54 protein-coding genes (1 of these 54 only partly in view) are annotated in these 56,904 nt (G+C 63.3%); 23 read left to right on the top strand and 31 right to left on the bottom strand.

Going from position 1 to position 56,904, the window contains the following annotated elements:
• Nucleotides 1–1,662 (top strand): exodeoxyribonuclease VII large subunit (gene xseA, locus FV227_RS06995; protein ID WP_348643781.1); only part of this gene is annotated, 1,662 nt, incomplete at its 5' end.
• A gap of 35 nt (nt 1,663–1,697) precedes the next feature.
• Here xseA and FV227_RS07000 read toward each other — a convergent pair.
• A complete protein-coding gene (locus FV227_RS07000) occupies nt 1,698–2,447 on the bottom strand; it encodes a GNAT family N-acetyltransferase (protein WP_147858631.1) in 750 nt (249 codons plus the stop codon).
• A 156-nt stretch (nt 2,448–2,603) separates the two neighbouring features.
• Between FV227_RS07000 and FV227_RS07005 the strand changes: the two genes are divergently transcribed.
• The 3 genes from FV227_RS07005 (at nt 2,604) to FV227_RS07015 (ending at nt 4,697) form a co-directional block, all read left to right on the top strand.
• The gene (locus tag FV227_RS07005) at nt 2,604–3,206 is read left to right on the top strand and encodes a PAS domain-containing protein (RefSeq protein WP_147728056.1); all 603 of its coding nucleotides are present in this window, start codon (nt 2,604–2,606) and stop codon (nt 3,204–3,206) included.
• 147 nt (nt 3,207–3,353) lie between these two features.
• Nucleotides 3,354–3,581 carry a DUF4170 domain-containing protein gene (locus tag FV227_RS07010; RefSeq protein WP_147728057.1) on the top strand — a complete coding sequence of 76 codons (228 nt, stop codon included), beginning with the start codon at nt 3,354–3,356 and terminating at the stop codon, nt 3,579–3,581.
• Nucleotides 3,582–3,752: 171 nt separating this feature from the next.
• Nucleotides 3,753–4,697, top strand: coding sequence for a ribose-phosphate pyrophosphokinase (locus FV227_RS07015; protein ID WP_147728058.1), 945 nt, complete (start codon nt 3,753–3,755; stop codon nt 4,695–4,697).
• 187 nt (nt 4,698–4,884) lie between these two features.
• On the opposite strand, the gene FV227_RS07025 is transcribed toward FV227_RS07015, so the two are convergent.
• Together FV227_RS07025 and FV227_RS07030 are read right to left on the bottom strand one after the other, a co-directional pair.
• On the bottom strand, nt 4,885–5,109 hold the full coding sequence (locus FV227_RS07025; RefSeq protein ID WP_147728059.1) for a hypothetical protein: 225 nt from the start codon (nt 5,107–5,109) through the stop codon (nt 4,885–4,887).
• A gap of 56 nt (nt 5,110–5,165) precedes the next feature.
• The gene (locus tag FV227_RS07030) at nt 5,166–6,056 is read right to left on the bottom strand and encodes a metal-dependent phosphohydrolase (RefSeq protein ID WP_147728060.1); all 891 of its coding nucleotides are present in this window, start codon (nt 6,054–6,056) and stop codon (nt 5,166–5,168) included.
• Nucleotides 6,057–6,723: 667 nt separating this feature from the next.
• Between FV227_RS07030 and FV227_RS07045 the strand changes: the two genes are divergently transcribed.
• A complete protein-coding gene (locus tag FV227_RS07045; RefSeq protein WP_147858633.1) occupies nt 6,724–7,731 on the top strand; it encodes a site-specific integrase in 1,008 nt (335 codons plus the stop codon).
• Between the two features lie 1,091 nt (nt 7,732–8,822).
• On the opposite strand, the gene FV227_RS07055 is transcribed toward FV227_RS07045, so the two are convergent.
• From FV227_RS07055 to FV227_RS07065, 3 genes are all read right to left on the bottom strand, one after another.
• On the bottom strand, nt 8,823–9,182 hold the full coding sequence (locus tag FV227_RS07055) for a hypothetical protein (RefSeq protein WP_147858635.1): 360 nt from the start codon (nt 9,180–9,182) through the stop codon (nt 8,823–8,825).
• 153 nt (nt 9,183–9,335) lie between these two features.
• Nucleotides 9,336–9,638, bottom strand: coding sequence for a hypothetical protein (locus tag FV227_RS07060; RefSeq protein ID WP_147858636.1), 303 nt, complete (start codon nt 9,636–9,638; stop codon nt 9,336–9,338).
• Nucleotides 9,639–10,188: 550 nt separating this feature from the next.
• The gene (locus FV227_RS07065) at nt 10,189–10,800 is read right to left on the bottom strand and encodes a plasmid pRiA4b ORF-3 family protein (protein ID WP_147858637.1); all 612 of its coding nucleotides are present in this window, start codon (nt 10,798–10,800) and stop codon (nt 10,189–10,191) included.
• A gap of 798 nt (nt 10,801–11,598) precedes the next feature.
• Here FV227_RS07065 and FV227_RS07075 point away from each other — a divergent pair.
• Complete coding sequence (locus FV227_RS07075) at nt 11,599–12,249, top strand: hypothetical protein (protein WP_147858639.1); 651 nt, start codon at nt 11,599–11,601, stop codon at nt 12,247–12,249.
• A 25-nt stretch (nt 12,250–12,274) separates the two neighbouring features.
• Here the strand turns inward: FV227_RS07075 and FV227_RS07080 are convergent, their stop codons facing one another.
• Entirely contained in the window at nt 12,275–13,165 is an 891-nt protein-coding gene (locus FV227_RS07080; RefSeq protein ID WP_147858640.1) for an ImmA/IrrE family metallo-endopeptidase, read from the bottom strand.
• Nucleotides 13,166–13,312: 147 nt separating this feature from the next.
• Between FV227_RS07080 and FV227_RS29735 the strand changes: the two genes are divergently transcribed.
• Nucleotides 13,313–13,654 (top strand): hypothetical protein, encoded by a 342-nt coding sequence (locus tag FV227_RS29735; protein ID WP_246686622.1) that lies wholly within the window; start codon nt 13,313–13,315, stop codon nt 13,652–13,654.
• A 24-nt stretch (nt 13,655–13,678) separates the two neighbouring features.
• On the opposite strand, the gene FV227_RS07090 is transcribed toward FV227_RS29735, so the two are convergent.
• Entirely contained in the window at nt 13,679–14,152 is a 474-nt protein-coding gene (locus FV227_RS07090) for an SRPBCC family protein (RefSeq protein ID WP_147858641.1), read from the bottom strand.
• A 139-nt stretch (nt 14,153–14,291) separates the two neighbouring features.
• The gene (locus FV227_RS07095; RefSeq protein ID WP_147858642.1) at nt 14,292–14,555 is read right to left on the bottom strand and encodes a hypothetical protein; all 264 of its coding nucleotides are present in this window, start codon (nt 14,553–14,555) and stop codon (nt 14,292–14,294) included.
• Here FV227_RS07095 and FV227_RS07100 point away from each other — a divergent pair.
• Nucleotides 14,539–15,156 (top strand): GNAT family N-acetyltransferase, encoded by a 618-nt coding sequence (locus tag FV227_RS07100; protein ID WP_147858643.1) that lies wholly within the window; start codon nt 14,539–14,541, stop codon nt 15,154–15,156. The two genes, FV227_RS07095 and FV227_RS07100, sit on opposite strands and share 17 nt — an antisense overlap.
• Before the next feature lie 9 nt (nt 15,157–15,165).
• Here the strand turns inward: FV227_RS07100 and FV227_RS07105 are convergent, their stop codons facing one another.
• On the bottom strand, nt 15,166–16,293 hold the full coding sequence (locus FV227_RS07105; protein WP_348642516.1) for a diguanylate cyclase: 1,128 nt from the start codon (nt 16,291–16,293) through the stop codon (nt 15,166–15,168).
• Between the two features lie 431 nt (nt 16,294–16,724).
• Entirely contained in the window at nt 16,725–17,075 is a 351-nt protein-coding gene (locus FV227_RS07110) for an MmcQ/YjbR family DNA-binding protein (RefSeq protein ID WP_147858645.1), read from the bottom strand.
• A 1,010-nt stretch (nt 17,076–18,085) separates the two neighbouring features.
• Here FV227_RS07110 and FV227_RS07120 point away from each other — a divergent pair.
• Nucleotides 18,086–18,373, top strand: coding sequence for a hypothetical protein (locus FV227_RS07120; RefSeq protein WP_147858647.1), 288 nt, complete (start codon nt 18,086–18,088; stop codon nt 18,371–18,373).
• 203 nt (nt 18,374–18,576) lie between these two features.
• Nucleotides 18,577–19,134: a chemotaxis protein CheB gene (locus tag FV227_RS07125; RefSeq protein WP_147858648.1), complete on the top strand. Its 558-nt coding sequence runs from the start codon at nt 18,577–18,579 to the stop codon at nt 19,132–19,134.
• Between the two features lie 569 nt (nt 19,135–19,703).
• On the opposite strand, the gene FV227_RS07130 is transcribed toward FV227_RS07125, so the two are convergent.
• The 3 genes from FV227_RS07130 to FV227_RS07140 all read right to left on the bottom strand — a co-directional run bounded on the left by FV227_RS07130 (nt 19,704) and on the right by FV227_RS07140 (nt 23,621).
• Complete coding sequence (locus tag FV227_RS07130; RefSeq protein WP_187274716.1) at nt 19,704–20,528, bottom strand: DUF4435 domain-containing protein; 825 nt, start codon at nt 20,526–20,528, stop codon at nt 19,704–19,706.
• Nucleotides 20,529–20,557: 29 nt separating this feature from the next.
• Entirely contained in the window at nt 20,558–21,964 is a 1,407-nt protein-coding gene (locus tag FV227_RS07135; protein ID WP_147858650.1) for an AAA family ATPase, read from the bottom strand.
• A gap of 787 nt (nt 21,965–22,751) precedes the next feature.
• The gene (locus FV227_RS07140; protein ID WP_246686398.1) at nt 22,752–23,621 is read right to left on the bottom strand and encodes a DUF4336 domain-containing protein; all 870 of its coding nucleotides are present in this window, start codon (nt 23,619–23,621) and stop codon (nt 22,752–22,754) included.
• Nucleotides 23,622–24,444: 823 nt separating this feature from the next.
• Between FV227_RS07140 and FV227_RS07145 the strand changes: the two genes are divergently transcribed.
• Complete coding sequence (locus FV227_RS07145) at nt 24,445–25,947, top strand: hypothetical protein (protein WP_147858652.1); 1,503 nt, start codon at nt 24,445–24,447, stop codon at nt 25,945–25,947.
• Between the two features lie 372 nt (nt 25,948–26,319).
• Here the strand turns inward: FV227_RS07145 and FV227_RS07150 are convergent, their stop codons facing one another.
• From FV227_RS07150 to FV227_RS07160, 3 genes are all read right to left on the bottom strand, one after another.
• Nucleotides 26,320–27,462: a phage tail tip lysozyme gene (locus FV227_RS07150; RefSeq protein ID WP_147858653.1), complete on the bottom strand. Its 1,143-nt coding sequence runs from the start codon at nt 27,460–27,462 to the stop codon at nt 26,320–26,322.
• A gap of 618 nt (nt 27,463–28,080) precedes the next feature.
• Nucleotides 28,081–29,343, bottom strand: coding sequence for an amidohydrolase/deacetylase family metallohydrolase (locus FV227_RS07155; RefSeq protein WP_147858654.1), 1,263 nt, complete (start codon nt 29,341–29,343; stop codon nt 28,081–28,083).
• Between the two features lie 410 nt (nt 29,344–29,753).
• Nucleotides 29,754–30,551, bottom strand: a complete 798-nt coding sequence (locus FV227_RS07160) for a hypothetical protein (protein ID WP_147858655.1) — start codon at nt 30,549–30,551, stop codon at nt 29,754–29,756.
• Between the two features lie 461 nt (nt 30,552–31,012).
• Here FV227_RS07160 and FV227_RS07165 point away from each other — a divergent pair, with 461 nt between their 5' ends.
• The 6 genes from FV227_RS07165 (at nt 31,013) to FV227_RS07190 (ending at nt 37,200) form a co-directional block, all read left to right on the top strand.
• On the top strand, nt 31,013–32,083 hold the full coding sequence (locus FV227_RS07165) for a hypothetical protein (RefSeq protein WP_147858656.1): 1,071 nt from the start codon (nt 31,013–31,015) through the stop codon (nt 32,081–32,083).
• A gap of 2 nt (nt 32,084–32,085) precedes the next feature.
• The gene (locus FV227_RS07170) at nt 32,086–32,598 is read left to right on the top strand and encodes a J domain-containing protein (RefSeq protein WP_147858657.1); all 513 of its coding nucleotides are present in this window, start codon (nt 32,086–32,088) and stop codon (nt 32,596–32,598) included.
• 386 nt (nt 32,599–32,984) lie between these two features.
• Entirely contained in the window at nt 32,985–33,308 is a 324-nt protein-coding gene (locus tag FV227_RS07175; RefSeq protein WP_147858658.1) for a hypothetical protein, read from the top strand.
• Nucleotides 33,309–33,420: 112 nt separating this feature from the next.
• Nucleotides 33,421–33,657, top strand: a complete 237-nt coding sequence (locus FV227_RS07180; RefSeq protein ID WP_147858659.1) for a DUF4113 domain-containing protein — start codon at nt 33,421–33,423, stop codon at nt 33,655–33,657.
• A 19-nt stretch (nt 33,658–33,676) separates the two neighbouring features.
• On the top strand, nt 33,677–35,980 hold the full coding sequence (locus tag FV227_RS07185; protein WP_147858660.1) for a restriction endonuclease: 2,304 nt from the start codon (nt 33,677–33,679) through the stop codon (nt 35,978–35,980).
• A gap of 107 nt (nt 35,981–36,087) precedes the next feature.
• The gene (locus FV227_RS07190) at nt 36,088–37,200 is read left to right on the top strand and encodes an abortive infection family protein (protein ID WP_210246703.1); all 1,113 of its coding nucleotides are present in this window, start codon (nt 36,088–36,090) and stop codon (nt 37,198–37,200) included.
• Nucleotides 37,201–37,885: 685 nt separating this feature from the next.
• Here FV227_RS07190 and lpdA read toward each other — a convergent pair.
• The 7 genes from lpdA to FV227_RS07230 form a co-directional block, all read right to left on the bottom strand.
• Nucleotides 37,886–39,325 carry a dihydrolipoyl dehydrogenase gene (lpdA, locus tag FV227_RS07200; protein WP_147726694.1) on the bottom strand — a complete coding sequence of 480 codons (1,440 nt, stop codon included), beginning with the start codon at nt 39,323–39,325 and terminating at the stop codon, nt 37,886–37,888.
• Nucleotides 39,326–39,549: 224 nt separating this feature from the next.
• Nucleotides 39,550–40,443 (bottom strand): phytoene/squalene synthase family protein, encoded by an 894-nt coding sequence (locus FV227_RS07205; protein ID WP_187274720.1) that lies wholly within the window; start codon nt 40,441–40,443, stop codon nt 39,550–39,552.
• On the bottom strand, nt 40,440–40,817 hold the full coding sequence (locus tag FV227_RS07210; RefSeq protein WP_147727774.1) for an MTH938/NDUFAF3 family protein: 378 nt from the start codon (nt 40,815–40,817) through the stop codon (nt 40,440–40,442). The genes FV227_RS07205 and FV227_RS07210 overlap by 4 nt, the downstream gene beginning before the upstream one ends.
• 27 nt (nt 40,818–40,844) lie before the next feature.
• Nucleotides 40,845–41,786 (bottom strand): protein translocase subunit SecF, encoded by a 942-nt coding sequence (gene secF, locus FV227_RS07215; RefSeq protein WP_147727775.1) that lies wholly within the window; start codon nt 41,784–41,786, stop codon nt 40,845–40,847.
• Between the two features lie 49 nt (nt 41,787–41,835).
• Nucleotides 41,836–43,443, bottom strand: a complete 1,608-nt coding sequence (secD, locus tag FV227_RS07220) for a protein translocase subunit SecD (RefSeq protein WP_147727776.1) — start codon at nt 43,441–43,443, stop codon at nt 41,836–41,838.
• A 164-nt stretch (nt 43,444–43,607) separates the two neighbouring features.
• Nucleotides 43,608–43,943 carry a preprotein translocase subunit YajC gene (gene yajC / locus FV227_RS07225; RefSeq protein ID WP_147727777.1) on the bottom strand — a complete coding sequence of 112 codons (336 nt, stop codon included), beginning with the start codon at nt 43,941–43,943 and terminating at the stop codon, nt 43,608–43,610.
• 123 nt (nt 43,944–44,066) lie between these two features.
• Nucleotides 44,067–44,465 carry an MAPEG family protein gene (locus tag FV227_RS07230; protein ID WP_147858662.1) on the bottom strand — a complete coding sequence of 133 codons (399 nt, stop codon included), beginning with the start codon at nt 44,463–44,465 and terminating at the stop codon, nt 44,067–44,069.
• Between the two features lie 142 nt (nt 44,466–44,607).
• Between FV227_RS07230 and FV227_RS07235 the strand changes: the two genes are divergently transcribed.
• The 3 genes from FV227_RS07235 to FV227_RS07245 all read left to right on the top strand — a co-directional run bounded on the left by FV227_RS07235 (nt 44,608) and on the right by FV227_RS07245 (nt 46,445).
• Nucleotides 44,608–45,483 (top strand): ATP-binding protein, encoded by an 876-nt coding sequence (locus FV227_RS07235; protein ID WP_147727779.1) that lies wholly within the window; start codon nt 44,608–44,610, stop codon nt 45,481–45,483.
• Between the two features lie 177 nt (nt 45,484–45,660).
• The gene (locus FV227_RS07240) at nt 45,661–46,041 is read left to right on the top strand and encodes a YidB family protein (protein WP_147727780.1); all 381 of its coding nucleotides are present in this window, start codon (nt 45,661–45,663) and stop codon (nt 46,039–46,041) included.
• Between the two features lie 50 nt (nt 46,042–46,091).
• Nucleotides 46,092–46,445: a YidB family protein gene (locus FV227_RS07245; RefSeq protein ID WP_147727781.1), complete on the top strand. Its 354-nt coding sequence runs from the start codon at nt 46,092–46,094 to the stop codon at nt 46,443–46,445.
• Nucleotides 46,446–46,512: 67 nt separating this feature from the next.
• Here the strand turns inward: FV227_RS07245 and FV227_RS07250 are convergent, their stop codons facing one another.
• The 7 genes from FV227_RS07250 to FV227_RS07280 form a co-directional block, all read right to left on the bottom strand.
• A complete protein-coding gene (locus tag FV227_RS07250; protein WP_243946657.1) occupies nt 46,513–47,937 on the bottom strand; it encodes a LysM peptidoglycan-binding domain-containing M23 family metallopeptidase in 1,425 nt (474 codons plus the stop codon).
• Nucleotides 47,938–48,128: 191 nt separating this feature from the next.
• Nucleotides 48,129–48,809 carry a protein-L-isoaspartate O-methyltransferase gene (locus FV227_RS07255; RefSeq protein ID WP_147728728.1) on the bottom strand — a complete coding sequence of 227 codons (681 nt, stop codon included), beginning with the start codon at nt 48,807–48,809 and terminating at the stop codon, nt 48,129–48,131.
• Nucleotides 48,806–49,498 (bottom strand): alpha/beta fold hydrolase, encoded by a 693-nt coding sequence (locus tag FV227_RS07260; protein ID WP_147728727.1) that lies wholly within the window; start codon nt 49,496–49,498, stop codon nt 48,806–48,808. The genes FV227_RS07255 and FV227_RS07260 overlap by 4 nt, the downstream gene beginning before the upstream one ends.
• 120 nt (nt 49,499–49,618) lie before the next feature.
• Nucleotides 49,619–50,383: a 5'/3'-nucleotidase SurE gene (surE, locus tag FV227_RS07265; RefSeq protein WP_147728726.1), complete on the bottom strand. Its 765-nt coding sequence runs from the start codon at nt 50,381–50,383 to the stop codon at nt 49,619–49,621.
• Nucleotides 50,383–51,780, bottom strand: a complete 1,398-nt coding sequence (serS, locus tag FV227_RS07270) for a serine--tRNA ligase (RefSeq protein WP_147728725.1) — start codon at nt 51,778–51,780, stop codon at nt 50,383–50,385. The genes surE and serS overlap by 1 nt, the downstream gene beginning before the upstream one ends.
• Nucleotides 51,781–52,078: 298 nt before the next feature.
• Nucleotides 52,079–53,578, bottom strand: a complete 1,500-nt coding sequence (locus FV227_RS07275) for a DUF2336 domain-containing protein (protein WP_147858664.1) — start codon at nt 53,576–53,578, stop codon at nt 52,079–52,081.
• Entirely contained in the window at nt 53,575–54,639 is a 1,065-nt protein-coding gene (locus tag FV227_RS07280) for a transglycosylase SLT domain-containing protein (protein ID WP_147858665.1), read from the bottom strand. The genes FV227_RS07275 and FV227_RS07280 overlap by 4 nt, the downstream gene beginning before the upstream one ends.
• 105 nt (nt 54,640–54,744) lie before the next feature.
• Between FV227_RS07280 and FV227_RS07285 the strand changes: the two genes are divergently transcribed.
• The 3 genes in view from FV227_RS07285 to FV227_RS07295 are tightly spaced (at most 28 nt apart) and all read left to right on the top strand, a layout consistent with a single transcriptional unit that may run on beyond the window.
• Entirely contained in the window at nt 54,745–55,452 is a 708-nt protein-coding gene (locus FV227_RS07285) for an aldolase/citrate lyase family protein (protein ID WP_147858666.1), read from the top strand.
• 28 nt (nt 55,453–55,480) lie between these two features.
• A complete protein-coding gene (locus FV227_RS07290; RefSeq protein WP_147858667.1) occupies nt 55,481–56,527 on the top strand; it encodes an iron ABC transporter substrate-binding protein in 1,047 nt (348 codons plus the stop codon).
• A gap of 14 nt (nt 56,528–56,541) precedes the next feature.
• Nucleotides 56,542–56,904 carry the start of an iron ABC transporter permease gene (locus tag FV227_RS07295; RefSeq protein WP_147726237.1) on the top strand. It continues 711 nt past the right edge of the window, so 363 of the gene's 1,074 nt are visible here — the first part of the coding sequence; it begins with the start codon at nt 56,542–56,544; its stop codon lies beyond the right edge, outside the window.

The raw sequence follows: 56,904 nt of genomic DNA on the forward strand, positions 1-56,904 counted from the left end.
GCCCCCCGCAGGTCGCCGCCGGCCGCGGACGTCCCGCCCGCGGCCGTGCTGGTCGCCAACCAGCCGGAATGGTCGGTGGGCGACCTCGCGTCGGCGCTCAAGCGTACCCTGGAGGACGCGTTCGGGCACGTGCGGCTGCGCGGCGAGATCTCGGGATTTCGCGGGCAGCACGGCTCGGGGCATGCCTACTTCTCGCTCAAGGACGGCAACGCCCGCATCGACGCGGTGGTGTGGAAGGGCACCTTCAATCGCCTGCGGCAGAAGCCGCAGGAGGGACTCGAGGTCGTCGCCACCGGCAAGATCACGACGTTTCCCGGCAAGTCCTCGTACCAGATCGTCATCGAGAGCCTCGAGCCGGCCGGCATCGGCGCCTGGATGGCGCTGCTGGAGGAGCGCAAGCGCGCGCTGGCGGCCGAGGGTCTGTTCGCGGCCGAGCACAAGCGGGCGATCCCGTTCCTGCCGCAGGTCGTCGGCGTGGTGACCTCGCCGACCGGCGCGGTGATCCGCGACATCCTGCACCGGCTGGAAGACCGGTTCCCGCGCCCCGTGCTGGTCTGGCCGGTGCGCGTGCAGGGCGACGGCGCGGCCGACGAGATCGCCGCCGCCATCCGCGGCTTCAACGCGCTGCCGGCCGGCGGCGCGATCCCGCGGCCGGACGTGCTGATCGTCGCCCGCGGCGGCGGCTCGATCGAGGACCTGTGGGCGTTCAACGAGGAGGCGGTGGTGCGCGCCGCCTTCGAGAGCCGGATCCCGCTGATCTCGGCGGTCGGGCACGAGACCGACACCACGCTGATCGACTTCGTCTCCGACCGGCGCGCGCCGACGCCGACCGGCGCCGCCGAGATGGCGGTGCCGGTGCGGGGCGATCTGCTGCTCACCCTCGACGACCTGACCCGCCGCCGCCGCGGCGCGGTGGAGCGCAAGCTCGACCGCCTCGGCGCGGATTTCCGCTCGGCGCTGCGGGCGATGCCCGGCGCCGACGCGTTCCTGGCGGGCAAGCGCCAGCGGCTCGACCTCGCCGAGGCCCGGCTCGCGCCGGCGCTCGCGGGCAACGCCCGCGCCTTCCGCGAGCGGTTCTCGCGCCTGCTCGACCGGCTCGTGCGGCATCCGCCGGAACTGGTTCTGGCCCGGGCGCGGGCGCGGCTCGCGGCGATCGACCATCGGCCGCGCCAGGCGCTCGCCAACCACGCGACCCGCAAGGGCGACGCGCTCGCCGCGCTGAGCCACCGGCTGGTCGTCGCGCGGACGACGACGCTGCGCCGGGCCGAGACCGAGACCGCCCGGTCGCGCGAGCGGCTGGCCGCGTCGCACGCGCGGATGGTGCAGGCCGGGGCCGGGTTGATCGAGCGCCGCAGCGCCCGGCTCGAACGGGCCGGCGGCCTCCTCGGCAGCCTCGGCTACCGCGCCGTGCTCGCCCGCGGCTACGTGCTGGTCCGCGACGGCGCGGGCGCGGCGCTGCGCTCCGGCCTCGGATTGCCGGCGGGCACGCCCGTGACGCTGCAGTTCGCCGACGGGCTCGTGGCGGCCAGGACCGAGGGGGAAGCGGCCGCACCCGCGCCGGAGGGCGCCCCGCCGGCGCGGAAGCGCGCCCCGCGCCGGGCCAAGGCCGCGCCGGCCGCACCCGCACCGACCGCCGCGCAGGGCTCGCTGTTCGAGGCGTAGATCCCGACGACAAAAGACCCGGCGATCGCGCGGGCTCAGCCCGGCCGGCGGTAGTGGTAGCGCAGCAGCTCGGTGCGAAATCCGAGACCGTCGTAGAGCGCCCGGGCGGCTTCGTTCACGGCCACCACCTGGAGGCAAGCGCCGGTCGCGCCGTTGGCGCGGGCCCAGCGCATCAGGGCGCCGACGGTGCGGCGGGCGTGGCCCTGCCCGCGCAGCCGCTCCGGCGTCGCGACGGACTCGATCACCGCGAGCGATCCGCAGATCACCGCGTAGCCCATCGAGGCGGTCTCGCCAGCTCGCTCCAGGGCGGCGAAGGCGCGGGGGCCGCGGATGCGGCCGGTCATCGCGGCGTAGATCGCGGCGGCCTCCGCGCCCGCGTCGGCAAGCCGGGCGCGGAGCGCGAGCCAGCCGGCGTCGGGCGCCGGCATCAGCCGCACGGCCGGATCGAGCCCGGCCGGCACCCCGTCGAGGGCGGCGAACAGGGTGAGCGCATGGCCTTCCGCGCCGTAGCCCCGGTCCGCGAGCGGTTGGTCGAGCTCCGGCGCGAGGCTGACCACCCGCACGATCGCCGGCTGGCCGAGCGCCGCGTATTCGCGCTCGCAGGCCGCGATCGCCGTGGCGGCGGGCCCGCGCGGCCCGCGGGTGGGATTGAGCGAGTTCGTCCGCCGGGTCGGCCCGCCCGAGGCGCGCAGCAGCCATCCGTCGAGGTGATCTTGACGGGCCGCGGGCCATGCGTCGCGGCAGGCCGCTTCCGCCGTCCAAGCGAGGTCGTCGTGCTGTGACATGCCTTGTCCGCGGGCTGCCCGGGGGGCGGTTCCTATCACGGACGGAGGCGGACCCGACCGCCCAGGGTCTTAACGTGTGGTTGTATCGACGAAGTCGAAACCGTATGTGAATTGTTGCTCGACGTTTCCGATCCTCATGACACCTTTGGCAGGCCGATGGAATTCGACGGCATCGACGAGAGAGGACATGCGGCGGAAGAGCTGCATGCCGCCCTCCAGGCGTCGGGCGTCGTCGGCACCTGGGACTGGAACCCGGTCACGCGTCGCGTGCGCTACGACCGGGGGGCCGCCGAGCTCCTGGCGGGCGACGCCGCTTTGGCCGGGAGCGAACTCGAGTTCGACGAGGCGGTCGCCGGCATCCACCCCGACGACCTGCCGTGGATGACGACCGAGGTGCAGCGCGCGATGCGCGTCGGCGGCCTCGTGCTGGCGGAGTACCGCGCCGGGATGCTCTCCGGGCAGCCGCGCTGGGTCCTGAGCCGCGGGCGGGTCTTCCACGATCCGCATGGCCGGCCCGTGCGCAGCACCGGCATCCTGATCGACATCACCGAAGGGCGGAAGGCCGAGGCCGGCTACGTGGTGGCCGCGCCGGATCCGGAGCAGGAGGCGCCGCTGCTGCGCGCCGCCGACCTCTGCATCGCGCTGCATGCCGCGGTCGCCGAGAGCGGGTCCGAGGCCCTGCGCGGCATGACCGACCGGCTGCTGTTCCAGATCGGCCGCGAGATCGCGCAGGCCGAGCGCGAGGCCTCGCGGCACTGACGGCGTCGGCCCGGCAGGTCTGCGCTTGGCGGGTCCGCGCCGGGCGGGCTTGACGGCGGCGATGGGGTTTGCGACGCGCCCGGCGATGCCGCGCCCTGCGGCACGCGTCCTGCCTGAGGGCGCGCGTGCCGCGACCAGGAGAGACCCGTGACCACGACGATCGCCAGCGACCAGCTGCTCCACCTCGTCTTCGGCGGCGAGCTCGAGGACATCGAGGGCATCCGGTTCAAGGACCTCGCCGGCCTCGACATCGTCGGCATCTTTCCCGACTACGCCTCGGCCAAGGCGGCGTGGCGCGCCAAGGCCCAGGCCACCGTCGACAGCGCGCAGACCCGGTACTTCGTCGTCCACCTCCACCGGCTGCTGGAGCCGTAGGGCGCCGGCTGTGCAGAGCGCGGGCCGGCGCGGCGCCGGCCATTGTGACGGTTCGACCGCGCTGATAAGAGCCCGATCGACGCGGATGCCGACGGGCCTGTCGATCGGCCGGTCGTTCCAGGTCTTCAGGACGTGTCTCGGCCCGAGACCCCAAATGTTGAGCCCGCAGGCATGAAGTCTTCGATCAAGATCATCGCCGGCAATGCCAGCCGGCCCTTGGCGGAGGCGATCGCCGGATACCTGGAACTGCCGCTCGCCAAGTGCATGGTCCGGCGCTTCGCCGACATGGAGATCTTCGTCGAGATCCAGGAGAACGTGCGCGGCGAGGACGTGTTCATCGTCCAGTCGACCTCCTACCCGGCCAACGACCACCTGATGGAGCTGCTGATCATGATCGACGCCGCGCGCCGGTCCTCGGCGCGGCGCATCACGGCGGTGATCCCGTATTTCGGCTACGCCCGGCAGGACCGGCGCACCTCCGGCCGCACCCCGATCTCGGCCAAGCTCGTCTGCAACCTGATCACCGAGGCCGGCGCCGACCGCGTGCTGACGCTCGACCTCCATGCCGGCCAGATCCAGGGTTTCTTCGACATCCCGACCGACAACCTGTTCGCCGCGCCGGTGATGGTGCGCGACATCAAGGAGCGGCTGACGAGCACCGACCGCATGGTGGTCTCGCCCGACGTCGGCGGCGTGGTCCGCGCCCGCGCGGTGGCCAAGCGCATCGACGCGTCGCTGGCCATCGTCGACAAGCGCCGCGAGCGCGCCGGCGAGTCCGAGGTGATGAACATCATCGGCGACGTCGAGGGCCGCTCCTGCATCCTCGTCGACGACATCGTCGATTCCGGCGGCACCCTCGTCAACGCGGCCGAAGCCCTGCTCAACGCCGGCGCCAAGGAGGTCTCGGCCTACATCACCCACGGGGTGCTCTCGGGCGGCGCGGTCTCGCGCATCGCCGCCTCCCGGATGAAGGAGCTGGTGATCACCGACTCGATCCAGCCGACGCAGGCCGTCAAGCTCGCCCGCAACATCCGCGTCGCGACGATCGCCCCGCTGCTCGGCGAAGCCATCGGCCGGACCGCGACCGAGGCCAGCGTGTCGAGCCTGTTCGACTAAGCCTTTGCCGGGCGGCCCGAAGAAGGACGCCCTCCCCCCATCCATCCCCCTCATCCTGAGGCGCCGCAGCGAAGCGGAGGCCTCGAAGGAGCCCTCCAGCCTTCGCCGCGGGTTCTGGAGGGCTCCTTCGAGGCCCGCTGACGCGGGCACCTCAGGATGAGGGAGATGGATGGGACGAATGCTCGTCTCAGCCGTCCCGTCCCCGCACGAAGCCCCGCGAGATCAGCCGGCTGCGCTCGCGCGCCCGGCGGTCGGCTTCGAGCAGGTCGGAGAGCGCGTCGGCGATGACGCAGCGCAGGGCGAGGTCGGCGTCGCCCGCGCTGGTGAGGAGGTAGGCGCGGGCGATGTCCTCGACCGGGCAGCGGCCGGGCGGCAGGTCGGCCCGGCGGGCGGGAGCGGAGGCGACGGGCATGGGGTGCGACTCGTTTGAGAACATAACGAGAACACACCAGATCGGTTAAGGTTCGGTCAAGGGGTCGCGGAAGGGGGCGGAGACGGGGCCGGCTCGCCCGAGCCGGGATGCGGCCCCATCCGCCGGCGGTCGTGCTCGATCGCGAAGACGTGGGCGTAGAGGTTGGCGACCCAGCGCCGGCCTTCCACGGTGAGGTCGAGGGCGCGGATCGCGTCGCCGATCACCGGCTCGACCTTGCCCCAGAAGAAGCTCGGGTAGCGCTCGGCCAGATCCGCCGGGTCGACGTAGCCGAGCGGCTCGCACAGGCCCGCCTCCTTCAGCTCGTGGAACAGCGCGTTGAGCTTGCGCGGGTAGAGCGGATCGCCGAGCTGGCCGATGAGGTCGGCCGCGCGCATCAGCCCGGCCTCCGTCGCGGTCTCGGCGTGGTCGCCGTCGTCGGGCACGGGGAAGCGCGTCAGCTCGATGGCGCGGGCCACCCGGCCGGCATCGACGAACTCGTGGTCGGAAAAGCGCTCCCACACCGCGATCTTCGAGCGCTCGACGTGGTGCGCCGTGAGCCCGGCATCGGACGCCCCGCGCGGCAGCCCGACGGTGGTGCCGGCGCGGTCGATCACGAACCGGGTGCGCGTGTCGCCGGCGCAGACGCCGCGGACGTAGCCGATGTCGTGGTAGAGCGCGGCCAGGATCGCGTGCAGCCAGTCGCGCGGCGACACCCCCTGCGCCACGAAGCGCCCGCGCAGGATGTCCTGGGCGACCAGCGTCACCAGGGTGGTGTGGTAGGCGTCGTGGTAGAGCGCGTCGCTCTGCACGATCCGCTCGATCGTCAACCGCGCCGATTCCTCGATCACCTCGACATAGCCCGGCTCCCGGCTGCCGAAGGTGCGCCGGTAGACCAGGGCGAGATGCTCGCCGAGGGCGTTGGCAAGGAGCTTTGTGGCGTCGAGCATAAAAAATTTTACCACAATTGACTTGAGGATGCTTTTTGAAGGAATATATAACCTGAGGTAACGTATCGTGCGACCGCTGGGAGGGAATTTTGGCTACTTATAAATATGACGCTTATGTCCAGAAGAACAACTCGGACGCGTTCGATACCATCTATTCACCGGGAGATTCGGCCCCACCTGCAGGTATATACCGGTGCTAAGGCTGCAATCGTGAAATTGGAATTGCAAACGGGCACACTTTGCCGCCGCAAAGACATCATGAACATACGGCGCAGCAAGGCGATATCCGATGGAGATTGGCTGTATACGCAGATCATAATCCGAAATAATTATAGGCAAGAAATTTGTAGAATAAATGACAGCATAAAAATTTTAAATCTGGCACTAGAGAAGATAAAACTCCTTCTCTAGTGCTGACAAAAAATATATTTAAGTATGGATCACCTTCCCATAAGCATCCAGCACGCTCTCGTGCATCATCTCGGATAGCGTCGGGTGCGGGAAGACCGTGTGCATCAGGTCTTCCTCGGTGGTCTCAGCGACACTGAAAGTCGTTATCCCATAGGACCTTATCTCACAGGAAAGGCGGAGGGGAAAGTAGGGAAAGCGGCTTCGAATCGTCTTCGCAGAACTCGCTGGCACAATCTGGGCACAGTGAGCGAAATCCATGGCGACGATCAGGAAGCGGAACGATCGATGGCACGTCCAAGTCCGGCGCAAAGGCTCGGCGACGATTACGCGCTCATTCCTCGTCAAGGCAGATGCGCAGGCCTGGGCACGGCAGACTGAGACACAGGCGGACCGGAGAGGTCTCCCCGTGGGCCTCAAGATTCTCGACACCCTCACCGTTGGTGACATCATGGTCCGCTACCGAGACACCGTGAGCCCGACAAAGCGAGGAGCCGTCCGTGAGGCGATGGCGATGAAGGTCCTCCTCAAACATGCCATTGGGAAGGTGCCCCTGAGCGCGCTCACGGTAGCCAAGGTGGCCGCCCACCGAGACTACCGGATGCGGACGGTGAAACCTGCGACCATCAACCGTGAGCTGGCCCTGTATCGGCACGCCTTCGAGGTTGCGCGAAAAGTCTGGGACGTGCCTCTCTCCGAGAACGCCTTCGCCCTCGTAGTGAAGCCCAAGGTGCTCAATGGCCGGTCACGGCGTCTGGAGCCCGGAGAGTGGGAGGTCTTACGGGAGGGATGCCGAAGGTCCCGGAACCCGAATGTCCTTCCGATGGTCGAACTCGGCCTAGAGACCGCCATGCGGCGGGGGGAAGTCCTCCGGTTGCGGTGGCAGGACATCGAGTGGACCAAGCGCACCCTGCTCATCCCAACCACGAAGAACGGCCACGCACGGATTATTCCATTGACCGGGAGGGCCTTGGAACTCCTCCGTCAGCGGACAATCGTGGCAATCTCAGGGGAGCTTCGGGTTTTCCCAACGACTGAGGAGGCGGTGAAGACGGCGTGGCGGTGGGTGATGAAGCGAGCCCCCCTCCCCGACTTCCGCTACCACGACCTCCGGCACGAGGCCGTGAGCCGGTTTTTCGAAATGGGCTTGAGCATTCCTGAGGTCGCCCTCATAAGCGGCCACCGTGATACCCGAATGCTGATGCGGTACACCCACCTGCGACCGGAAGCCCTTGCGGAGAAGCTTGCCCGGCTTGGGCCGTTTTGACCCGCTATATACGCAATGCAGAAGTACCCTAATAAAAAGATAGATTCTACGCTTCTATATCAAGCAAAAATTGTCAGGTGAGCCTAAATCACTATGTGGACCTTGCCGGCTCCACGTCACCCAACGACGGCACATAGGCGCACCATTGACAGTAGCCTTTTGCTTCTGTCTGACGAGCGTTTCTCTGCGAGCATTGCGGACAAACTCTCAGCAGCAGCTTCAAACCCGTCAACACGCCCTGACCACGACCAAGAAACGTCACTTCGCCTACGGGTAGTTTCTTCGCAGCGACGGATGTTGGCATGTGATCTCCGAGCGGACACGATCCCTCTGCTACAACCAGTAGGCGAGTTTAGCCATGGCATTTCTGCGTACCAGGGCATGCGTAGCCCGCATCATATGTTAAATCTGCGCCCCAGCAGGGCAAGTTCATTTCATAAGGACAAGGGCGAACGCGCCTACGAGGGTCCAGCCCATCGCACTATTTAAGCCTACGGAGGTCGAAGCACTCACCAAAGAGAAATCGAGAATGGGTGACATTGCCACCAAAGGCCTCGCGTGCAGCTGGTGAGCTGTTTCGCATGCTGAGCCGGCATCATGCCATCCAAGGCGCTCGCTAAACGCGGTGAAGCGGCGGCCGTCGCTCGGGAGAATAGGCTTCTCTGGGAAGACTAACGGTCAAAGCCACGTGCGCTGGGAGACGAAAGCAAGCTGAGACTACGCTGCGGACGCTTCACCAGCTCAACGAAAGTGCGGCGGTAGCAAATGCGGTGTTGGTAGGGCGGGTCTTAGAGATAGCTATGCCGTGCCGCCCTCTCAGCGAAACGGAATGTTAACCACGTTTGGCCACGCATATCCTGGGAGCTGGTAAAAGGGCAACGACCATGCTGGACGTGGTATTTTGGTGCTGTGAGATTGTCGCGGTCGCTGGAAGCGCGGGCATTGTTGTCATCCATTTGCCCAGCCCGCGAGTCAGACACCCACGTATCGAGTGGGATCATTCGTCAGATGCAATAGCTGTAGACTAGGGTCGTGCGTCGGATAAGCCTCTTCTCATCGAGGGATGAGATGCGACGCAGTGTGGCACGAGCTTAAACCCGCCCCTCGGCCTTCGCCATGCTCGCTGGGATGAAGGCGAGGACGATGGCAACCAAGACCCCGAACCAGCACCCAGCGGCCTTCACCGCGAAGTCACCGAAGCGGCCGTGCCGGGTTAGCTCAAGGTTCTGGATCGCTTCCATCGCACCAGCGAGCGCGATCAGCCCTCCCACAATCTGCCAACGGCGGTTCGGGTATCCGAGGGCGAACAGGAAACTCACCACCGCGTAGGCGCCGAAGCGCTCAAGGGAGACCGGGGCATCGCTGACGGGTCGGAGGCCGATGGGCGCGAGCGTCGCGAAGACAACTCCCGCCAGGAGCAGCCAGCCGAGTATGCGGGAGGTCTTCATCATAGGACGGAGGTAACCTGAGCGCTTGTCGAGACTGAGGCGGAGGCAACGGCCGGGCCAGCCTCAGCCGGCGACTCGATGGCAGGCTTGGGGTTGCCATCGTGCTTGGTCGGCGTAGACGGCCGATCCGCCCCGGACAATGCCACAAGCATGGCCTCAGTGCGTCATACTCGGCTTATCACTGTTGCTCGCGTGCTCAGCATCCTCCGGGAGGAACAAGCCGCCAATCGTGAAGGATGAAACTTCCCGCACCTCGCCGTGAGACAGACGCAGCCTCTCGACCTCGACGCGAGACAGCAGGCCGACAATCCGATCCACCCGCCATCCATCAGGCATCATATCTGACACGGTGTGCAACGCATCGTCGTCAGTCTCGGCATAGGTCGCGTAGAGTTTGACCTCATGGCTTCGCTGGTCGTTGGCATCAGGGGCCAAGACGCTCACTCGGTAAGGGATCATAGCTACCTCCAGGTTGGCATCAGGCCGACAAACCCAATGGCACTTATGCTGATGGAATGACGCCTTGCTTTTGTCTGCAACGACCGCGACCCGTTACAGGTCTATCCATAACAGGCAGGCAAGAAGGAAAAAGCCTTCGATTATCAGCGCAACGAAGACTATCATAACAGCAGTGGTGCCCCAGTCGCCTGCCGTCCCTTGTGGCACTTGGTGGTCCATTGCCCTCATCCTCATGGAAGGGTTGCAGCACCAAATCCAAGCCGCAAAGCGTGTCAGGGCAACGCTTGCACCTTCGCCAACATGTCGGAACCGGGTGTGCCGGCGAAGGTGCAGCCGAAATAAACTCGCGGTCTCGGCATTGGAGACGCTGCCTCCGAACTTTGCGGGGCGCATTATAAATTGATGATGTTTGCGAAGATTTTCTGGGTAGGGCTCAACCTTCGCAATTTTGAAGCGCGAATGCTGATCGGCGTCGCCATGGCCGCTCGTGTTCAATTGGCTCCGGTTGCCGGCATACCTTGCTTGCTGTCTTCTCGCCCCGGCCAAACCGTCATGACCGTTGCGGTCGGCTCTTTGCAAAAGCAGCCTGTCCGGTGGCACGGCGGCGGGCCAGCTTCGACATGCTCGCCTCGATGGTCTCGCGGTCCAGCTCATTGGGATCGAAGGGGCCGCCGTACCAATCGAGCATCCGCTTGCGCTCGCGGTGCCGAGGCTTGGTGACAGCCTCCAGGAACTCCTCGAAGCCCATCGTCCCACCCACGTCCTCGGGTGGTGCCCGCCTCGCCCCGTCGAGGAAGCGCGGGTAGGCAACATCGGGGTCCGCCGGGCCGACCTCTTCGACCGTGACGGTATGCTGCCAGTTGTCCCCGAAATCGTATGTATAGGCGAAGTCGATGGTGCCCCGGTCCAGGAGTGCCCCGAGCTTGGTGGTCTTCGCGCTGCGAGTGTTTCCGTCAGGCCACTCCGGGTCGGGGATGGCGTAGCGGACAGCCCCTTCCTGAAACTGGAAGAGGTGGTAGTCCTGGAAGGGCATCGCCGCCTGGATCACCTCATGGAGAAGCTTGAGGCTGGCTGAGAGCGGCACCTCAACGATCCGCCAGACGGCCGGCTCGGTATCGTCCAGGGTGATGCGAAGGCGGGCGATGCGACTCGGCTCGGGCATGGCGCGAGGTTACCGACGAGGTCGCTGGGTGCAATCCAAGAAGAGGCCGTACCGAGCTGATACAGTTGCCAATGTCTTGAAAGCTCCGCTTGCTCAAGCGAACATATAGTTCCGTCGAAAGGAGATTGTAGCTGATCGATGAGGGGTTTAGCTGGACGAGGGCCATCGCGTCGAGTCGCGACGTTCTCCCCCTCGCTAAGTGGCTGGCAAGCGGCTGATGGCAGACCCGGCGGTGCGCGAGGCGGTCGTCCAGCAGGCCGTGAGCGGTCGTGTGGCTTTCAAAGACGCCCAGGCAGTCCACCAGCCAGCTTATTGCCAAATGCCGCCAGCTTACTCGCGCCACCCTATCCACCGCGCCATCGCAAAGACCGCCACGGTTACCACGGGGAACAGAGCGAGGAAGGCCGCCGCACCCTGGAGGTCCCGCTCAGCGGTGCCATCCTCGACGATCACCCGCCGGGCCAGCGCGAGGGTGGGCGTGAGGGCGGCCACAAGGAACACCGTAAAGGCCGCTGACTTCCGCATCCTAGTGGGTCTTCTCACGCCAGGACCAGATAGAACCAGCGAGTGATCAGCGGGCCCTATAATGGGCTAAGCCCGTCGTAGGTGAACGCCTCTGACCGCTCATACACCTCAGCCCAAAGCGGAGCCACCCGACCTATCCTCGCGTTGATAGCTCTCCTACCCTCCAGCCTGTGAGGTCGCCCTGTGGCACTTGGAACCGTCTCGGAGCTACGCCGGCCCGTCCCGCTCGGGTTGGCCATCGCTGTCGTCGCCTTGCTCGCTGTCGGGATCATCATGGCCGTCCAGCAAAGCAATGAGCGCCGGTCGCATGCTCGGCACATCACCATGCTCGTGACAGCCCAAGAAGACCTCCGGCGGCAACTCGCACAGCAACAGGCGACGACAGGAACGCTCACCGAGTTGCAGGCCAGAGTCGCCGCAAACGAGCAGGAAGGTAAGCTAGCCACTCAGAAGCTCGTGACAGCTCGGGAGGAGCTTGCCGCCTTAGATCTGCGCCGCAGCGAGTTGCAGCAGAGAGCGGAGGAAGCTGACAAGATGGTCAGCGCCCAGGCGCAGCAGCTTGTTGCTATTCAGGCGCGGGCTCAACAGTCGAGCGATGCTTTGGCGACGACTGAGCGAGATATAGCTCTCGTACAAGCTCAGAGATATCAGTTTGAAAATGATGTAGCGAAGTTGAACGCGGAGAAGCTGAGTAGCATCTCTGAGCTGGAGGCTGCCCGGAACAAGCTCGCAGAGACTCAAGGCCAGATTTCCTTAGCTGCGGAGGGTTTAAAGGCGAAGACGGAGGAGTTGGCAACGCTTGACAAACTGCTCAGCGTAACGCGCCAGCAGGTTACCGCTCAGAAGGAACCTACCGGGAGTGCAGTCGATCAGAACCGCGAGGGTGATCCTGAGACGAAATCGGCAGCCCCGGTAGCCAAGTAGATCTTAGCACCGGGCTGTGTCTCAGCTACCGTCGCCCGGAGTGAAAGCGGTAACGCCAGCCCTCCTCCTGCTTGCGCTCCTCCGCGCTTTCCTCCGGGACGGGTTCTAGACGCAGCAGGATCATCGCGAAGCCGTTCTGCTGGAGGTACACCTGCTCGAAGAGGGCCGGCGCGCGAAGGTCGCGCTTCACATCGATCCAGAGGTCGGAACTGCTCGCGGTGATGTCGCTCACGATGTTCGGCCGATAAGAGCTGCTGCGATAGAGCGAGTGTGCCGGGACCGGGCTTCCGACTGCGCAGATGACGGGCGGGAAGGAGAGGCTGCGATAGCACCGCTGCACCCGTCCATTACCCACCACGACGATGGCGATCCGCTCGGGGTGGTACTGGACATAGGCGCGAGCCGCCGTTTCCTTCCCGACTGCAAAGTCGCCCGAGAGTGCGAGAACGTGTTGCAGATGAGGCTCGCGAAACGCCGTCATAGCTGCCCGCAGTAGGTGTGGGGGCATCAGCACGAGATTGGCGAAACGGTTGGCCTCGACCTCTCTGCGCTGCCGCTGGTCACCCTCCTCGGCTGTTACACGCATTAGGTCAGATTTTTTGCACAGGAAGCGACCGGCCTGATCGGGAATATGGTGCGCCATTAGGAAGTGGCCGAGTTCATGCGCGATAGTGAAGCGGCGACGCAGTTCGCCCCCACGCTTGGCGAGGATGATGCCCTCGGACCGGGTCGCATCGGTAACGAGGCTGCCCTCGAACTCGTCAGTATCGAAATCCTCGATTCTGAGGATGCCGAGGCACGCGCACAAATCTAGAATCGGCACGGGCACCTGAAGGTTCGGCTCGGCTTGAAGGATGCGTTTCACAAGCGCTTCAGGTGAGCGCGCATCCGCCAGATCCTTCCTGCTGACCGGCATTCGCTGAGCCCCTTCCTACACCCAGATCGATTTATCAGGCCGGGACGCACCGGCGATCCTGAGACCGGACTGCCGGGAGTTCGTGCAGGCGGTAACCCGTACAAAGAGTCAATACGATCGAGCTTGTCTTTTGATTATGGACCGCCGATGCTGACAGGCACCCTCACCAAGCCGTCCGGCAAGAAAGCTGACCCGGAGCGCCACACGACGGACGCCGCTGTCGTCGCGTCCGGTGCTGGTGTTGCATTGAGGACGCGTAGCATGGCTGCAACTGCGGGTAGCCTCAAGGAAAGTATGAATGCTATCGCATCGTCGCGGGCGAAGGTGGACAAGCTACATAGCAAACTCGGAGCCGAAAAGCTGACGCCCGAGGAACAGCGCCGCCGGTTCATTGAAGCGGCGCCTAAGGCTGGTGCAAGTGAGGACGAGGCCGACTTTGATGCGGCGCTGAAGCTGATTGCGAAGACGCCGAAGCAGGGGCAGGCCTAGGCCCCCCGCTTCGGCTAAACCTGCTTACTTCGCCTTCGCGGCGATGCCCTTCAGGCCAGCATCGTAGACGCCTGCGATCGCGTCCTTGGCCTTGTCGTCGGGAGCGCCCTTCGCCTTGAAGCTGCCGGTCCACGTGACTATGGAACCGCTACCTTCCTTCTCGACCATGATCGTGGACCTGTAGTCCTCCACCGGCAGCGGTCCAGACAGGATCGTGTAGGTGTAGGCCATCTTCTTATCGTCGCGGTCCTGCTCTTGCTCGACGAGCAGTCCACCGCCTTTTAGGTGAAGGGTCCGTTGCTCTTTCCCGCCGTTCTTCGACAAGGCGCACGTCTCAATGACCGGGTGCCAATTGCCGATGCCACAGAAACCGCCGATGGTCTTCCACACCGCATCAGGTGAGGCCGCGATCATAGTGGTTTTCGTTACCTCCAATGCGAAGGCAGGCGTACCGGCGACAACAGCCAGTGCTACTGCTGGGATGGCGGATTTGAACATCTAGCGTTTCCTCAATGATGGTTCTTGAGCGCGTCTGAGCACGCCAAGGAACCAGCTAGCGCACAATTGAAGCGAAGCTATACCAATCGTGTATGTGTGAACGGGATAATCGCTAAGGCATGGGCCGGTGACGTCGCAGTCAGAGCCTCAGCTTGCTTAGCCCAAGTTGGGCGTGCGCCTCAGCGGGCGTCATCAGCCGAACGACCTCATCCGAATAGCCAAGCTCACGCAGCGCGGCGCGTTGCTGATTCGTGATCATCAACGACACGGCGGGAACTGATGTAGGTTGGGTCTCCGTACCACCCGGCTGGGCGTCATTCGCTTCGCCCAGACGGTCAAGATATGCTTGCTCTGCCGCTACCTGATCGAAGAGCGCTTGGAGATAATTGTCGGTCCCTGTCATCGGCGATGCTGCCTGCCTCCCTGCTGTGCCAACGGCATATTTGGCCGCCCACCCCTCTATGGCACCCCGTGTTCCCATTCATCGCGTGCCGAATTTTTCGCATGAAGCACGGACTTTTGGCGGCCTGAGCGGTAAGGCTGTCTATCGAGGAGGCTACTCACAGGCGATGCACATCCGGCCCTACAAGTGCGAAGTTGACCGAGTTTCGGTTCTTGCGGTCTTCGACCGTACGTTCCCCGACTCTCATTCGTTCCTAGAACGCTATGAGCAGACCATGGGGCGTCAGCATCTGGAACTTCTTCTGGGATGCTCTGAAACCCTGATTGCTGAAATCTACGGTTCTGTGATCGGCTTCATCACCTTGGATGGTAATGGTTATATCTCCGCGTTGTACGTAGATCGCCCAAAGTTCGGTCGGGGAGTTGGGTCAACTCTCCTGCATGCCGCACAAAATCGCCATAAGCGATTGAGACTGCACGTATTTGCAGAAAATGATGCAGCCGTTCAATTTTACCGGTCGCAAGATTTTGCGGTGATTGATGAAGATCAGCAAATTGATAGTTTGGGTTATCGACATAGACGGTTCGAAATGTTTCGGTAAACGGTAAGCTTACGAGTCTCCCACTCCCCGATACGAGACAACAGCAATCGCGATACGACTCGTATTCGTTGCTGTTGATAGGCTCTTGACCCGATCCCTTCCACTCTTCTTAGCAGAGTACAAGGCGAGGTCGGCGGTCTTAAGAAGTTGGAAGGCTTCGGGCTGCTGTCTTTGCGAGTGGCCCAAAATAGCTGTTGTACCAACGCTGACACTTATTCTCGTGCCATTTCGGAATCCGGGGTGCTGCAATCCTAGGGTCGCCACAGCCGCGCGGATCGCCTCGCCAGCGGAGTGGGCCACTTCAATGGTTGCCAGCGGTAGAAAAGCGGCGAACTCCTCACCGCCGTGTCGAGCCACGAGGCCTCCGTATGGCGCGAGGGCTTCCCTCAACGCCTCCGCCACCAAAACTAGACAGCGGTCTCCCTCTGCGTGCCCAGCGGTATCGTTGAGGAGCTTGAAGTGATCGATATCAACGAGGATCACGCCTAGCCATTCCTGGCGTTCCTTCGCTTCTGCCCATGCGTTCTCTAGCTGTTCCGTGAAGTGTCGGCGATTAGCGAGGGCGGTGAGTCCATCAGTCTGAGCGAGCGTGGTGAGACGCATGTTCGCTTGAGCGAGAGCGCCCGCTTGCATCTTCTCCCTCTGGACCACGAGGAACCTCTGCTTGGCCTCCCACTCTCGGGAGTAGCTCACTTTGAGAGGTGCGAGGATTAAGCAGGAAACTAGCAGCGGAAGGCCGCTGCCGCTCGCTTCCGTGAGGCCAAATCCCACCACAAGGCCGACGTAAAGGACTAAGGATGTCCCGCAGAACCAGAGACTGTGCCGGAAGGGTAGTGGCGCAATTAGACCGCAAACCAATGGGACGATGGCAGCAATGATCACGTAGCCATCACTGCGCAGAGCTGGGACCAAACGGGCACTGTTGAGGACGATGGCTATATCCACCAGTACGACCCCAAGCGCTGCTAGGGATTGCCGCAGGACCGTAGGGTGCCCTCGCAGGAAGACGATGGCGGCACATGCAAGGGGGCAGAATACGCCCAACGTCAGCAGAAATGGGACGAGCGCTGCCTCTGGGCCGAACGCGTCGTAATCCATTGGCAGAGACAAAATGTTGAAAAGGATGAAGACGCCCAACCACGACCGCACATAGCTGCCGCCTTGCCGGCTTGTTTCCATTCGGTACTTCGCTTCAAGCTCGATAGGCAGGCTCAAGCAATACCAAGGACGGCACAAGGCTTTCTCTATCTGGGCATGCATGGCTGCATCGAGGCTACCTTGGCGGAGTTCAAGGAAGCCTTAGCCTTCATCTATTTCAGAATGATCAACGCATTTAAGGCATCAGCTATGCGCTCTGCCTTAACAGCCCCGCAAGGTCGTCGCACGGAACGCCATATTTCGCAAAGGGGGCCGGGAAGCCGCCTTTATGCCGCTTCAGCGCCGTCAGGGACTCTGGGCCAGCCCGAGCCCAGGCCGAGTCAGCGCCGTCTAGTGGTCGAAGTCTGACGGATGGTACCCAAGTCTATGAGGTGGCCTAGGGTGAAAACAGGCTTAACAAACCCAGCCGCTTAGCTCTTGGCCTGCGCTGCATCGAAGCTGGCCACGGCACGATCCGGTGCAACCTCTCTCCAGCGACGTACGAGGAAGGGCCAAAGGGACACAGTCTCCAAGGCTGCTAATCGACCAAGAACGGCAGGATACCCCTCGTAGTGGGTGGTGATGTGGAAGACTCGGGGATCGGCCGCAAACAAAATCTCGCGTTCATCCGGCGGCACGCTGTGAAGAACGAGGCTGTCATCCTCGGCACGTAGGCGTGTCATGAGTTTTCCCCTCACCTTAAGGGCGGGCGTCCCGTAGGATGTCGCAGCCTCTATGTGGAGCAGCTTCAACCCAATTGCGAGCACGTCATCCCAGGTCATACCTGATCAATCGCTGATTGAGGCTGAGGGTAAACAATCCTGCTGGACCGAAAGGCCTTCACACCATAGGTGCCAAACGTTGGATTTTGACCACTAGGAGGGCGTAGATCTTTTCCATGGCGTGCTGTAGGGGCGAGCGCCCAACTCGGCAAAGCTACTGCGGCAGGTAATTTACCGCCATGCGCTAAATCAGAGCTTGGTTTAAGCGGCCTCCAACTCGTGCCAGCTCGCCATGAAGGAAAACCCTCGGCGGAAGAAGTAGGTATCTCTCTTGTGCGTGGCAGCCTCGGCTTGATCAAAGTCAAAGCCGAGCGGTTTATCAAAGGGAGCCTCAAATGTTCTCGCGAAAAGCCAGTTCGAGCCATCCAGAAATGCTGGGATTGGCTGGTCTTGGCGCACCGCACAGAACGCAGTGTCGTCACTCACTTTAGAAAATATGTAATATATTTTGTGAGTGCACATCGGAAGGCCCTCATGCAATCGGAATCAATATCCGATCGTCAACTATTGGGATGAAATCAGATCCTCCCTCAATGGTCAAGCTTCTGCCGCAATCTTTGGAGGGTTGGTTCTGCTTAGGCGTGATCGAGCGGGGCCTCCGGCATCAACTGTTTTCGATCACAGTGAAAAAGGGCCAACGCAACGCCTTCGCAGCACGCTTTAATCTCAAGACTGCGGGTGGAGGGCGGAGCACGTCAATCCCTTGCCATTTCCGAAGCATCAGGTTGGTTCTTCCGGCTGCGCCCAACTCGCCTCTGGCCGGTACCAACCGTCATCGTCTTTCGTATCCGGATTGCAGATCGGGAAGGCGCCCTCGTTTATCGAAGGATTGGACCCGGTGGCGAATGGACTGCGGGGAGCGGCAAATCTTGCAATTATGATCGAACGGTGAGCAGCCCCCGTAGAAACCATATTGCTATATGCAACCGAAGGTTGTATAGATATTCAAGGTGATGCATGGCCTGCGTCGAGGGATTGGACTTGAACGTGAGCCGGTTGGCAGGATGGCCATGGCGATCGATGATGATACGCTTGAACGGCATGCCGAGGCTTCAGCCTTGCGGGTGCTCATGCAAACGGTAGCGGTTCTGGTGTTCGAGCAGAGCGGCATGTCGCCGGTACGGGTGCGTGCGCTTGGACAAAGTCTAAGTGCCGAGATGTCGAGTATCGAGATCCCTGGGGCCAGCTACGCCGATTTGGAGATGATCCGCGAAGCTAACGCAGGAGCAGTCATCGCCGCGTTCAGCAGCGTCGCTGAAGCCATGCGGGATGATCAGGATATTGCTGTAAGCGCTTAATCCTGCGCAAATAGTGCGGTCGGCTGCTACCATCACCAGTGGGGAAAAGCTGACGATTGGTACCCGCTTTGAACATCCGTACCGGTCGGTATGCGGACGTGCCGCTTGGGTGATCGGATCGCATAGGAGGATGCCCCCCGGAGAACGGGGTCTTCCGCAATCTTGCCTCTGAACATTCCACCTCAGGCACTGTTGGCGGTCACATGGGACCCATCATCGTCATCGCGGCATCAGCCGGCGGCCTCGCACCGCTTCGACAGATCATCGGAGGGCTACCGGCAGGTTGCTCAGCGTCGGTATTCATTGTCTGGCACATCGGCCGTCATCCCAGCATCGTGCCTGAGATGCTGAGCATGACGAGCCGCCTACGCGTTTCCCATGGCGAGGATGGCGAGCCCTTCGAGGGCGGTCGCGTCTACGTCGCTCCTCCCGACAAGCACATGCACCTGGATCACGGCGTGATCCGCCTCGATCAAGGGGCGAAGGTTCACTTCACCCGTCCTGCGGCGGACCCGCTGTTCATGTCGGCCGCCGAGGCCTACGGCGAACGCGTCGTTGGTATCGTGCTCAGCGGCTATGGTGCGGACGGTGCAGATGGTTTGGCGACCGTCAAGGCACGCGGCGGCTTGGCCCTCGTCCAGAAGCCTGAGGAGGCCGAGCAGCCTGCAATGCCTTGGGCGGCAATCATGGCCGATCATCCTGACGCCAGCCTGCCGGTTGCAGAGATCGTGGCTCGCGTGGCGGCATTGGTCAAAGGCTGAAGCAGCGCGGAGGGGACGGTACCAAGTGTTAGGTTCCGACCACTAGTTGGCTGGTCAGGTTCATGCTGGTCATCTTGTTCCGCCCCGTGGGAGGACGAGGGAATGTAGCCCGCTCTACCCTGCTCGTAACCAAGCTGTCGGAATTGTCCGGGCTGGCAGGGGAGGAGCATCGTGCGGGACGCCTTCGTCGGGTTCTACTGGACGCTGCCGATTAACTCGCTGGCTTTCCAACCCTGCCGAGGGACGTAGACGCATTAGCGACGGCGAGCAGGACGATCCGCTACCAGCGTGAGCGGGTGCGCCAACACGTCCGAGAACTGGCGGGCGAACTCGTCGGCGAGGTCGCTTACATGGACTCGCAACCGGATCGCGCGATGCGCGCCGTCCGCGATGCGATGCGGAGTGCGGCGAACCTCAACGATGCCACCCTTCTATATGTGGAATTCTCGCAAGTTCATTTCTGGCGGCGCATCCCGGAACTGCCAGAGTATATCACACTCTTGGGGTCGTAGATAGGTCCAGCAGAATACCTTTATAGAATAAAAACAATTTCTTTAGTAATTAAAATTTTATTTTGGCATGCGAGCGAGTAATTCGTGTTTTAATCGCGGATCGACAGTTAAATCCGATTGATTTATAATCATACTTGCGAGTTGCCTAGAGTTTCCTCGAAAATTATATTTTGACTGCATGACGAGAAGCAAGAACTGCATTAGATAGTCTTTTCCCGAAATTAGGCGGCTATCTACCGCTCCTTTTTGTAATAGCTCATTGATCACCGCGCTTCGTGCGCGCTTTATATCAGCTAGCGATCCTAAAGTTCTGAGATGCAAGTATATTTCACGAATTCGATTTATCAACAATCTGTTGTCCACTACAAGCTTCTGACGGTCAATCAATCGAATCAATGAATATCCCACGGTTTCACACGTCGCATTCATCCGCATGCAGATAGCGTACAATATAAAAAGTGGTTTGATGTCACTCTCAAACGTAGCAAACATCGTTGCGGGCAAGCTTTGAACAATTTCCGCATGACTTTTTTCCGGAGCCAGAATTTTTGCCGTGTCAAGGACCGCCGCGTAATGCCACGCAAAATTCTCTATCGAATAACAATTAAGGTAATATAAATCCTTAATTTCTGCTAATCCGGCTGAAAACCAATCGAAATCACCATCAACCAAGAAAAATCTCTTCCTTGCACCGTCATTCTGGAGGCGCAGCGCTTCTCTAACAACGTTTGCTTTGCTGCCAAGTGGCGTGACTGCTGCTAGCCGAATAGCTCCGCCAAAAACTTTTCGGACGATCATTTCGTATAGGCCGACAAGGGTCCGGTCTTCGACGTAAATGTCTATATCATTGGAGGTACTATATAAGGCGGCGTAAGCTGCCATTGCTCCATCGGAAAACCTGAAATTGCTCATTACGATAGTGGGATCAGACGATCGGTACGATTGAATACAATCTCTGGGGAATGTGTTGCAAGAATCATCTGAGTATCAGGGCTTGCCTTACGGATAGAGGGTACAAACTGCCTTTGCCACTTAAGGTGTAAAGAAAGCTCTGGTTCGTCAATGAGTAGAATATTAGCTCCACGCATTTGGCGATTAAATACAAGGTGAGTTATTAAAACGAATAACTGTCGCTCCCCTGAACTCAGCGCCGTGATTTCCGATAGGTCTCCAGAAGGAAGGCTTACTTGAACTGAGTTGTTCGTGAACACTAGACTTTTTCGGGAGTCTTCGAGGAACCCATTTATGATCGATTTATAGCCTTCAATCGGCTCGGAAGCCATTCTTTCATCGTTGTTTGATTTCTCAATTCGACTTAGAGCACTTTCCATCATAAGCAGGAAAGGCTGCATCTCGAAAAAACGCTTCATAATATTCATGAGAGCATCTGAAGGTATATGTTTAGAGTCTTTTGATCTGTTTTTTTCAAACCTTCTCATCGCCTTTGATGCGCTAGTATGCAATTCTTCAATTTTATTGAAAAAAGGGACAACTGCCGAGACAATATCTTCGTCAGAAATATTAATTTTTACAAGTGCATCGGTAATAGATTCAAACATTTGCTTGTATTTGTCTAATGAAGAGTCGTTCCAATCTTGTCCAGCTTGAATTGGAGAGCCTTCGGGAATGTGAAACAAAGATAATACAAATTGGTTGCGAAGTTTCTCAAAGATCTTGTTCTTCTTCGCGCTTAGCTCAGAAAGCTCGGCAACGAGGATGCGTTCGGCTTCCCAAACCGCATCATCGAGCTGCGTGCGAAAATAAGGGTGAACGGTCCTCATGCGAGATGGCGGCACGTGGCTTCCGGATCTCGGCGATTTATGGGGGTTGTCGAATGGAGTAAGCGTGGTACGGTCAAGGCCTAAGAATATTGGTGCCGGAAGTTTCGATATAGCCAATAAAGCATCATTACTTTCAATGTATTTTTGAAGTCTATGGGCTGCTTCGTCAACGTCCATGCCAAGGTAACGATACGATTCATCGGCAGCGTATCGGGAGATCGCAACGATATCTCGGTCTGAAATGTGGCTACTGCAACTAACTCCGCCCGATATGCTAATATTGATTTCTCCCTCTTGGTACTTTGCGCACGAGATCGACCACGACTGTCCTTCGTGCTCGAATTCCACACGTAATATATCGAAAGCTGCGCTTGCAAGCCAAACGGGATCAGGTGTCAGCAGAGCAGCAATAGCCCGCAACGTACTTGTTTTACCCGAACCATTAATGCCATGCAAAAATGAAACGTCGTCATATAAATTGATGTCAAAATTTAGATAATGATTTAATCCTGCGCAAAAAAACGATCTAAGCTTCATGATAATTAAATACCATCTGTAAGGTCAACGTCGCGAACGATTGAGCCGCTCTGACGATGATTTAGTTAGAAACTTATCATTTTGCCCAAGTGACGCAAGGCAAAACACTCATATTGCATAAGTTTCATTTCACCGTTCCGGCGAACGCTTAAAGCCAAAAAATTTCACGCATCCGTCTTAAGTTACTCTAGGAACAGGTTTAGTTGCGATACGTTCAATGCTCGGAAGTATAGAAATCTGGGAATCAATGATCCGGTGCCTTTCGGGCACGCCACTTCCGTTTCATAGGCAGAAACGGTGAAATCGAGTGTAGCGGCATAGGTTGAGCCTGCGCTAACCGCCTCGCCCTCTAGCTGTTCCGCATGGTGCAGCGACGAGTTCCAATGCGAAGCACTCAAGAAAACGGCGAGGCGGAATCGAGCGCAGGACCCTTGGTGCCCTTCTAGGCTTCAAGACGAATGCAGCATGCCTCTGAGATGGGCCGGCGATAGAATGAGCCCTTCGCTCGTGGTCACCCAAGGCGTCCCGGTGCCTTCGTTGAGCGCCTTAAGGGCCTCGTCCAGCGCCTCTTGGAGGCTGGGCAGCTCCCTTGGCTCTGTCGCCTTCGTGCTCATGTCGGTGGGCCATACGGTCAGCGATGCTGGACCAGGGACGGGCTGACGTTGATGCATCATACTTCTAAGAGGGCCAATTGCTGCCGCGAGATTGCTGCGATTAAGGCAATATATGGCATGACCACGGCGGAAAAGCCCCTGCGTCGATAGAGCGGGCTAAAACCGCAAACGGTTCACCGCCTCCGTCGTCTGCCAACTGCGAACACCGCAAGCACGCTCACCACGGCTGCGCCTACCAGCAGGGTAGAAGTTCGTGGCGCTGCGACATTCGATCCGCTGAATTCGGGGAGCCGGCGTTCCAGTCCTGTCGGCCCAAGCAGCCACGAGAGCGAGCGCCGGAGCTGCCACGCAGCGTCGCGGTTGAACCATTGCCCATGTGTGAAGATGACCCGATCCGGGTTGTAGGCGACGAGCCGCCAAGCTGCTTGCGTGACCGCTCGATGGTTCATGCGGAGGAGGAGCCGGAGGTAGAGCGGCGCCTTTCCGTCCGGTGCGACGATCCCGAGGATGCGGGCCAGGGTACGTGACCCGATCGGCAGGAGGGCGCCCTCCAGGTTGATGACGAGGTCCGTGAGGAGGAGCGTCCGGCTCGGCCGATGGAAGAGACAGACCTCCTTGAACACAGGCCCCGTGACTAGCACTTGGTCAATTTCATCCGCCCAGACGCGAGGCGGCCGGTCCGTCAGCTCCGCGTCGATCCGAACACCTGAGCGCCGAACCTGTCCCCGATCCGCAAGCCCCGGCACTGCCCAGGTGACTGCGTTCGGGCAAGCCGCCTGCCACTCGCGGAGAAACATCCAGTGGCCGACGCTCGGGGCCACAAGGTGCTGGACGCGGCCCAGCGCCTCCAAAGCACGCCGGAGGCTCGGGCGGTACGGAACCGGCGAATGGAGAAGCAGCTCACCGCCTGTAAGCCGCAGCACCGTCATGCGGATGGGTAGCGGTATGCCTCCCGCATGAACCGGAGCGGCGTCTACGATCCAGACGCCATCGGCAACCTGCTTCGGCGTATTCAATGGCGGATAGCTGATGTGGTCGGTCACGACATCGATCTCCTGCCTGCTCGCGTTCCCCATGAAGGAACGTTAGGCCAGGGCGTTCGGGTCCCGCACGCCCATGCTATGGCGCTCCCGCTTGGAAGGACGAGCGAAACTTTTCGTTCCGGAATGCACAGGCTCTAACCTGTCACTCGCACAGATTTCTCCCAGAATGGAATTCCTCTCCCGGAATCGAATTCGTGTCCGCTGCATGTCTAGGGACGCCTGCGGCGTTGGGCGAGAAGTGTCAGGTTTCGACGAGAAAACCATGCCACCTTGCAGTATTGAACGAAGCCGAAGGCGCGAAATCGGGATCGGAAGCGGAGCGAGCGAGCCCATCGCGCCGAGGCGTGACATCCGAGTGAGGCCCTGGCCGAGGTCGGATGGGGCCATGATCAATTCAACAACATATCTTTTCTCAATTTCAAACATCGAAGACGGACGAAGCGCGAAGCCGGGTTCGTAAGCGGAGCGAACGGACACGCAGCGCGAAGTCGGGACGTCCGGGCGAGGCACTGAAGTGCCGAGGTCGGATGGGCCTATGAAATCTGTTCCAAAGTTCAGCTTTTGGATCGGAAATTCGCTCCGATAGAAGCCATACTGGTGACAGGGCATTCTGTCGTTCGCGGCTTCGCCTTCGAACTCCAGATGCCTCTGTGCGTGAAGTCACTTGGGACCAACTCGCTTTGCTCGTTGACCCCAAGCAAACATCCCGCCGTTATTCGATAATAACGACATCTATTTAGTGCTCTAAGCCAATGATTATGACATCTTAAATACATCCAGTATTGCTTCATATAGACATGCACTGGACGGAGTTATTTGATAAATGAAGAACGAAAAGAAGAAGCCTTGCCTTACAGTGCTGAGTGGCCGAGCAGGCTGTGGCAAGACCCAGCACATGCTGCACGAAATTGCTACGCAGCCCGGCCGTTACGTTCTGGTTGTGCCGCGTAAAGACTTGCTGGAAGAACATGTCGCCAGCTTGAAGACGATTTCCAGCAGTAATTCGACGTCGCTGAGCGTCAAGCCCATCCATTCCGATCAATCGACACGAGGAAACATCGCGCGGCGGATCGGTGACGCCCTCCAGGATGCTGCCCAAGATGACCACGTTGCCGTCGTCATTACGCATCAAGCTTTGTTCGAGTTCGATTCAGAACTCCTCTTCGATTGGAACGTTCGAATTGACGAACTTCCAGATGGAGGTATCGTTTCCGGCAGCATCAATCTCGGCGCGACATGGCAGGCTCTCGATGCCCGTTATGTTCTTGAACCCAGCGAACGCAAAGGATGGTCTGTGGCCCGTCCCCGTGAGGGCATCGCGCCATTAACCCGCTCAGAGATCATGAATGACGTTCACCGAGATGTAGCAAGACTACATCGCGCTCTGACTGCGACTGCCAAGAAGGCGCTTATCAACATTCAGGAATGGAAGGACGCCAGCTTGAAGAATCGGGCAGTGGATTGGATGTCGATCTGGTCGCCATCAGATCTTGTTGGATGTAGCAGCTTGAGCATGACCGCAGCCAGTTACAAAGGCAGCCTCGTTGATCACGCAGTGCGCAAGGCCGGCAACATGGACGTAGAGATCCGGGAGATCGATGCCGGTAACAAACGCACCGGGGACCCACAGATCCGAATCCACTATTACACCGACCACCTCGGATCGACCAAATGGTGGGCAGAAAAAGAGGGTGTTCGTTGCCTTGTGCGGATCTCCAGGCATCTAGAAGCCACGAAATTTCCTGGGTTCTGGACCTCCAATGACGCAATCAAGCTGTGCTTTGACGAACGATTTCCGGGCGAATGGTGTTCCCCAAAGCAGGCTGGCAGTAACGGACTTCGCCACCATACAGGGTGCGCAATAATATATTCGGCAAAAGCACAGAGTGCGGACGAACCGATTTTAGAACTTCTTGGTCTGAGCCGGGAAGATATTCAGGCTTCGCGAGAGGACGAAGATGTCTATCAATTTGTGATGCGTGGGGCCATACGTAATCATGATTTTGACGGTCGGTATGACATCTACGTCTATGACCGTTCGCAGGCAAATCACCTACAAGAACGACTGTCTGAGCAGGGCTTTGCGGATGTCGAACTCATTCCCGTTGTCGATGCCGGGATCATGGATGTCACCCGCCCTAAGCCTGCGACCAGCAAACGAACCGCCGTAACGGATGCCACCTCGGACGCCGAACATAGAAAGCAGGCGCGGCTTATTGAGCGGAAGCGCGGTAGGGAGCGGCGCGAAAGCCAGCGCGCCGAGAAGATAGCCGCAGGTAACTATCGCCGCCCAGGACGGCCAAAGAAAGCGTCGGCTTCGGTGTAGGAGACTTCGCAACGTTGGGAGGCGGCTTTTTGCCTGCCATTCACACCGTTACGGCGCACGGGTTGTCGTAGCCTCCAGCGCGGCCAGCACGTCGATGCCTCGTTTGGTACCCGCCGCGAGGGGCTCCTTCCAACCCGACCTAGCCATTCAGGTTCGCTGGTGCGATGCACGGAAGCGGACGTTAAGCGGGACGGCTCTGCACGGCCGAAACTGGCCGGAAACTATCTGACTGCTCACGGAAGAGCAGCGGGCCTGGAGCCAGCGACACAGTACGCTGCTACAAAGGCCATGTGGAGAACGGCTCGCCGAAGAGCGAGCCGTTCCGTGTTCGCAAATCTCATTAGCTAATGCAGCCTCAAAGCGACTGGCTTGTCAGCTACCTGAGGCTTCGTACGCCCGGAGAGCCCTCGTAGCATAGCGAACTCTAGTTCGGAGATTGGGCGTGAGCGGCTTCTCGAATTGCATTAGGAAGATACTGGTGGCGTCTTCGAGGGTTCTGGACTTTTGTATGTTCGACAGCACTCTCTTGTAGGACGTATTGAGCTCGTGGCTGAGAAAGGCCAAGTTGCCGTCGTAGGAATCGACACTCAGACCCTTCTCATGACAGAACGAAAAAAACTGCTTCCGTCGTGGTCCGGTCCACTGACACCACCCATAACCGCCGGGCGGCCGTATCGGATGCCGCTCCTGTAAGACGGAGAACCCTCCGCACTCGGCTCCCACATTACCGACGATCCCCGCAGCCTGATCCCGGTTAAGGCCGAAATCCGCTATCAGGTCCGACATGAGATGGGACGCCAGCCGATCAAATGGTCCCACGGCATCGCCGGATGCGAACATGAGCTCACTGAAGTACGCTGGATCTGCTCGTGGGTCGCGAGCGCTTTCAAGCTCCTCGACGAGTGGTACGTCCACCTCCGAGTCTTCCGTCTCAGCTTCGCTCTCCTCTCTGAAACTCACGGCGCCCGCTTCATTTTCAATGCGGGGGGAGCCGTCGTCCATGAATGGCTCTGGAAGATCGTTGGTATCCTCATCTTCGACAAGATTTTCATCGAGTTCACCAGCATCCAATTCGGCGAGCCGCATCTCGCCGGCTTGAGCCCTGAGGAAGTATTCTGTCGCAGTCCGGCCCTTTCCACTCGCGTAGCGAGGGTGAGTTTTGCCTTGAGCTTGATTATCAACAATATTCATCAAATCATCGTTCTTATTGTCGATAACAAGATAGATGTGGTCCGCGCCTGCGACGTCGTTCTTTACACTTCGACAGACACCGACGTCACCAGCTACTTGCTTCCCAACCTTAACTCGGCTCCACTTTCGATTTATGCGGAGCCGATCAGCGAGGTTTTGTGCGCCTCTTGTGACCGGAACATCAATGCCTGCCGCTCGAAGAAATTGGCTCAGTGTCGCCGCACATGACTTCGTCGGATACTTGTATCCACTGCCTTTCATTGATTTTGCAGCGGCTGTCTGAACTTTCTTAATCTGGTCAGGATCGGAGCCAATCTTGATCAAAGCCGAAACATGTTCTGCATCGTTGTTGCGAGAATTTGCCAAAGTCGAACCCTCCCGAGTCTATCGCAGTTGAAGCTATCAAAGGTTGGCTACAATTCACAAGCGTGATGGCACACGATTGGTGGCCGGCTTTGTTTCCGAGGCCCATCTTCGCAGCGGATGTCACAGCTCAGCATTTCGCGATCGTGCCAAGAGCGCGCTACGGTCGCCAGCCGTGGAGCGCCGCAATGGCCTTACGCTGACGATTTCCTGGGGGGCCTACGGACCGTTGCTATAAACAGTCACGTCCAATCTGAAGACCGACTGCTAGGCGAACGAATTGCTGCGATTCACGCCGCGCGCGCTTTCGCGATCCTTGCTGGCGCATCTGCTTCAGAGATCCGGGGGGGCTGGACGGCCGGAATAGGCGCGAAGCCGTCGCGCGTCGCCGTCTGAGCGATAGTCCGGTTACTCGACTTTTTTCTAGAATGCAGACCGGCAGCAAACCACCCCGTTGCGGACTTCGCAGGTGGGTACCAAGCTCAGATATGGACCACGAGCTTGTCGATGCAACGTTTGCATTCCCGATAGGCGTGAACCTTATCGGCGTTCGAGGCGCAGCCCTTAACGCTCCGTCTATCAGCGCACTGAGAAGGGCGACTGGTAGGGGCGGCCGAACGGCACGCCATTGTTGACCGTCTGCACCGGCGCCAAGAAGCCCTTGCCGTCGCGGCGGTTGTTTCTGGTGTCCACCATCGAGAGGGGGCGCTCGACCCACTCCATCACCGAGACATCGCCGGGCGCGCCGACTTGAAGGGTTCCGAGCTTCAGGACGCGGTCGATGATTCCAGCCGGCTTGTGGGTCGCCATCGCGATCACCTGCTCCAGGCTGAAGCCCAGCGGCAGGAACTTGCTCATCACCACCGGAAGGAAGGGCATTCCGGGGGTGTTGCCGGAGAAGACGTGCAGGTCCGACGAGATCGTGTCAGGCGGCGCACCCTGCGCGATCGCAGCTTCCGCGACGGTGAAGTCGAACGAGCCGCCGCCATGGCCGATGTCGAACACGACGCCCCGGCGCTTGGCCTCCAGGGCTGCCGGCAGGAGCTTGCCGTCCTGGACGATGTTCGTCAACTGACCGGCGGTGTTGGGCGCTCCCGAGTAGCAATGTGTGAGGATATCGCCCGGCCGCAGCAGATCGAGGATCTGACTCATCAGCGCCGGCGTCTCGACGCCGCCGATGTGTACCATCACCTTCGCCGGCCGCCCCGACATCTCGCAGGCCTGGATGGCCCGCTTCAGCGGTTCAGCCCCATGCTTGAAGATGACGTTCTCGGACATCCGGACTTTGGCCCCGATGGCGAAGTCCGGGTTCTCGGCGATCGCCAGGGCGCAGGCCTCAACCTGGGCGTTGTCGATGTTGTACAACTCGGCCACCGGGAAGGCGGACAGGCCGTTGTTGGCGATGTGGATGAACGCGAACATCCGCGTCCGGGTTTGTGCCGCGATGTGGCGCCGGAGCGCCGCGATGTTGTTGGCGCCCGCGTCGCCCGCCGAGACGACCGTGGTGACGCCTGAGAAAGGAACTGTCTCATCCGCCGGGATGCCGATCGCCGAACCATAGGGATAGGTGTGGGCGTGGAGATCGACGAGCCCCGGCAGGACGAGCTTGCCGGAGGCGTCGATCGTCTGCTTGGCGCGCTCAGCGGGGATGTCCGGCTCAAGGGCGGCCACCACGCCGAAGCGGATGCCGACGTCACGCTTGGCCCGGAGCGACTGGCTCGGGTCAATGACCTCCCCACCCTTGATCACCAAGTCGAAGCGGTCAGGCACAGCGGCGGCCGGCCCTACGGCCGCGATGGCGCCAGCGAGGCCGAGCCAAGTACGACGCGACAAATCGTACATGGTACAACCTCCCTCAGGGCGCGGCCGCGCGCCGTTGGTCGGTGCGTCGGCGTGCATGTCCCGTTGCACGGTGCGCGTTCTCCGATGCCACCGCACCGAAGCGTAGCTCTCGAATTTGCCAAGCTGCAAGATTCCGGAGAAACCGTGAGTTGACGATAACTCAGGATTATATCGATAGCTGACGCTCCTTCACGCTCTACGCTCCGAATCGCCTTCGGCTTGAGGCCCTGGTGGCGGATCGAAACACGCCGCAGATGCGCGTCTGGCACACGGGTATCGTGCTCCTGAGCGCCAATGGTCACTGTTCGCTCGTAGGAAGCAACAGAGCAGATGAAGGTCGGCACTCCATAAACGCCGACGATGCCCGCCGCTCGCTTCGCCGCGCATACACTTACGAAAGCTGGTCTACGCTAATGAAGTGCGGCATTCTTCCATGATGCAGTACGGAAGTTTGGAACAGAGTTGGACCTTCTCGCTCTAGCAATTTTTCGCCTCTGACGAGCAATGCCGCCCTCAAAGATTCTTCGCCCGAACTCGGCCGAAAGAATACATGCAAGGGTGTCGTCGGAGTGATCCTCCTCAAGCAGTAAGGTAAGGCGCTCACGCTCGTCGTCATTCCAGCGATTGCGTGACGCGGGCTGTAGCTCCTCAACGCCTAAGTCAGAAAACTTGGCTGCCAGAGAGTAAGGCAAGTAACCAGTAAGCAAATGAGCGTTCAGTAAAGACACGGAAATGCCAAGCCCATGGGCTATGATAGATTTACACTTGTCCTGTCCGCACTTAGCTTTGGCGGTATCCAAGAATTCTCGGGCGTCCATTCCAAGATCATGAGATGGGCGTCCTGAAACCACAGGCGTCTCCGACCGATCAACGTTCGTCTGGACCGATTCTAGCTGCTCAATTCGAGCTTGAAGCAGGGCATTTTCCTGTGCAAGCCGACCACACTTCTCGTCAGCTATCGCTAAGCATTCGTCCTTTTGGGCCAGGGAAGAGCGCAAAGCTTCGACCTCGGCGGCGGTCCGCCTGTGGTCGTCTACGATCTTCGAAATGTTTCCGTTGCATGCAAGGGCTTTTTCGAATATTCCCCGCAACCCGCCTTCGACTGAGTTGATTTTCTCTCCGAAATTTCGCGAAAATGCGAGAACTTCCAGATCAGACGTGGTTGGATGAGCAAAAACGGCAAAGATCTTCTGGCACTTGTTAGCCAATCGCTCATCGAATATTATAGTAGCGGTCATCTTAATAAGCCAAATTGATTGAGGAAATGGATTTAGATCTAATGCAGCGCTAGAGACACTTCGACTATAAGTATCAGACTGCTTCGAGGCTGACGGATATACAAAGATTTACGAGGGCCGTTGTGCACGAAAACCGCGCTGCCTTCCTGATAGCAGCCTCCGATGAGTCGGTCCAGAGGGAATTCGCTTGCGAGTGTCGATGTTAATCCGAGGAGGCATCTGACGCTCAGCGACGAAGGCAGCGAAGCAAAGGTGACCCGTCGTGAAGAAGCGCGTGTCCTACAGTCTAAAGAATCTTCCAGGATTAATTGACGCTCGCGGCTTCTAAGGCAGAATTCCAAGCATCCTAATTGGAGATCGCCTTGGAAGAAAATTGCTCCGATCAGAAATTATCAGCGCGCTCATGCCGACCCTACGGTGGATGGGCATTGATGAAGGCGATTGAGCTTGACGCCCTGACGCCGTCAATTATTGCGACTTCGTTCCAGTGGGGATCATTGCGCCGTCAAGTCATGTTCCTGATCATCAGTCAGATGAGCACGACGCTCGATCCTTCAGAATTTCTATCGCGTTGTGGCGGCAGCGATGCCGAACCCATCATCGATCCCATCGCTCGCCTCGGCTCAGCGCTCCTCACACAACGGCCGCAGCATCTTTTGCGAGCGCTTCTGGGCACCGTCCCCGATGGCCTGATCGGCACCCTTCGCCGGCTCGGTCCCGAGCCAGCCGAGAACCCGCTTTTCTACACAACTCTCCTGCGCGTCTTCAATTCGCCCCAACCGGCTGATCGACTTCGGGTGCGCCTGCTCGGCCAATCCACAGGCCCTTTGCGGCCGGGCCAGATTGAAGGGTTGGCCGTTCTAGATTCCGCGATGCTGCACCTCAGTGTGCTCGCCAGGACCAAAAGCGTGACCGAGGCCCAAACCCTCAACAACGCCGTCGCGTACGTTCGGGTGCGATGCAGCACGGCAACCGATAACGCGTTGCGTCAGTCACTCGATCGCATCTCGGAACAGCGCAAGATCTCGCACTGGTTCCGCCGCTGGGCGGAGCGATTCGACCGCCTGCCAGTCTACGCCTCACCGTTCGTGGCCGATCCCACACTTCGCGTGCTCGACAGCGGTCCTGCCCTGCTCGATGCCGGCCGCCGCTATGGCAATTGTCTCGCGAGTAAGATCGGGGAGGTCGTCACCGGCCGGTACCTATTCATCGAGCATCAACCTGATCCTAGTCTGCCCGGTGCGATCGCAGAACTGCGCTACACGTCTAAGGGCTACGTCCTTGATGGCCTCTACATGAAAAGTAACGCGTCTCTTCCTCACGACCGTGCCGCTACTGTTCGTGCGCACTTGGCCAAATGCGGCGTTGCAATCCGCTGCCACGTCCCCGGCGACGAGGAACAGCTAAAGGCAACGGCCAAGCTTCTTGGCGTCTACGATTGGCGTGGTCATGGCGGCGACATGCCGTGGGGGCTCGACCTTGAGGAGGAGCTGGAGGGGTGACGATGTCGTCGCTTCAGTTGCGAGGGCGCCCATGGCCACGCTTCGTACTTGGCTTTCCAGGGCGCGTCATCGCCCTCGGTCTCTCCTTCGCGCTGTTGATCCATGCCCCAACGATCTACGCGCTCGTTTCGCTTTCGGCGATCGGCTGGGGCCTTTCGGCTTTCCTCGTCCTGAGTGAGGAATTCGAAGCCGCGAACATCGCACGATGCCGTGCCGAACGCGATGTGTGCGAAGCCGTTGCAGAGCTGCGTTTAGCTCAAGGCCGAATCAGCAGCCTTACGGCTGAACTGATTGATGCCCGTGCATTGCGGTGCTCGGTCCAGAACGACGACGATTCGCTGTTCCGGAAGGTCGGCCTGCATCCGCAATGTCCGGCGTTCGTCATTGCTGCCGCTCGACGGGCCTACCGGCTAAATCTTCATCCAGATCGACATCCTGACAATTTGAAGCAACATGCTCACGCTCGCTTTGTCGCCGCTGAGCAGATTTTTGAAGAGATAACATCTAGTAGGTAGCGGCGCTTATGCGGTAAGCATGCTTTGATATAGGCATGATACTCCTTAATTACATCTATGGATTGATGAAGAAGCTCGGAGGTGATGCTAGATTTGCTTGATAACAAGCAATGGCAAAAACCGAATGGCTAATTTAAAAGGACGCGTGGGAACCTCGATGAATGGGACAGTCATTCGTCCGAAACGGACTGATCCCAAACCACCGAAGCGAATTCGAAAGAAAAGCTATCTCACTACGGAAGCTGAAGAACCGTATGTGCCGGGACAGCGCTTGATACGCCGTAGGTAAACTCTTTCGGTTTGAGGATCATGCGGCCCGGCGCGAGCTTCCGCTTGATAGTGGGGTGCGCGAAAGTTCGAGCATCTGAACAGATCCTAGTCAGTCTGTGATCCAATTCACCCTGACTCTGCTGCTCTGCGAAGCCGACCCAGCTCTCTTCGGCAGCGGTTTGCCGTTGTACTCCCGCGCACCGTGTTGGAGCTACAGTGCACCCCCTTGCCTCGACCTCGAACGGGACAGCCCGGACAGAAAGATCATCTGCACCTTGCGCAGCTTCGGGCGGGCCGTGGAGGGCTTTGACAAGTTGGCCGAGGCGTTGACCGCCTACGTGTCGCGGGCGGCCGAGAAGATGCGTCGGCAGGGCTTGGCGACCCCGGCCGTGATCGTGATGCTCAACACCAACCGACACCGGCCGGAGGACGCGCAGTAGTACGCGACCAGACACGTCAAGCTGACGATCGCCACGGCCGACGCCAGCCGCTTGATCCGCGCGGCCCTTTGGGCCTGCGCGGGATCTACAAACCGGGGTTCCAGGACAAGAAGTGCGTTTCCTCCTGCTCGACATAGCTCCGGCCGAGGCCGTGCAATGCTCGCTGTTCCTGCGGCCGGACGATCCGCGCCGGGTCAAACTAATGGGTGCGGTGGACCACCTCAACCACCGCTACGGCCGTGACCGAGTGCGCTATGCTAGTACCGGCATCGAGCGCGGCTGGAAGCTGCGGGTGGAGTTCCTATCGCCCCGGTTCACCACCCGATGGAGCGAACTTTTAAGCGTTTAACCACTCAACTGAAGCTGTCATGCCCCATTACGATTTCAAGCAACTCTCACCTTTCGATTTTGAGCTTCTTATTGCCAGTCTCCTAAGTGCAGAATGGGGCGTTAAGCTCGAAGCATTTAAGAGTGGCCGGGACGGCGGAATAGATCTCCGCTACAGCAACCCGAATGGGGTGCGCAGTGAAATTATTCAGTGCAAGCACTACGCAAGCTCTGGATATAGCAAGCTTTACAGTGCGCTTGAAGCTGAGCTTCCAAAGGTCAAAAAGCTCAATCCAACGCGTTATGGTGTAGCAACGTCAGTCGGTCTTACGGCTGCGAACAAAGACGCGATCAAAAAGCTTTTTGATCCATACATCCTCACGACTGGCGATATATACGGACAAACTGACATAAACCTAATGCTGGAACGGCATCCAGAAGTTGAAAAGGCAAACTTCAAGCTGTGGTTCACGAGCACAGCTATTCTAGAACGCGTTTTACATAATGCCGTGCACTGCCAAACCGACTTTCAGATTGACAAGATCATCGCGAAATTTCCACTGTACGTTCAGAACGACCCCTATCCCGCAGCGATGAAGATTTTACAGGACAATAACGTTGTCGTGATTTCTGGGGTGCCGGGGATAGGTAAAACAACTCTTGCGGAAATGTTGATTTATCGATACTTAGAACTCGATTATCGCCCGGTGGCCATCACCACTAGCCTCGCAGAAGGCCGTAAGCTCTTCAACAAGTCCATTCCGCAGATATTTTACTTCGACGATTTCTTAGGTCGAACCTTCCTGCGCGAAAATCAGGGATTCGCATTGCGGAATGAGGATGCCGCGCTGGTCGATTTTATTGAAATGATCCAGAAGTCTCCAAATTCAAAACTGGTGATGACCACCCGCGAGCATATTTTTACAAATGCCCTTATGGGGTCTGAAAAGCTCCGGCACAGCCCTATCGTTGAGCACAAATGCATTCTTACACTCGGGCATTACAACAATTTTGCGCGCGCTCAAATTCTCTACAACCATATTTATTTTAGCGAATTGCCGAATGAATACAAAAATACTCTTCTTGAAAATGCATTCTATAAGCAAATACTCAAGCACCGGAACTTCAACCCGCGCCTGATTGAATGGCTGTCAAGCTATCGGCGAGTTAAGAAAACACCGCCCAGCGAGTACCAGGCTTTTGTGGTAGCGATATTAGAGAACCCGCAGGAAATCTGGCGCGATGCATTCTTCAATCAAATATCGAGCGCAGCACGAAGCCTCTTGTTGTTCTTATATAATATTGGCGGCTCAAGTAGATTGGCTCAATGCGAGCTTGGGTGGCTTGCTCTCTATGCACATCAAAGCAAAAAGTACAATTTTGCGATGTCGGAGGAAGGATATAATGCCGCTCTTAGAGAGATTGAAGGCTCGTTTATATCAATAGAGAGATCGGCCGTTAATTTTATAAATCCATCCGTCACGGATTTCTTAACGTCCCTACTGTTAGATAACAAAGGATATATCGATGATATGTTAGCCTCGGCCATATACTTCGCGCAAATTATATACCTTTGGAGTGTTAGAAATGGGGAAGTTGGCGTGTTCCGCAGTGCCATGCAGCAAAACATGGCTTCGTTTACAGCTGCGATCAACCGAACGGTAAGTCGCCCTGCTTACGAGATATTTGAAACTAATAAAATTAGAGCATTGAGGATCAACGATATTTCTCCAGAAAAACGATTGCATGGCCTCGTCGGCATTGCTCACATCACGCAATCTAAGGAGATTTGGGACACAGCAAAAATTTCAATGGATGAACTGGAGAGATATTGGAACGATGGTTATATCGAATTTGAGGACAGCATCACTCTCATTGAGCGATTGGAGAAGATCACCACGGGGATTGTTGCGACCAGTCCATCCATGCACGATCGGGTAAGAAGTGACTTTTTCGATCATGTTCATGCGTGCAACGCTTACATCGATTTCGCACTTATTGATGAATACGCCGAAAGGGCGGTGCCGGAGCTGACTGATAATGAGAATAAGGCTGTTGGTGATAGCTTTCTCGATTACGCAAAGAGTGGTGTCGAGGATGATATGCACGGCCTTACAAATGATGGCGGTGGTCTAAATTCCCTGGCCATTTTCATGGATAAAATGGCAACGATCTATGGCGGTCATATTGCCCAAAAGGCCGCAATGGTCAGGGAACATCTAGCGGGTTACGAAGAACAGCAAGAGCAAGGCGCAGACCATTATTATGATGAGTGGAGAGAGAGCCGGGCCGACGATCGTGCCGACGAACGTGCGATTGATGATTTATTTCAAACGTTGAAATAGTCGCTTCCCGTAAGTTTAAGTCCAGCCCTCTCCCCTTCCCGCAGGAAGTCCGTGCGCCGAGTCGATATGGGTGATAACATCCTTGGTCACCTATAGAACTGAACGGCATGCTCAGCTTCTCACCTTATCTCGTCAGCGCCCTTGCGGATGTCATTACGGGTGGCGGCGGCAACGATCCTACCCCGCCAATTGGCATCTATCGGAGCGGGCCCACGATCGAGCGGTTCTTTATGGACTGCGGCGTGGAGATGAGCATAGGCAACGGATCGCGGGTGCCGGCAACCATTGACGTGCTCAGGGATCTGATCCGTCGAGGAGATGGCACCTCGATTGAGCGGATCATTGTCAGGGTCTGCGATCCGCGCGAATATTTGGCAAATCCCGAAAAGGCGCAAGCGGTGCTGGCGCGACTGAACGCGGCGCTTGAGCCTGACGGCTTTGCCATCATGATGGTAAGCGGCAAGGCGCAGTTTGTTGCTCGCCAAGCCTCCGGTGCCGTGGCGCAGGCAATTGCCGAGAAAACCCGCCTTCTCAATTTTGATACCGTGCAGCGTGACATTGCCCGTGCGCTGGACAGCGCGGAGAGCGATCCGGAGAGCGCCACTACATCCGCTTGTTCGCTAATCGAGTCGGTGTGTCGGTCGATCTTGGTTGAACTCGGACAGCCCCTACCTTCGAAAAAGGACATTGATGGCTTGATGAGAGCGGTGCAGGAGCCGCTTAAGTTGTCCCCTGGCCGGTCTGATCTCCCTGCTGAGGCCGAAAGCGACATTCGCCAAATCCTTGGCGGTCTCACGTCCGTCGCTAAAGGTTTGGGTTCCCTCCGCACCCATGCTGGCGACGCGCACGGCCGAGAGCGAGGCTATCGTCGTATTGATCCCCGGATTGCGAGGTTGGCGATCAACTCGGCCGCTTCGGTTGCGATGTTTCTGACTGAGATTTGGGAGCATGCAGCAGCGGGCACTCCCCTTGAGGGAGGACATGTCATGAACCAGCTCGCCACCCTCACGAACTCGCCGCTCCCCAGCAACAAAGCCTATGCGATGGTGCAGCGTCGCGCCGAAGCGGCTGGGATCAAAACCAAGATCGGCAACCACACCTTCCGAGCCACCGGCATCACCACGTACCTCAGGAACGGCGGCACGTTGAAACGGGCAGCGGCAATTGCGAACCATGCCTCGACGCGGACTATCCAGCTTTACGATCGCCGAACGGACTAGGTGAGCCTCGCTGAGATAGAAAGAATTCTGATCTGATTAGATAGCGATCGATAGTTTAATAAAAACTTTATCTGATTGTAGCGCGACCGCTTGTGGCCTAGATTGATAGCACTTCATAGGCAGCAATAAAACTTGTTTAGCGACGCATTATCAGATTTTGCCGATAGCATCAAAACGGCTATTATCGATCTTTCGAGCAATCTCGAATTCTACGAAGATAACGACGAGTTGTTCGGCTATGGTGCCGACCTCATCAAACTAATAGAGATGTGTAAATTAATCCAAGTTGACTTCGGGCAAAGCGACGCGCTTGACTTAAAGCTTTTCGAAAAGCTGTACGAGACCGCTCATAGTACCAGGGTGAGGCACGACGCGACTTATTGGTCGGTGCCAAGCGATTTAACTGAAGCCGATACGCCAGTATTATAGGTATGATAAATCGCCTTATGATCGTACAAACGATGGAACACTGGTTGCCAGGAGTTCCACGATCAGAAGCCAATCGACGCAAACGGTTCGGGTTTTGTGACCCCTTCGCCACCGGCGTCCTGGCACAATTTGGGCACAATGAGCCGGAAGTTCGACGGGTTTTGCACCCATTGTCGGCATTGACGAAGGGAGGCGGCCGTCGCTAGAATTTGGGCTCAACAGCCTGTTCTAGCGAGGTTTTTCGAAGCTTCCCCGCCTACGTATGGATCACCTTCCCATAAGCATCCAGCACGCTCTCGTGCATCATCTCGGATAGCGTCGGGTGCGGGAAGACCGTGTGCATCAGGTCTTCCTCGGTGGTCTCGAGGTTCATGGCGACGACGTAGCCCTGGATCAGCTCGGTCACCTCGGCGCCGACCATGTGGGCGCCGAGCAGCTGGCCGGTGTTGGCGTCGAACACCGTCTTGATCAGCCCGTCCGGCTCGCCGAGCGCGATCGCCTTGCCGTTGCCGGCAAAGGGGAAGCGGCCGACCTTGATCGCAAAGCCCTGCTCCTTGGCCTTCGCCTCGGTGAGGCCGACGGAGGCGATCTGCGGCTGGCAGTAGGTGCAGCCGGGGATCTTGGCCTTGTCCATCGGGTGGGTGGGCAGGCCCTTGATCGTCTCGATGCAGATCACGCCCTCGTGCTCGGCCTTGTGGGCGAGCATCGGCGGCCCGGCGACGTCGCCGATGGCGTAGAGGCCGGGCACGTTGGTGCGGCCGAGCCCGTCGGTGACGACGATGCCGCGCTCGATCTTCACCCCGAGCGCCTCGAGCCCGATCCCCTCGATGTTGCCGACGACGCCCACCGCCGAGATCAGCTTCTCCGCCGTCAGCGTCTGCACCTTGCCGTCGGCGGCCTCGATCGTCGCCGTGATCGAATCCGCGCCCTTCTCGACCTTGGTCACCTTGGCGCCGGTCAGGATCTTGATGCCCTGCTTCTCGAAGCGCTTGCGGGCGATGGCGGCGATCTCCGGATCCTCCACCGGCAGGATCTGCGGCAGCAGCTCCACCACCGTCACCTCGGCGCCCATGGTGCGGTAGAACGAGGCGAACTCGATGCCGATCGCGCCCGAGCCCATCACCAGGAGCGACTTCGGCATCGTCTCCGGCACCATCGCCTCGTAGTAGGTCCAGATCAGCTTCTTGTCGGGCTCGATGCCGGGGATCGCGCGCGGGCGCGCGCCGGTGGCGACGATGATGTGCTTGGCCGAATACGTCCCGGCCGCGAGCGCGCCCTTCGGCGCCGGCGCGCGGGCGGTCTCCTTGACCGTCACCTGCCCCGTGCCGTTGCCCTTGGCGACGCTGTCGACCGTGGCCTCGCCCCAGATCACGTCGACCTTGTTCTTCTTCAGGAGGTGCCCGACGCCGCCGTTCAGCTTCGACGAGACGCCGCGCGAGCGCTTCACGATCGCGCCCGTGTCGAACGAGACCTCCTTGGCGGAGAGCCCGTAATCGGAGGCGTGCTGCATGTAGTGGTAGATCTCGGCCGAGCGCAGCAGCGCCTTGGTCGGGATGCAGCCCCAGTTCAGGCAGATGCCGCCGAGGTGCTCCCGGTCCACCACCGCGGTCTTGAACCCGAGCTGCGCCGCACGGATGGCGGTGACGTAGCCGCCGGGGCCGGCGCCGATGATGAGCACGTCGTAGCTGTCGGCCATGAGGGTCTGGTCTCTTCCCTGGAGCGTCTCGGAGGCGAGCGTAGACGAGGACGTCGCGGGCGCCAACGCGCCGGCCGGAGCCGGGGGTTACATCGTAGGAGGGCTCATGCCTGCCGGGCGTCTTCCCTCCCCCCGACGGATCTCGGGCTTGCCCGAGATCCGCACCCCGTGTGCCCAAGTCGGGCAGGCCCGACTTGGGTGCGGCGGAGGGAAGATCCGCGTCCCTACCCCGCCGCCCGCGACCCGCGCCACAGCCGCCACAGGCGGCGCCAGCGGGCGGTCTCGATCGGGGTGTTGAGCGGGTCGTAGCCCGGGCGCTCCATCGCGGCGAGGTAGCCGTCGACCAGGGCGAGCGGCAGGAAGGCGGCGCGCGCGGCCGGCGCGATCGTGTCCTTCGCCGCGGCGTAGGCGGCCAGATGCCGGCGGGCGTCGGCGCGCAGGTCCGCGCAGGCGCCGCGCAGGCCCGGGCCGCCGCGGCCGGTGACGATGTCCTCGCGGGTGACGCCGTGGCTGCGGAACACGTCGGCCGGCAGGTAGACCTGGCCCGCCCGCGCGTGCCACGGCATCGCCCGCAGCAGGCCGGTGATGCCGTAGGCGACGCCGGCATGACCGGCGGCGGCCGCCCCACCCGGCTCGGTGCCGTCGCACAGGATCAGGCTGGCGAGGCGGAACAGGGCCGAGGCGGTCTCGCCGCAATAGCCTTCCAGGTCGTTCAGCCGGGGCATCGGGTCGTCGTAGAGGTCGAAGACGCGGGCGTCGATCAGATCGACGAAGGGCTGGCGCCCGAGGCGGCGCGCGACGATCACGTCGAGGAGCGCGGCGGCGACGGGGTTGGCCTTCACGTCGCCGCGGGCCTCGCCCTGCAGCGCGTCGCGCCACCATTGCAGGCGGATCTCGCCGGCCATCGGGTTCGAGGCGGCCTCGCGCACCCGCGCGACCGTCAGGCTGAAGGCGTAGAGCGCGAACAGGTGCGGGCGGAAGGCCTGCGGCGCGAACAGCGTGGCGAAGTAGCGGTCGGGGTCGCCCGCGCGGACGAGGTCCTCGCAGTGGCGGAAGGCGAAGGCGAGGCCGCCTTTACCCTCTGCTTGGCTGTCCCCCTGCCCCGGCTCTGCGCTCACGCGACCGCGATCAGGGCCGCCGCCACCTTGCGGTTCTCCGCCACCAGGATGTTGTACGTGCGCGCCGCCGCGCCCGTCTGCATCACGTCGAGACCGATCCGGTTGTCCTTGAGCCATGCCCGAAGATCGGGTGGCAGCGGCACGATGTCGAGGCCCGTGCCGACGAGCAGCAGCTCGATCTCCGCCGATTCCGCCTGGACCGGGCGCAACGCGGTGCGGTCGATCGCCCTCCCCTCGGTCGTGGCCCAGGCGCGGATGCCCGACGGCAGCGCCAGGATCGAGCCGCGGTGCGACATCTCGCCGAAGCGGAAGCCGCCGTTGCCGTAGGCGTCGATCAGGTGGCGCCCGGGCAGGAAGCCGTCGAGCTCGGCCATGCGCTGTGCGTCCCCCGTCTCTCGGCCCTACTCCGCGGCCTGCGGCAGCCGCCCGCGGGCGGCCTGGGCCTTGGTGCCCGAGAGCATCAGCCCGAGATAGATCAGCGCCGGCGTCGAGACGAAGATCGCCGAGTAGGTGCAGATCACCACGCCGCAGAGCATCACCACCGCGAACCCGCGGATCGCCTCGCCGCCGAACAGCACCAGCGCCAGCAGCGACAGGAAGGCCGAGATCGAGGTCATCACGGTGCGCGACATCGTCGAGTTGATCGACAGGTTGAGCAACTCGTCGGTGGGAATCGTCTTGTACCGGCGCATCAGCTCGCGGGTCCGGTCGAACACCACCACGGTCTCGTTCAGCGAGTAGCCGACGATGGTGAGGATCGCCGCGATCGAGGTCATGTTGAACTCGATCCGGGTGACGATGAACACGCCCATGGTCAGCACGATGTCGTGGAGCGTGCCGACGATGGCGCCGAGCGCCAGCTCGCGCTCAAAGCGGAACCACAGGTAGAGCAGCACCGCGACGACCGAGAGCACGACGCCGAGCGTGCCCGACTGCACCAGCTCGCCCGAGACGCGGGGGCCGACGGTCTCGGTGCGGCGGAACTCGTAATCCTTGTCGAAGGCGCCGTGCGCCTTGTTCATCACCGCCGTCTGGCCCTGCTCGCCGGGCTGAAGCGGCAGGCGCACCAGCACGGTGCCCTGGTTGCCGAGCTCCTGCACCTCGGGCTCGCCGAAGCCGAAGCCGGCGGCCGTGTGGCGGATCTCGCCGACGTCGGCGGTGCCCGACTTCGCCTGCAGCTCGACCAGCGTGCCGCCCTTGAAGTCGATGCCGTAGTTCAGGCCGACGGTGAGGAACAGCACCACGGTCACGACCGACAGGATCGCCGAGAGCGGGAAGCTCAGGCGGCGGAAGCGCATGAAGTCGAAGTGCGACTCGTCGGGCCAGAGGCGAAGCAGGCGCATTCTTTTGGGACCTTGCGATCGGGAAGCGGCCTCCCGAAACGGGCGACGTTCAGAACGGAAGGGCTTTGGGCCGGAAGGACTTGTACCACACCGCGATCATCATCCGCGTCAGCGTCACCGCGGTGATGACGGTGGTGAGGATGCCGAGGATGAACACGACCGCGAAACCCTTCACCGGGCCGGAGCCGAGGAAGAACAGGATCAGCGCGGCGATCGCCATGGTCGAGTTCGAGTCGATGATGGTGGCGAAGGCCCGGTCGAAGCCCGCCTGCAGCGCCGAGACCAGGGATCGCCCGGCGCGGTGCTCCTCGCGCATGCGCTCGTAGATCAGCACGTTGGAATCCACCGCCGTGCCGATGGTGAGCACGATGCCGGCGATGCCGGGCAGCGTCATGGTGGCTTCCAGCACCGACATCAGGCCGAGGATGAGCCCGACGTGGACGATGAGGGCGATGTTCGCGATGAAGCCGAAGGTGCCGTAGGTCAGGAACATGAAGCCGACGACGAGGAGCCCGGCGACGCCGGTGGCGATCTTGCCGGCGCGGATCGAGTCGCTGCCCAGCCCCGGCCCGACGACGCGGCGCTCGACCACGGTGAACTTCGCCGGCAGCGCGCCGGCCCGCAGCAGGATCGACAGGTCGTTGGCCTGCTGCACTGAGAAGTTCCCGGTGATCTGACCGGAGCCGCCGGTGATCGCGGTGCGGATCACCGGGGCCGAGACCACCTCGTTGTCGAGCACGATCGCCATGCGGCGGCCGACGTTCTCCGAGGTCGCCTGGCCGAAGCGCTGGGCGCCCTTGAGGTTGAACTTGAAGCTCACCATCGGCTCGTGGGTCTGCTGGTCGAAGGCCGGCTGCGCGTCGGTCAGGTCGCCGCCGTCGGCCATCACCCGGCGCTCCACCGCCACCTTAGCGCCGCGCTCGTCGCGCGAGGGCAGCATGTCAACGTCGCCGGCCGGGTTGTCGGAGATCATCCGGAACTCGAGCTTGGCGGTCTTGCCCAGGAGCGCCTCGAGGCGCTCCGGGTCCTGCAGGCCGGGGACCTGGATCAGGATGCGGTCGGCGCCCTGCTGCTGGATCGACGGCTCCAGCGTCCCGGTCGAGTCGAGGCGGCGGCGGATGACCTCGATACCCTGCGTCACGGCGCGCCGCGTGCGCTCGTTGATGCCGGCATCGGTGAGCGCGAGGCGGATCAGGCCGTCGGGCTGCTCGGTGATGTCGAGCGTCCGCCCGCCGGTCTGGCCGACGAGCGGGTTCGAGATCGGCTGCGCCAGCTCCTGCAGCTTGGGCATCACCTTGGCGCGGGCGGCCGCGTCCGCGACGCGGACCTGGACGCCGCGCTGGAGGATGCCGATGCCGCCGTCGGCCCGCACGCTCTCGCGCTGGAGCACGCCGCGGACCTCGTCGCGCAGGGCCTTGGCTTGGGAGGCGACGAGCTCGGCCTGGTCGACCTCCAGCAGGAGCTGCGAGCCGCCCTGCAGGTCGAGTCCGAGCACGATCGCGCGGGTCGGCACGATCCAAGCGGGGAACCAGCCCGGCAGCGCGGCCATGAAGCCCTTGCGCTGCTCGGGCGAGAAGAAGCTCGGCACCGCGAGGCTGAGGCCGATCAGGATCGCGACGAGCGTCACGACGATTTTGGTACGGGAAAAGCGCAGCATCCGCCGACTCTGTTTTCTGCAGTCCTGCCGAGGGCTTGCCCCGGCATCCTGATCCGGCGGGTCCGAAGCCGTTCCCGATCGCGTCGCGTTGGGAACCGGTTCCGGGCTCTTGCCGTCCCACGCGCTCTCGAGCCGAACCGGCCCCGACTTCGGCGGAGAGCGCCCTAGGCGGCCTTGACCGGCCCACCCTTGACGCGGACCTCGGAGATCATGGTGCGCACCACCTTGACCCGGACGTTCGGCGCGATCTCCACCTCGATCTCGGTGGCGTCGTCCAGCACCTTCACCACCCGGCCGACGAGGCCGCCGTTGGTGACGATCGTGTCGTCGCGGCGGACGTTCTTGACCAGGGCCTGATGCTCCTTGACCCGCTTCTGCTGCGGCCGCAGGATCAGGAAATACATGATCACGAAGATGAGGACGAAGGGAACCACCTGCAAGGCGATCTCGGCTCCGCCGGCAGCAGTGCCGGCCCCTTGCGCGAAGGCGGGGGTGATCAAGCGCGTCTCCTCATGTGACGTCGGGCCCGTGCGCGCCTGTCGGAAGCGTCGCCGGGCCTGTCTGAAAGCGCGCGGACTATAGCCAGAGGCGTTCCGAAAGCAACGCCGGGCGGCGCGCGCCCCTCACATCGCCCGGACGAGGAGCAGCACCGCCGCCACCGTCATGACGAGCAGGGTGACGAGGATGCCGCCGCCGCGGCAGGCGAACTGGCGTGGCGAGTTGACCGGCGCGAACATGCCGACCGGATGCAGCAGGCGCGCGATCAGGAGCAGCCAGAGCAGCGTCAGCACGATCCAATGCCGGGTCCCGCCCGCTTCGAGCAGGGCGATCAGGCCGAGCGTCAGCGGCACGTATTCCGAGAAGTTGCCGTGCGAGCGGATGCGACGCTGCAATCCGTCCCGGCCGCCATCCCCGGCGAGGACGTTGCCGCTGACCCGGGCCCCCACCACCCAGCCGGACAGGCCGATGTAGATCAAGGCGAACAGGGCGGCGAAGAGGGCGGTGGTGGCGGGGAAGATCAAGGCGGGTCTCCGGCGTTGCGATGCGCCGACCAACGCGAGCGGGCTCCGGACGTTGCAGGCCGTGTCGCAGCTCGTGTTGCGAGTCGTGCCGAGCGCGCGTAGGCCCGTGCGGTCCTCGAAGAGCCATCCGAACCGATCCGCCATGACGCAAGCGACCACCCTCGAGACCCTGATGCCGCTGCTGGAGCGCATCGCCACGGCGCTGGAGCGGGCCGCCCCGCCCGCGCGACCGGTGACGGACATCACCTCCGCCGACGCCTTCCTGTGGGGGCCCGAGCGCCGGCTGATCCCGGTGCGCACCGTCAACCGCGTCGAGATGGGCCTGCTCACCGGCATCGACCGGGCGCGCGATACCCTGGCCGAGAATACCGAGCGCTTCGCGCGCGGGCTGCCGGCCAACAACGCGCTGCTCTGGGGCGCGCGCGGCATGGGCAAGTCGTCGCTCGTGAAGGCGGTGCATGCCGAGATCAACGCGCGCCGCGCGGCCGGCGCCCTGCCGATGAAGCTCGTGGAGATCCACCGCGAGGACATCGAGGCGCTGCCCGACCTGATGGCGACGCTCCGCTCCGACCCGCATCGCTGGGTGGTGTTCTGCGACGACCTCTCGTTCGATGGCGACGACACCTCGTACAAGTCGCTGAAGACGGCGCTCGACGGCGGCATCGAGGGACGGCCGGGCAACGTGCTGTTCTACGCCACCTCGAACCGCCGGCACCTGCTCGCCCGCGAGATGGTGGAGAACGAGCGCTCCACCGCGATCAACCCCGGCGAGGCGGTGGAGGAGAAGGTCTCGCTCTCGGACCGGTTCGGCCTGTGGCTCGGGTTCCACAAGTGCAGCCAGGACGAGTACCTGGCGATGATCCGCGCCTATGCCGAGCGCCACGCCCTTCCGGTCGAGCCCGACGCGCTCCGGGCCGAGGCGCTGGAATGGGCGACCACCCGCGGCTCGCGTTCCGGCCGCACCGCCTTCCAGTTTATCCAGGATCTGGCCGGGCGGCTCGGCCGGACCCTCGACTGATCGAAATCCCGTCGGCCGATCGGTTGCGGGCGCGTTGTCGACGCCGCAGGCGCGTTGTCGACGCCGCAGGCGCATTTCTCGACGCCGCAGGCGCTTGCTTTGCGTCCGCTACGCCCGAGCTTGCACCTCGAGCGATCCGCCTCCCGGCGGACGAGCAGGCGGGACGGGGCTGACATCATGGGACTCTTCGACGCGATCCGATCCGCGCTCGCCCGCGCGGAAGCCCGCATCGACGCGATCGGCGGCGACGGCCTGCCGATGTCCTTCGCCAAGATCTATCCCGGCGGCCTGCCGGCCTTCCTCGATGCCCTGCGTGCGGCGGGCCACGGCTCGGCCGTCGCCTCGTGGCTCGGATCCGAGGCGAACGTCGCCCTCCCCGCGGGCGCCTACGCCGCCCTGCTCTCGCCCGAGGCGCTGACGCGCTTCGCCGCCGACCTCGGCATCCCGGAAGCGCGCGTGCCGACCGCGCTGGCCGAGTTCCTGCCCGGTGCGGTCGACCGCCAGAGCCGGGACGGGACGCTCGCGCCGCAGCGGCAATTCTCGACGCAGGTGGCCTGACGCCGGCCGGCGGCTAGAGTGAAGCGCGGATCACGGCGAGGAACCCAGCGATGAGCCTGTTCGATACCCTCAAGTCGGCGCTCGGCGGCAGCCTGGGCCAGGCCGCCGTCGAGGCCCTTCCCGGCATCGTCGAGCGGGTGCTGCCGGGCGGGCTTCAGGGGCTGCTGAACCAGCTCCAGAATTCGGGCTACGCCGCACAGGTGAATTCCTGGCTCGGCCGCGGCCCGAACGCGCCGATCACCACCGAGGACCTGCGCAAGGTCCTGGACAACGAGCAGGTCCGGCAGATCGCCGACAAGCTCGGGATCCCGACCGACCAGGTCCTCGCGGTCCTGGCGAAGGTGCTGCCCGCGGCGGTCGACCAGCACAGCCCCGACGGGACGCTGCGCACGCCCGGCACCTGACGACGCGCCGAAACGCGAAAGGGCGGCCCTCGCGGACCGCCCTCGATCGTGGGTCTCGGGAAATCGCTCAGTTGCTGGCGAGCTGCGACATCGGGTCGATCGGCGCGCCGCTCTTGCGGATCTCGAAGTGCAGCTGGGGCGAGGTGACGTTGCCCGACGCGCCCGACTTGGCGATCGTCTGGCCGCGCTTCACCTTCTCGCCGGGCTTCACGTCGAGCTCGCCGTTGTGGGCGTAGGCCGACACGTACCCGTTCGAGTGCCGCACCAGCACGAGCTTGCCGTAGCCCTTCACGTCCGAGCCGGCATAGGCGACGGTGCCGTCCTCGGCGGCCTTCACCGCGGTGCCCTCGGGCACCGCGATGTTGATGCCTTCGTTGCCCGAGGAGCCGTAGCCGGAGATCACCCGGCCCTTGGCGGGCCAGCGGAAGGTCTGGTCCGGCGCGGCCGGGGCGCTGGGGGCCGCGGCGGCGACCGAGCCGGTGCTGGCGGGCTCGACCTTCGCCACGGCGGCGGTCTTGACCGGCTCCGGCTTGGCGGCGGCGACCTTCTCGGCCGCGACCTTCTCCGAGGCCGCCTTCTCAGAAGCGGCCTTGGCGGCCTTCGCCTCGGCGACCTTCTTCGCCGCGTCCTTGGCGGCGTCGGCCTTGGCGGCGTCGACCTTGGCCTGCTTGGCCTCCGCCTCGGCCTTGCGCGTCGCCTCGGCCTTGGTGTCGGGCTTCGTATCGGCCTTGGCGACCTGGCCGGGGCGCACGTGATGCTTCTTGGCGTCGGCCTCCTTGGCGGCGACGTCCTTGCGGGCCTTCTCCTCGGCGCGCTTGTCGGCGAGCTTCCTGGCCTCGGCCTCCTTCTGGGCCTCCTTGGCGGCTTCCTTGGCCGCCTCCTTGGCCGCCTCCTTGCGCTTGGCCTCCGCCTTCGTGTCGTCCTGGCGCTTGGCCTCCGCGGCCTTGATCCGCTCCGAGGGGGCGGCGGGAACGGCCCGCGCCGTCATCGGGGCGGCCGCCGGGTTCATGCCCGAGGCGCTGTAGACCGGGATGATCAGCTGGCGGCCGGGCGTCACCTGGCCGGCGCTGGTCAGGCCGTTGGCCGACAGGATCGCCGAGGCCGGCACGCCGAAGCGGGTCGACATCTGGTTGAGGCTGTCGTTCGGGGCGACGGTGATGGTGGTGCCCCCTTGCGCGTTCCAGCCGGGCGTGCCGGTGGAGGCGACGCGGGTCGTCTGCGCCATCGGCTGGGTCGGCACGCGGGCCGCCACCGGGCCGGGCCGGGGCGAGATCGCCGTCGGCGCGCCGAGCGCCTCGGACTGGATCCGGCCGGTGCGGATCGGCGGCGCCGACGGCATGTCCGGCAGGCTGCCCGTCGCCGCCGGCTCGCTCGCCATGTTCGACGCGAACGGGTTGGTGAAGGGGCTGTCGAGACGCGATGCGTCCGACGAGCAGGCGGCAGCACCGCTGCCGATAACTCCGATGAGAGCGAAGCGCGACAGCGTCTTCATCCTCCGACCAGTCCCGCGAACCCGCATCGACGCACCCGTTTGCCTGACGCAACTTGATGAGCCCATGAAAGCCGGATTCAGGTTAAACAACCGTTCCCGTTCACCACGTTCACGGCCGCGCGAGCACCATTTCGCTCTCGGGATCGCTGCTTAGGAATGCTTACCGCAGGCGGAGCGGCGAGCGCGATTGGTTAAAGCGCGGCGGCTCGTCCGGGCACCAGCGGCGCGAGGCGCAGGCGCGGTCCCGGCTCGACGACGAGGCCCTGCCCGCCATGCGTGGCCGCCATCAGCCCGCCCTCCGATCCGGCGACGAGGCGGCCGCCGGGCTTCAGCGCCGCGGCCCAGGATGCGGGCTGCTCCGCGACCGCACCGTGGACCAGGATGCGGTCGTAGCCGCCCCCCGCGGTGTCGGCGAGGCCGTCGCCCTGGAGCACGCGGGCGCGCCCTGCGAGGTTCGCGCTCGCCTGCCCGGCCAGCGTCGCGTAGCGCTCCAGGCTCGTCACCGCGCCGGCGCCGAGTTGCAGCAGCAGCGCCGTGACGTAGCCGGACCCGGTCCCGATCTCGAGGATCCGCATTCCGGGCTCGACCTTCAGCAGCGTCAGCATCGTCGCCACCGTGCTCGGTGCGGTCATCGCCGCGCCGCAGGGCAGCGGCAGGGAAAGGTCGCGCCGGGCGAGGTGGCGATACGCGGCGGGGGCGAACGCGGCGCGCGGCACCTGCTCCATCGCCCGCAGCACCGCCGTGTCGCGGGTGCCGCGCCCGCGCAGGGCCAGCACGAAGGCGGCGTTCTCGATCGCCCCGCCGAGGCCGGCATGGCCGCTCAAGCTCGCGCCGACCTGGTCGTCGATCGCGTCCACGTCGCTTCCGGTCATGGCGGCAGGTCGCCGATCCAGGCGAGGATGAGCGCGGCCAGCGCGTCCGGCGCCTCGAGCGGCAGCATGTGGCCGGCATCCGCGACCACCGCCATCGTCGCGCCGGGGATGCCGTCGCGCAGCTCCTCCGATTCCGCGATGCTGCGCAGGCGGTCCCGGCCCGCCGCGATCACCAGCGTCGGGCAGCCGAGCGCACCGAGCCGATCCGCATCGCCGACCCGCTCGAGCCGGGATTGGCGCAGGAAGGCCTCGCGCCCGAGGCGCTGCCCCATCGCCCGGATGCGCTCGATCAGGGCCGCGTCCCCGGCCCGGTCCGGATGCACCGAGGCGGCCGCCGCCGCCCGGCTCAGGCCGCCGAAGTGGCCGGTCTCGACGCCCTCGATGGCGAGGCGCTTGGCGACCGCCTGCTTGCGCGAGTCGGATCGCGACGAGGTCGCGATCAGCACAAGCCCCCGCACCCGCTCCGGCGCGAGCCGCGCCGCCTCGCGGGCGACGTAGCCGCCCATCGAGAACCCAACGAGCACGAAGCGCGCCGGCGCCTCGGCGAGCAGCCGCTGCGCCATCGCCGGGATCGTGTCGTCGTGGGCGAGGCTCGCATGGTGGATCGGGCCTGCGGGCGCCAGCGCCTCGGCCATGTCGTCCCACAGGCTGGCATCGGCCATGTATCCGGGGATCAGGACGAGGCTCATCGGGCGAGTCTCCGGTTCGGGATGCGGTCGCCCCCGAGAGGCTGTCCGCTTTCGGCCCCGTCGTTGCGAAGCGCCGCAGGCGAGCCCGGAATTCAGAACCGCCGCGGCTGCGGGATCCGCCTACTCCGCGAAGGCCTGGGCGAAGCGCGTCAGCGTCGGCTCGTCGGTGAGGTCGAGGCGCAGCGGCGTCACCGAGATGCGCTTCTCGGCGATCGCCTTCAGGTCGGAGCCGTTGCCCGGCTCGAACCGGGCCTTGGCGAAGGCGAGCCAGAAATATGGGTTGCCGCGCCCGTCGGTGCGCGCGTCGATGGCGAGCAGCGCCTGGTTGCGCTGCCCCTGCGCCGCCACGGCGATGCCGGCGACCTCCTCCGGCTCGCAATCGGGGAAGTTGACGTTGATCACGATGCCCGGCTCGATGCCGGTCTCGAGGATCTTCTTCACCACGATCGGCCCGTGATGGGCGGCGCATTGCCATTTCAGGTTGCCGCGGCCGCCGATCCCGTAGGCCTGCGACATCGCGATCGAGCGCACGTTGAGGATCGTGCCCTCCATCGCGGCGGCGATGGTGCCGGAATAGGTCACGTCCTCGGCGACGTTCTGGCCGCGGTTGACGCCCGACAGCACGAGATCCGGGCCGTGGTCGGCCAGGATGTGGCGCACGCCGAGGATGACGCAATCGGAGGGCGTGCCCTTCACCGCGAAGCGCTTCTCCGCGATGTGGCGCAGGCGCAGGGGGTCGTTCAGCGACAGCGAGTGCGAGACGCCGGATTGGTCTGTCTCGGGCGCCACCACCCAGACGTCGTCGGAGAGCGTCCGGGCGATGCCCTCCAGCGTCTCCAGGCCCGGCGCGTGGATGCCGTCGTCGTTGGTGACGAGAATGCGCATTACGGGCGTGGTCCTTCGATCCGGTTGAGGCCGCCCATGTAGGGCGCGAGCACGGACGGGATCGTGACGCTGCCGTCCGGGTTCTGGTAGTTCTCCATCACCGCGATCAGCGCACGGCCGACCGCGACGCCCGAGCCGTTCAGGGTATGCACGAAGGCGGGCTTGCCGTCCTTACGGTACCGGGCATTCATCCGTCGCGCCTGAAAATCGCCGCAGACCGAGCAGGACGAGATCTCGCGGAAGGTCTTCTGGCCCGGCATCCAGACCTCGATGTCGTAGGTCTTCTGGCTGGCGAAGCCCATGTCGCCGGTGCACAGGGTCATCGTGCGGAACGGCAGGTCGAGCTTCTTCAAGACCGTCTCGGCGCAGGCCAGCATGCGCTCGTGCTCGTCCGCCGACTTCTCCGGCGCGGTGATCGAGACCAGCTCGACCTTGTTGAACTGGTGCTGCCGCAGCATCCCGCGGGTGTCGCGCCCGGCCGCCCCGGCCTCCGCACGGAAGCAGGGGGTCAGGGCCGTGAAGCGGAGCGGCAACTCGTCTTCCGCTAGGATGGATTCGCGGACGAGGTTGGTGAGCGGGACTTCGGCTGTGGGGATGAGCCAGCGCGAACTCTGGTCAAGCCAATCTTGAACTCCGCCCGAAATGAAGTCGGTTGCTTCGCGTTGATGGCCCGCGACGGCAATGATCGAACCAACGCTGCGACGAATGTCTTCAATGGTCGAACCGTCATTAACGGCGAACTGGTCATCGCGAAACTTCGGCAGCTGCGCCGTGCCGAACATCGCCTCGTCGCGCACCAGGATCGGCGGCGCGACCTCGAGATAGCCGTGCTCCTGCGTGTGAAGATCGAGCATGAACTGCCCGAGCGCCCGCTCCAGCCGGGCGATCTGGCCCTTGAGCACGACGAAGCGCGAGCCGGAGATCTTGGTCGCGGTCTCGAAATCCATCAGGCCCAAGGCCTCGCCGAGCTCGAAATGCTGGCGGCCCTCGGTGAGCGTTTCACGCGCGGACGCGAAGCGCCGGTATTCGACGTTGCCGTGCTCGTCGGCGCCCTCGGGCACGTCGGCCTTGGGCCGGTTCGGGATCGCGGCGAGCCGGTCGTCGAGGGCCTTGGCGGCCTCGGACTGCGCCGTCTCCAGAGCGGGCGCGGCCTCCTTGAGGCCGGCGACCTCGTCCATCAGCGCGGCGGCGCGGGCCTCGTCCTTCGCCTTCTTGGCGGCGCCGATTTCCTTGGCCCGCGCGTTGCGGCGCTCCTGGTTCTCCTGCGCCGCCGAGACGGCCGCCTTGCGGGCGTCGTCCAGCGCGATCAGCTCGGCCGAGAGCGGGCTGAGGCCGCGACGGGAAAGGTCGCGGTCGAAGGCTTCCGGGTTGTCCCGGATGGCGCGGATGTCGTGCATGGGCTGGCTCGGGTCGTGCGGACGGGCACGCTTTGCAGCATCGGTCCGCGCGCGACAAGGCTGCGGCGGGCGATGGCGGGCACGCGCGTCCGCCGTGGACACCGCCCGGCCCGCTTCCGGTCAGGGCATCGAGATGATGCGTCTCGTGACGCCCTCCGCCGAAATCTTTCCCGTCAGCCCGGGGCGCAGAAGGCGAGCCTCGAATCGAGAACCGCAGGTCGGAATTCGGCTTGGCACCCTCGGCGGCTCTGGATCCCGGACCCTGTCGGCGGGAGCCGGCGCTTCGCAACCCCGGCGGTCAGGCCGCCAGACGCCGGCGCTCCGGGGCGTCCTGGGCATCCGACGCGGCTTCGGTCTCCGCGGCGAGGCGCACCCGCTCCTGCTCCTCGCGAAAACTCGCCAGGATCGCTTCGGGCAGCGCGTCGAGGATGGCGCCGACCGGGTCGGTGCGCGGCTCCCGCTCGGCGACGATGTCGGCCTCGGGCGACGCCACGTCCGTGAAGCGCCGGTCGCCGATGCGGTCGCGAGGGTCGAGCGCGATGCGGTCCAAAGCCGTCGGCTCGGGAATGTCGTCGGCCGCGAGCCGGAGCGTGGCCGCCTCCTGCGCCGCGCGCCATTCCGCGGCGGCCTCGTCGGCCTCGCGGCGGGCGGCCTCGCGCGCCAGGGCCTCCTCGGCGATGGCGCGGGCGACCGCGCGGGCCTCGTCGCGGGCGGCCTCGGCCTCGTAGCGCGTCAGCAGCGCCATCACCCCCTGCATCTCGGAGAACGGCATGTCCTCGCAGGCGGTGATCGCCCGCTCGATCATCCGCCGCGACAGGCCGACGCCGCGCAACGTGCTGGTGCCGTCGGCGGCCTCGCGCCAGGCCGAGAGCGCGGCCACCACCGCGGGCAGCAGCGCTTCGGCGAGGCCGGCGCGGCGGTGCAGGTCGGCGATCCCGCGCGGCTCGCGCAGCAGCGTGCCGACGCGGGCGTGCTCCAGGCCGGTGAGGTCGGCGAACGCGGTCTCCGCAAAGGCCATCTGCCCCGAGAGGATCGCCCGCAGGATCAGGCCGGCATTGAGCTGGCCCGTGGTGCGCAGGTGCTTGACGATCCGCGCGGTGGCGGCGGCGCCCGCGCCGTCGCAGAGCTCGAGCACCGTGCGCTCGCCGGCCTCGCGGCTCATCCGGGCGCTGCGGTCGGGCGAGAGCCAGCCGCACGCGGTCACGAAGTCCGACAGGGTCCGGGCGAGCCGGGCGCCGACGGCGTGGCGCACCTCGATCGGCAGGTCCGCCCGCGCCAGCAGCGCCTCGCGCACGCCGGCGTCGCCGCCGTGGCGCTCGACCATGCGCAGCATGCGGCCCGTGGTGATGCGCGCCGTCGGGTTGCGGGCCAGCACCGCGAGGGTGTCGCCGCCGCCGATCTCGGCCAGGGCCCCGGCCACGGCGTGCGAGAGGTGATGGCGCGCGGCGATCGTCGCGCGGATCGTCTCGCAGCCCATCGCGGCGGCGTCCACGAGGTCGGCATCGGTCAGGACCGGCGATGCGGCGAGAACCAGGCAGGCGACCTCGGTCTGGTCGGAGGCCAGGGCCACGACGAGGGGGCGCGGCGCACGCGCCGAGGCGGCGCAGGCCTCGGCCATGGCGCGGCGCACCACCGGGGCCGGGTCGTCGAGGAGCGCCAGGATCGCCGTCTTGGCCTCCCAGGCGGCATCCGCCTCGAGGTTGCCGTACAGGTAGGCCCGCGTCAGCGCGGAGGCGGCCTCGGCCCGGCGCCCCGCCGAAGTGGACTGGGTGCAGGCGAGGAACTGGCGGATGTTCATGGGCCGCTCCGGTTCGTGAACAACGACGCGTTGGGGGCGGCGGCAAGCGACGCCGCGAATTCGGCCGGCCGGCGCGGCGGCAGCGGCGGATCGACGAGCGCGCGGCCCGCCGGAATCGCCGCGGCGATGGCGCCGGTGGTCTCGGGGTCGGCCGAGGCGACCGCCGCGACCGGCACGGTGGAATCGAGGCTCGGGTCGGAGCGCGGGAAGTAGCTCGGGGCCGGCCGGGCGGCCTCCGCCGCGCGGCCCTGGAACAGCTTGGCGACGCCCTCCGAGAGGGCGCCCTGGCGCCGGTCGGTCTGGAACAGGGTGCGCAGGTCGCCCCCGACCGCGGCGTAGGCGCTCGCCGCCGCCGGCGGGGCGACGGCGGCGCCCTGCGTCAGCAGGGTCACGTCGCTGGCGGCGGTGCGGCCGGCGCCCGCCGCGGAGAGGCTGGCATAGAGCTCGGCGGTGGTGCGCGGCCGGCCGGTGCGATCGTAGAACAGGCCGCGGTTGGCGGCGGCGGCCTCCGGCATGTCGAGGGCGGCCGCCCGGTCCGGGGTCGCCCGCGCGGCGGCGATCAGCGTCGTCGCGCCCTTCGCCCCGAGCACGTGGGCGGCGTAGAGGTCGCCCGCGGTCGGCTCGCGCCCGAGCGCCGCCGACAGCGCCTCGCCGTTCTTCTGGGTGAAGGCGCCCGCGAGCGAGGCGGCGATCTTCGGGTCGCGCCGGAGGTCGAGGATCGCCTGGCGCTGGCCGGCATCCGCGACGGTGTAGCTGCCGTCCGGCCGCGCGACGATGGCGTCGGCGTAGGCCTGGAGGCCGAGCTTCGGCCCGGCGGACTTCATCACCCCGAGCCAGGTCTGCTCGATGAACTGGAACAGGCCGGTGGCGGTCGAGGTGCCGGCCTTGGCCGAGGGATCGAGGGCGGATTCGCGCTGCGCCGTGGCGAGCAGGTAGTCGAAGCCGACGCCGCTGCTCTGGGCCCCGTCGCGGATCGCGTCGACGACCGCGCCCTGCGGACCCGCGGCCCGCGGCGGCGCCGCGGCTGGCTGGGGGTTCGAAGGCGTGGTGAACAGGAACATCGATCGCCGCTTCGAGCCGCACGCGCCGGACGGGCGTCGCGTGAGGCGCCGCACGGTGCGCCCCGGATGCGGGGACCTTTGGCCATCATGGTAAAGAAAGCCTAAATGCCCGATGACTCGGTCCTCATGCGCGTCCTGCTGATCGCCTCGCCCGCGGGCGCGCCGCCCGACCTCGCCCACGCCGATGCCCTGGTGCTGGACCATGCCCCGGCCGCCGAGCCCGCCTGGCTCCCGCCCCTGCGGCGGAGGCCCGGCGCATTGCCGCTCTACGTCCGGGTCGCACCGAGCGCGGCCGACCTCGCCGCGGCGCTGGCGCTGCGGCCCGACGGCATCGTCCTGCCGGGTGTCGCCGATGCCGGCGACGTCGCCCGGCTCGGCGTGCGCCTGTCCGTGCACGAGGCCGAGACCGGCATCCCGGACGGTGCGACGCGGATCGTCGCCGGCCTCGACGGCACCGGCGCCCTGCTCCGCTTCGGCGGCGGCTCGGAAAGGTTCGCGCGCCTCGCCGGCCTGTTCTGCGCGTTCGACGCGCTGGCGCGCGACCTCGGGGTCTCGGCCTCGTCGCGGGCGCCGCAGCCTGCTCCGCTGGCGCAGGCGCGCGGGCTCCTGGTGCTGGCCGCCGCCGCCTTGCGCGTCCCGGCCTTCGACATGCCCGGCCCGTCGCCCGATCGCGCGACGGTGGAGGCGGCCTGCCGCGACGGGTTCCGGGGGGGCTTCGCCGAGACCGCCGCGGCGGCGGCCGTCCTCGCCGCGGTGTTCGGGCGGGATCCGAGCGTCGCCGGTGGCCCTCTTGGCGCGCTGCCCCTAGGGTGAGCGGACATCCTCCGATCAAAGCTGCAGCATGCCGCATCCGCGACGCCTCGCCCGCACGACCCTCGGCCTTGCCCTGCTGGCGCTCTTGGCACTCCCGGCGGGGCCGGCCCGGGCCCGCCCGTTCACCGATGCGGCCGGCCGCGTGGTCGAGGTTCCGGAGCGGGCCGCCCGGGTCGTCGCCGCCGGCCCGCCCGCGTCCGTGCTGCTCTACACGCTCGCGCCCGAGCGGATGGCGGCCTGGGTCCGGTCGCCCTCCCCCGTGGAGCGGCCCTACCTCGCCCCGGCGACCTGGGGACTTCCGGCCAGCGGCCGCCTGACCGGGCGCGGCGGCACGGCCAACGTCGAGGCGGTGCTCGCCCTCAAGCCGGACCTCATCGTCGACGTCGGCTCGACGGGGCCGACCTACGCCTCGCTCGCCGACCGGGTCCAGGCCCAGACCGGCATCCCCTACATCCTGCTCGACGGCGCCTTCGCCAGGACCGCCGAGACCTACCGTCGGCTCGGCGCCGTCCTCGGACTGGATCAGGCTGCCGACGGGCTCGCTGCCTATGCCGACCGCACCGTGGCGGAGGTCGCCGCCCGCGTCGCGCAGATCCCGGAGGCGGAGCGTCCGCGCGTGTACTATGCCCGCGGCCCGCGCGGCCTGGAGACGGGTTTTTTCGGCTCGATCAACACCGAGATCCTCGAGGTGGTCGGCGCCCGGAACGTCGCCGTCGGCGGCAACGGCCTCGCCAACGTCTCGCCGGAGCAGGTCCTGGGCTGGAACCCGGACGTGATCGTCGCCCTCGATCCCGCCTTCCGGCCCGCCGACGATCCGCTCTGGCAAGGAGTGAAGGCGGTGCGCGAGGGGCGCGTCTACCGGACGCCGACGCTGCCCTTCGCCTGGTTCGACGCGCCGCCGGGCGTGAACCGCCTGATCGGCGTGCGCTGGCTCGCGCACCTGCTCTACCCGGCGCAGTTCCCCGAGCCCCTGCCGGCGATCGTCGCCGACTTCTACCAGCGGTTCTACCACGTCGCCCTCGCCCCCGAGGCGGTCGACGCGCTGCTCGCCGACGCGGTGCCGGCGCGCCGATGACGCGACGCCGGGCGATGACCCAGGGCACCGCGACGACCGACGCGCCCGCGGCGGCGCAGGCCGTCCCCGGCGCGGGACGGCGTGCCTCGGCGGCCGTGCGAGCCTGCCTCGCGCTGTGCGGCCTCGGCGCGCTCGTCCTCGTCGCCCTCGCCGCGGGGAAATTCCCGGTGCCGGTCGCCGAGGTGTTCGCGATCCTGGCCTCCAAGCTGTTCGGGACCGCGCCGGGCGAGGCGACCGCGCAGGTGGTGGTGCTTCAGGTCCGCCTGCCGCGGGTGGCCGCCGCGCTCGTCGTCGGCGCGGCTTTGTCGTCGGCCGGCGCGACCTACCAGGGCCTGTTCCGCAATCCCCTGGTCTCGCCCGACATCCTCGGGGTCTCG

The organism is Methylobacterium sp. WL119 (assembly GCF_008039875.1).
In the GTDB taxonomy this organism is placed as follows: Bacteria; Pseudomonadota; Alphaproteobacteria; order Rhizobiales; family Beijerinckiaceae; genus Methylobacterium.

Coding starts and splice junctions, on each gene's coding strand:
- FV227_RS07155 (WP_147858654.1), bottom strand. CDS start 29,343: ATGTACGATTTGTCGCGTCGTACTTGGCTCGGCCTCGCTGGCGCCATC.
- FV227_RS07075 (WP_147858639.1), top strand. CDS start 11,599: ATGGCCGTCCAGCAAAGCAATGAGCGCCGGTCGCATGCTCGGCACATC.
- lpdA (WP_147726694.1), bottom strand. CDS start 39,325: ATGGCCGACAGCTACGACGTGCTCATCATCGGCGCCGGCCCCGGCGGC.
- FV227_RS07015 (WP_147728058.1), top strand. CDS start 3,753: ATGAAGTCTTCGATCAAGATCATCGCCGGCAATGCCAGCCGGCCCTTG.
- FV227_RS07280 (WP_147858665.1), bottom strand. CDS start 54,639: ATGTTCCTGTTCACCACGCCTTCGAACCCCCAGCCAGCCGCGGCGCCG.
- FV227_RS07045 (WP_147858633.1), top strand. CDS start 6,724: ATGGCGACGATCAGGAAGCGGAACGATCGATGGCACGTCCAAGTCCGG.
- surE (WP_147728726.1), bottom strand. CDS start 50,383: ATGCGCATTCTCGTCACCAACGACGACGGCATCCACGCGCCGGGCCTG.
- FV227_RS07235 (WP_147727779.1), top strand. CDS start 44,608: ATGACGCAAGCGACCACCCTCGAGACCCTGATGCCGCTGCTGGAGCGC.
- FV227_RS07255 (WP_147728728.1), bottom strand. CDS start 48,809: ATGACCGGAAGCGACGTGGACGCGATCGACGACCAGGTCGGCGCGAGC.
- FV227_RS07135 (WP_147858650.1), bottom strand. CDS start 21,964: ATGAAGCTTAGATCGTTTTTTTGCGCAGGATTAAATCATTATCTAAAT.
- FV227_RS07120 (WP_147858647.1), top strand. CDS start 18,086: ATGGCGATCGATGATGATACGCTTGAACGGCATGCCGAGGCTTCAGCC.
- FV227_RS07290 (WP_147858667.1), top strand. CDS start 55,481: ATGCCGCATCCGCGACGCCTCGCCCGCACGACCCTCGGCCTTGCCCTG.
- FV227_RS07145 (WP_147858652.1), top strand. CDS start 24,445: ATGAAGAACGAAAAGAAGAAGCCTTGCCTTACAGTGCTGAGTGGCCGA.
- serS (WP_147728725.1), bottom strand. CDS start 51,780: ATGCACGACATCCGCGCCATCCGGGACAACCCGGAAGCCTTCGACCGC.
- secD (WP_147727776.1), bottom strand. CDS start 43,443: ATGCTGCGCTTTTCCCGTACCAAAATCGTCGTGACGCTCGTCGCGATC.
- FV227_RS07065 (WP_147858637.1), bottom strand. CDS start 10,800: ATGCCCGAGCCGAGTCGCATCGCCCGCCTTCGCATCACCCTGGACGAT.
- FV227_RS07165 (WP_147858656.1), top strand. CDS start 31,013: ATGAAGGCGATTGAGCTTGACGCCCTGACGCCGTCAATTATTGCGACT.
- FV227_RS07185 (WP_147858660.1), top strand. CDS start 33,677: ATGCCCCATTACGATTTCAAGCAACTCTCACCTTTCGATTTTGAGCTT.
- FV227_RS07250 (WP_243946657.1), bottom strand. CDS start 47,937: ATGAAGACGCTGTCGCGCTTCGCTCTCATCGGAGTTATCGGCAGCGGT.
- FV227_RS07260 (WP_147728727.1), bottom strand. CDS start 49,498: ATGAGCCTCGTCCTGATCCCCGGATACATGGCCGATGCCAGCCTGTGG.
- FV227_RS07275 (WP_147858664.1), bottom strand. CDS start 53,578: ATGAACATCCGCCAGTTCCTCGCCTGCACCCAGTCCACTTCGGCGGGG.
- FV227_RS07095 (WP_147858642.1), bottom strand. CDS start 14,555: ATGACAGGGACCGACAATTATCTCCAAGCGCTCTTCGATCAGGTAGCG.
- FV227_RS07060 (WP_147858636.1), bottom strand. CDS start 9,638: ATGATCCCTTACCGAGTGAGCGTCTTGGCCCCTGATGCCAACGACCAG.
- FV227_RS07285 (WP_147858666.1), top strand. CDS start 54,745: ATGCCCGATGACTCGGTCCTCATGCGCGTCCTGCTGATCGCCTCGCCC.
- FV227_RS07080 (WP_147858640.1), bottom strand. CDS start 13,165: ATGCCGGTCAGCAGGAAGGATCTGGCGGATGCGCGCTCACCTGAAGCG.
- FV227_RS07090 (WP_147858641.1), bottom strand. CDS start 14,152: ATGTTCAAATCCGCCATCCCAGCAGTAGCACTGGCTGTTGTCGCCGGT.
- FV227_RS07240 (WP_147727780.1), top strand. CDS start 45,661: ATGGGACTCTTCGACGCGATCCGATCCGCGCTCGCCCGCGCGGAAGCC.
- FV227_RS07245 (WP_147727781.1), top strand. CDS start 46,092: ATGAGCCTGTTCGATACCCTCAAGTCGGCGCTCGGCGGCAGCCTGGGC.
- FV227_RS07055 (WP_147858635.1), bottom strand. CDS start 9,182: ATGATGAAGACCTCCCGCATACTCGGCTGGCTGCTCCTGGCGGGAGTT.
- FV227_RS07000 (WP_147858631.1), bottom strand. CDS start 2,447: ATGTCACAGCACGACGACCTCGCTTGGACGGCGGAAGCGGCCTGCCGC.
- FV227_RS07130 (WP_187274716.1), bottom strand. CDS start 20,528: ATGGCAGCTTACGCCGCCTTATATAGTACCTCCAATGATATAGACATT.
- FV227_RS07170 (WP_147858657.1), top strand. CDS start 32,086: ATGTCGTCGCTTCAGTTGCGAGGGCGCCCATGGCCACGCTTCGTACTT.
- secF (WP_147727775.1), bottom strand. CDS start 41,786: ATGCGCCTGCTTCGCCTCTGGCCCGACGAGTCGCACTTCGACTTCATG.
- FV227_RS07125 (WP_147858648.1), top strand. CDS start 18,577: ATGGGACCCATCATCGTCATCGCGGCATCAGCCGGCGGCCTCGCACCG.
- FV227_RS07030 (WP_147728060.1), bottom strand. CDS start 6,056: ATGCTCGACGCCACAAAGCTCCTTGCCAACGCCCTCGGCGAGCATCTC.
- FV227_RS07110 (WP_147858645.1), bottom strand. CDS start 17,075: ATGACCTGGGATGACGTGCTCGCAATTGGGTTGAAGCTGCTCCACATA.
- FV227_RS29735 (WP_246686622.1), top strand. CDS start 13,313: ATGCTGACAGGCACCCTCACCAAGCCGTCCGGCAAGAAAGCTGACCCG.
- FV227_RS07025 (WP_147728059.1), bottom strand. CDS start 5,109: ATGCCCGTCGCCTCCGCTCCCGCCCGCCGGGCCGACCTGCCGCCCGGC.
- FV227_RS07190 (WP_210246703.1), top strand. CDS start 36,088: ATGCTCAGCTTCTCACCTTATCTCGTCAGCGCCCTTGCGGATGTCATT.
- FV227_RS07005 (WP_147728056.1), top strand. CDS start 2,604: ATGGAATTCGACGGCATCGACGAGAGAGGACATGCGGCGGAAGAGCTG.
- FV227_RS07210 (WP_147727774.1), bottom strand. CDS start 40,817: ATGGCCGAGCTCGACGGCTTCCTGCCCGGGCGCCACCTGATCGACGCC.